The organism is Candidatus Villigracilis vicinus, from assembly GCF_016702885.1.
Taxonomy (GTDB): domain Bacteria; phylum Chloroflexota; class Anaerolineae; order Anaerolineales; family Villigracilaceae; genus Villigracilis; species Villigracilis vicinus.
This window is the reverse complement of record NZ_JADJDD010000008.1, coordinates 54774-110522: the sequence shown is the minus strand read 5'-3', so window position 1 is coordinate 110522 and position 55749 is coordinate 54774. Positions and strand designations below refer to the sequence as shown.

The 55749-nt window shown below is 51.0% G+C and carries 63 protein-coding genes and 1 riboswitch (1 of these 64 cut by a window edge); of the genes, 38 read left to right on the top strand and 25 right to left on the bottom strand.

Going from position 1 to position 55749, the window contains the following annotated elements:
* The 4 genes from IPG80_RS08860 to IPG80_RS08845 form a co-directional block, all read left to right on the top strand.
* Positions 1-302 carry the 3' portion of a hypothetical protein gene (locus IPG80_RS08860; protein WP_345105376.1) on the top strand. Its footprint begins 301 nt before the window's first position, so only the last 302 of its 603 coding nucleotides appear in the window; the start codon falls outside the window, past its left edge; the stop codon is at positions 300-302.
* A 23-nt stretch (positions 303-325) separates the two neighbouring features.
* Positions 326-471: riboswitch (FMN riboswitch) on the top strand.
* A gap of 201 nt (positions 472-672) precedes the next feature.
* Complete coding sequence (locus tag IPG80_RS08855; RefSeq protein WP_345105373.1) at positions 673-1440, top strand: ABC transporter permease; 768 nt, start codon at positions 673-675, stop codon at positions 1438-1440.
* An 80-nt stretch (positions 1441-1520) separates the two neighbouring features.
* Positions 1521-2498 (top strand): ABC transporter substrate-binding protein, encoded by a 978-nt coding sequence (locus tag IPG80_RS08850; RefSeq protein WP_345105370.1) that lies wholly within the window; start codon positions 1521-1523, stop codon positions 2496-2498.
* Between the two features lie 72 nt (positions 2499-2570).
* Complete coding sequence (locus IPG80_RS08845) at positions 2571-3311, top strand: ABC transporter ATP-binding protein (RefSeq protein WP_345105367.1); 741 nt, start codon at positions 2571-2573, stop codon at positions 3309-3311.
* Positions 3312-3344: 33 nt separating this feature from the next.
* Here the strand turns inward: IPG80_RS08845 and IPG80_RS08840 are convergent, their stop codons facing one another.
* The 6 genes from IPG80_RS08840 to IPG80_RS08815 all read right to left on the bottom strand — a co-directional run bounded on the left by IPG80_RS08840 (position 3345) and on the right by IPG80_RS08815 (position 9322).
* Positions 3345-3827 carry a ClbS/DfsB family four-helix bundle protein gene (locus IPG80_RS08840; protein ID WP_345105364.1) on the bottom strand — a complete coding sequence of 161 codons (483 nt, stop codon included), beginning with the start codon at positions 3825-3827 and terminating at the stop codon, positions 3345-3347.
* A gap of 24 nt (positions 3828-3851) precedes the next feature.
* Entirely contained in the window at positions 3852-4283 is a 432-nt protein-coding gene (locus IPG80_RS08835) for a hypothetical protein (protein ID WP_345105361.1), read from the bottom strand.
* 50 nt (positions 4284-4333) lie between these two features.
* Complete coding sequence (holB, locus tag IPG80_RS08830; RefSeq protein ID WP_345105359.1) at positions 4334-5341, bottom strand: DNA polymerase III subunit delta'; 1008 nt, start codon at positions 5339-5341, stop codon at positions 4334-4336.
* A 95-nt stretch (positions 5342-5436) separates the two neighbouring features.
* Positions 5437-6345: a ribosome small subunit-dependent GTPase A gene (gene rsgA, locus IPG80_RS08825; protein WP_345105357.1), complete on the bottom strand. Its 909-nt coding sequence runs from the start codon at positions 6343-6345 to the stop codon at positions 5437-5439.
* A gap of 53 nt (positions 6346-6398) precedes the next feature.
* Entirely contained in the window at positions 6399-8639 is a 2241-nt protein-coding gene (locus IPG80_RS08820; RefSeq protein ID WP_345105355.1) for a penicillin-binding transpeptidase domain-containing protein, read from the bottom strand.
* 11 nt (positions 8640-8650) lie between these two features.
* Entirely contained in the window at positions 8651-9322 is a 672-nt protein-coding gene (locus IPG80_RS08815; protein ID WP_345105352.1) for a Maf family protein, read from the bottom strand.
* A 90-nt stretch (positions 9323-9412) separates the two neighbouring features.
* On the opposite strand from IPG80_RS08815, the gene IPG80_RS08810 reads away from it, so the two are divergent.
* From IPG80_RS08810 to IPG80_RS08755, 12 genes are all read left to right on the top strand, one after another.
* Positions 9413-9664, top strand: a complete 252-nt coding sequence (locus IPG80_RS08810) for a UPF0175 family protein (protein ID WP_345105349.1) — start codon at positions 9413-9415, stop codon at positions 9662-9664.
* A gap of 16 nt (positions 9665-9680) precedes the next feature.
* Positions 9681-10142: a DUF3368 domain-containing protein gene (locus IPG80_RS08805; protein WP_345105346.1), complete on the top strand. Its 462-nt coding sequence runs from the start codon at positions 9681-9683 to the stop codon at positions 10140-10142.
* A 66-nt stretch (positions 10143-10208) separates the two neighbouring features.
* A complete protein-coding gene (locus IPG80_RS08800) occupies positions 10209-10568 on the top strand; it encodes a hypothetical protein (RefSeq protein ID WP_345105344.1) in 360 nt (119 codons plus the stop codon).
* Positions 10517-11083: a hypothetical protein gene (locus IPG80_RS08795; RefSeq protein ID WP_345105342.1), complete on the top strand. Its 567-nt coding sequence runs from the start codon at positions 10517-10519 to the stop codon at positions 11081-11083. Before IPG80_RS08800 ends, IPG80_RS08795 begins: the two co-directional genes overlap by 52 nt.
* A gap of 717 nt (positions 11084-11800) precedes the next feature.
* Complete coding sequence (locus IPG80_RS08790; RefSeq protein WP_345105340.1) at positions 11801-11938, top strand: hypothetical protein; 138 nt, start codon at positions 11801-11803, stop codon at positions 11936-11938.
* Positions 11939-12535: 597 nt separating this feature from the next.
* Entirely contained in the window at positions 12536-13108 is a 573-nt protein-coding gene (xpt, locus tag IPG80_RS08785; protein WP_345105338.1) for a xanthine phosphoribosyltransferase, read from the top strand.
* A 78-nt stretch (positions 13109-13186) separates the two neighbouring features.
* Positions 13187-13570 (top strand): HIT domain-containing protein, encoded by a 384-nt coding sequence (locus tag IPG80_RS08780; protein WP_345105335.1) that lies wholly within the window; start codon positions 13187-13189, stop codon positions 13568-13570.
* Positions 13571-13581: 11 nt separating this feature from the next.
* Positions 13582-15117 carry a glutamine-hydrolyzing GMP synthase gene (guaA, locus tag IPG80_RS08775; RefSeq protein ID WP_345105330.1) on the top strand — a complete coding sequence of 512 codons (1536 nt, stop codon included), beginning with the start codon at positions 13582-13584 and terminating at the stop codon, positions 15115-15117.
* A 30-nt stretch (positions 15118-15147) separates the two neighbouring features.
* Positions 15148-16053 carry a hypothetical protein gene (locus tag IPG80_RS08770; RefSeq protein ID WP_345105328.1) on the top strand — a complete coding sequence of 302 codons (906 nt, stop codon included), beginning with the start codon at positions 15148-15150 and terminating at the stop codon, positions 16051-16053.
* Positions 16054-16196: 143 nt separating this feature from the next.
* Positions 16197-17138, top strand: a complete 942-nt coding sequence (locus tag IPG80_RS08765) for a hypothetical protein (RefSeq protein ID WP_345105325.1) — start codon at positions 16197-16199, stop codon at positions 17136-17138.
* Positions 17131-19059 (top strand): FHA domain-containing protein, encoded by a 1929-nt coding sequence (locus IPG80_RS08760; RefSeq protein WP_345105322.1) that lies wholly within the window; start codon positions 17131-17133, stop codon positions 19057-19059. Before IPG80_RS08765 ends, IPG80_RS08760 begins: the two co-directional genes overlap by 8 nt.
* Positions 19056-19919 (top strand): protein phosphatase 2C domain-containing protein, encoded by an 864-nt coding sequence (locus IPG80_RS08755; RefSeq protein ID WP_345105319.1) that lies wholly within the window; start codon positions 19056-19058, stop codon positions 19917-19919. Before IPG80_RS08760 ends, IPG80_RS08755 begins: the two co-directional genes overlap by 4 nt.
* Positions 19920-19984: 65 nt before the next feature.
* On the opposite strand, the gene IPG80_RS08750 is transcribed toward IPG80_RS08755, so the two are convergent.
* Positions 19985-20575, bottom strand: coding sequence for a glycerol-3-phosphate acyltransferase (locus IPG80_RS08750; RefSeq protein ID WP_345105316.1), 591 nt, complete (start codon positions 20573-20575; stop codon positions 19985-19987).
* A 44-nt stretch (positions 20576-20619) separates the two neighbouring features.
* Positions 20620-22092, bottom strand: a complete 1473-nt coding sequence (locus IPG80_RS08745) for an SDR family oxidoreductase (RefSeq protein WP_345105314.1) — start codon at positions 22090-22092, stop codon at positions 20620-20622.
* Between the two features lie 151 nt (positions 22093-22243).
* On the opposite strand from IPG80_RS08745, the gene IPG80_RS08740 reads away from it, so the two are divergent.
* Genes IPG80_RS08740 through IPG80_RS08715 form a run of 6 tightly spaced genes read left to right on the top strand, consistent with a single transcriptional unit; the run spans position 22244 to position 27623 of the window.
* Complete coding sequence (locus IPG80_RS08740) at positions 22244-22885, top strand: hypothetical protein (RefSeq protein WP_345105311.1); 642 nt, start codon at positions 22244-22246, stop codon at positions 22883-22885.
* A gap of 1 nt (position 22886) precedes the next feature.
* A complete protein-coding gene (locus tag IPG80_RS08735; protein WP_345105308.1) occupies positions 22887-23939 on the top strand; it encodes a lamin tail domain-containing protein in 1053 nt (350 codons plus the stop codon).
* 57 nt (positions 23940-23996) lie between these two features.
* On the top strand, positions 23997-24539 hold the full coding sequence (locus IPG80_RS08730; RefSeq protein ID WP_345105304.1) for a GNAT family N-acetyltransferase: 543 nt from the start codon (positions 23997-23999) through the stop codon (positions 24537-24539).
* 26 nt (positions 24540-24565) lie between these two features.
* Positions 24566-26935 carry a ComEC/Rec2 family competence protein gene (locus tag IPG80_RS08725; protein WP_345105301.1) on the top strand — a complete coding sequence of 790 codons (2370 nt, stop codon included), beginning with the start codon at positions 24566-24568 and terminating at the stop codon, positions 26933-26935.
* 3 nt (positions 26936-26938) lie between these two features.
* Positions 26939-27073: a hypothetical protein gene (locus IPG80_RS08720; RefSeq protein ID WP_345105299.1), complete on the top strand. Its 135-nt coding sequence runs from the start codon at positions 26939-26941 to the stop codon at positions 27071-27073.
* Positions 27030-27623, top strand: a complete 594-nt coding sequence (locus IPG80_RS08715; RefSeq protein ID WP_345105296.1) for a Type 1 glutamine amidotransferase-like domain-containing protein — start codon at positions 27030-27032, stop codon at positions 27621-27623. Before IPG80_RS08720 ends, IPG80_RS08715 begins: the two co-directional genes overlap by 44 nt.
* Here IPG80_RS08715 and IPG80_RS08710 read toward each other — a convergent pair.
* Positions 27620-28288: a cytochrome c biogenesis CcdA family protein gene (locus tag IPG80_RS08710; protein WP_345105293.1), complete on the bottom strand. Its 669-nt coding sequence runs from the start codon at positions 28286-28288 to the stop codon at positions 27620-27622. The genes IPG80_RS08715 and IPG80_RS08710 overlap by 4 nt on opposite strands.
* An 85-nt stretch (positions 28289-28373) precedes the next feature.
* Positions 28374-29066, bottom strand: a complete 693-nt coding sequence (locus IPG80_RS08705) for a TlpA disulfide reductase family protein (protein ID WP_345105290.1) — start codon at positions 29064-29066, stop codon at positions 28374-28376.
* A gap of 152 nt (positions 29067-29218) precedes the next feature.
* Between IPG80_RS08705 and IPG80_RS08700 the strand changes: the two genes are divergently transcribed.
* The 6 genes from IPG80_RS08700 to IPG80_RS08675 all read left to right on the top strand — a co-directional run bounded on the left by IPG80_RS08700 (position 29219) and on the right by IPG80_RS08675 (position 33481).
* Positions 29219-29911 (top strand): response regulator transcription factor, encoded by a 693-nt coding sequence (locus IPG80_RS08700; protein ID WP_345105288.1) that lies wholly within the window; start codon positions 29219-29221, stop codon positions 29909-29911.
* The gene (locus IPG80_RS08695; protein WP_345105285.1) at positions 29908-31149 is read left to right on the top strand and encodes a HAMP domain-containing sensor histidine kinase; all 1242 of its coding nucleotides are present in this window, start codon (positions 29908-29910) and stop codon (positions 31147-31149) included. The genes IPG80_RS08700 and IPG80_RS08695 overlap by 4 nt, the downstream gene beginning before the upstream one ends.
* A gap of 50 nt (positions 31150-31199) precedes the next feature.
* Entirely contained in the window at positions 31200-31424 is a 225-nt protein-coding gene (locus IPG80_RS08690) for a hypothetical protein (protein ID WP_345105282.1), read from the top strand.
* Positions 31417-31737, top strand: a complete 321-nt coding sequence (locus IPG80_RS08685) for a hypothetical protein (protein ID WP_345105280.1) — start codon at positions 31417-31419, stop codon at positions 31735-31737. The genes IPG80_RS08690 and IPG80_RS08685 overlap by 8 nt, the downstream gene beginning before the upstream one ends.
* A gap of 13 nt (positions 31738-31750) precedes the next feature.
* Positions 31751-32704 carry a protein-methionine-sulfoxide reductase catalytic subunit MsrP gene (gene msrP, locus IPG80_RS08680; RefSeq protein ID WP_345105277.1) on the top strand — a complete coding sequence of 318 codons (954 nt, stop codon included), beginning with the start codon at positions 31751-31753 and terminating at the stop codon, positions 32702-32704.
* Between the two features lie 96 nt (positions 32705-32800).
* A complete protein-coding gene (locus IPG80_RS08675; RefSeq protein ID WP_345105274.1) occupies positions 32801-33481 on the top strand; it encodes a protein-methionine-sulfoxide reductase heme-binding subunit MsrQ in 681 nt (226 codons plus the stop codon).
* 48 nt (positions 33482-33529) lie between these two features.
* Here IPG80_RS08675 and IPG80_RS08670 read toward each other — a convergent pair whose 3' ends face one another.
* Positions 33530-33760, bottom strand: coding sequence for a hypothetical protein (locus tag IPG80_RS08670; RefSeq protein ID WP_345105271.1), 231 nt, complete (start codon positions 33758-33760; stop codon positions 33530-33532).
* A gap of 111 nt (positions 33761-33871) precedes the next feature.
* Between IPG80_RS08670 and IPG80_RS08665 the strand changes: the two genes are divergently transcribed.
* The gene (locus IPG80_RS08665; RefSeq protein WP_345105268.1) at positions 33872-34681 is read left to right on the top strand and encodes a DsbA family protein; all 810 of its coding nucleotides are present in this window, start codon (positions 33872-33874) and stop codon (positions 34679-34681) included.
* Positions 34682-34810: 129 nt separating this feature from the next.
* Entirely contained in the window at positions 34811-35476 is a 666-nt protein-coding gene (locus IPG80_RS08660) for a deoxynucleoside kinase (protein ID WP_345105266.1), read from the top strand.
* A 79-nt stretch (positions 35477-35555) separates the two neighbouring features.
* Here IPG80_RS08660 and pyrB read toward each other — a convergent pair whose 3' ends face one another.
* The 5 genes from pyrB to IPG80_RS08635 form a co-directional block, all read right to left on the bottom strand.
* A complete protein-coding gene (pyrB, locus tag IPG80_RS08655) occupies positions 35556-36536 on the bottom strand; it encodes an aspartate carbamoyltransferase (RefSeq protein WP_345105264.1) in 981 nt (326 codons plus the stop codon).
* Positions 36537-36595: 59 nt separating this feature from the next.
* On the bottom strand, positions 36596-37465 hold the full coding sequence (locus IPG80_RS08650) for a hypothetical protein (protein ID WP_345105261.1): 870 nt from the start codon (positions 37463-37465) through the stop codon (positions 36596-36598).
* Positions 37466-38512: a DMT family transporter gene (locus IPG80_RS08645; RefSeq protein ID WP_345105258.1), complete on the bottom strand. Its 1047-nt coding sequence runs from the start codon at positions 38510-38512 to the stop codon at positions 37466-37468.
* Between the two features lie 268 nt (positions 38513-38780).
* Entirely contained in the window at positions 38781-39806 is a 1026-nt protein-coding gene (locus IPG80_RS08640; RefSeq protein ID WP_345105255.1) for a hypothetical protein, read from the bottom strand.
* A gap of 9 nt (positions 39807-39815) precedes the next feature.
* A complete protein-coding gene (locus tag IPG80_RS08635) occupies positions 39816-40451 on the bottom strand; it encodes a deoxynucleoside kinase (protein WP_345105252.1) in 636 nt (211 codons plus the stop codon).
* A gap of 95 nt (positions 40452-40546) precedes the next feature.
* On the opposite strand from IPG80_RS08635, the gene IPG80_RS08630 reads away from it, so the two are divergent.
* From IPG80_RS08630 to IPG80_RS08620, 3 genes are read left to right on the top strand one after another with little or no spacing between them, the layout of a single operon-like run.
* A complete protein-coding gene (locus tag IPG80_RS08630; protein WP_345105249.1) occupies positions 40547-41548 on the top strand; it encodes a glycosyltransferase family 4 protein in 1002 nt (333 codons plus the stop codon).
* A 22-nt stretch (positions 41549-41570) separates the two neighbouring features.
* Entirely contained in the window at positions 41571-41996 is a 426-nt protein-coding gene (locus tag IPG80_RS08625; protein ID WP_345105245.1) for a nuclear transport factor 2 family protein, read from the top strand.
* Positions 41986-43062, top strand: coding sequence for a glycosyltransferase family 4 protein (locus tag IPG80_RS08620; protein ID WP_345105243.1), 1077 nt, complete (start codon positions 41986-41988; stop codon positions 43060-43062). The genes IPG80_RS08625 and IPG80_RS08620 overlap by 11 nt, the downstream gene beginning before the upstream one ends.
* A gap of 32 nt (positions 43063-43094) precedes the next feature.
* Here IPG80_RS08620 and IPG80_RS08615 read toward each other — a convergent pair whose 3' ends face one another.
* The 5 genes from IPG80_RS08615 to IPG80_RS08595 all read right to left on the bottom strand — a co-directional run bounded on the left by IPG80_RS08615 (position 43095) and on the right by IPG80_RS08595 (position 47382).
* Positions 43095-43529, bottom strand: a complete 435-nt coding sequence (locus IPG80_RS08615; RefSeq protein WP_345105240.1) for a hypothetical protein — start codon at positions 43527-43529, stop codon at positions 43095-43097.
* 1 nt (position 43530) lies between these two features.
* Positions 43531-44274, bottom strand: a complete 744-nt coding sequence (budA, locus tag IPG80_RS08610; RefSeq protein ID WP_345105238.1) for an acetolactate decarboxylase — start codon at positions 44272-44274, stop codon at positions 43531-43533.
* Between the two features lie 84 nt (positions 44275-44358).
* Complete coding sequence (locus IPG80_RS08605; RefSeq protein WP_345105235.1) at positions 44359-45015, bottom strand: HAD-IB family phosphatase; 657 nt, start codon at positions 45013-45015, stop codon at positions 44359-44361.
* Between the two features lie 27 nt (positions 45016-45042).
* Positions 45043-46569, bottom strand: a complete 1527-nt coding sequence (locus tag IPG80_RS08600) for a sulfatase (protein WP_345105232.1) — start codon at positions 46567-46569, stop codon at positions 45043-45045.
* A 39-nt stretch (positions 46570-46608) separates the two neighbouring features.
* Positions 46609-47382, bottom strand: coding sequence for an SDR family oxidoreductase (locus IPG80_RS08595; RefSeq protein WP_345105229.1), 774 nt, complete (start codon positions 47380-47382; stop codon positions 46609-46611).
* 108 nt (positions 47383-47490) lie between these two features.
* On the opposite strand from IPG80_RS08595, the gene IPG80_RS08590 reads away from it, so the two are divergent.
* The 3 genes from IPG80_RS08590 (at position 47491) to IPG80_RS08580 (ending at position 51086) form a co-directional block, all read left to right on the top strand.
* The gene (locus IPG80_RS08590; protein ID WP_345105227.1) at positions 47491-49890 is read left to right on the top strand and encodes an endonuclease MutS2; all 2400 of its coding nucleotides are present in this window, start codon (positions 47491-47493) and stop codon (positions 49888-49890) included.
* A gap of 103 nt (positions 49891-49993) precedes the next feature.
* Positions 49994-50236, top strand: coding sequence for a hypothetical protein (locus tag IPG80_RS08585; protein WP_345105225.1), 243 nt, complete (start codon positions 49994-49996; stop codon positions 50234-50236).
* Between the two features lie 10 nt (positions 50237-50246).
* Positions 50247-51086: a helix-turn-helix transcriptional regulator gene (locus IPG80_RS08580; protein WP_345105222.1), complete on the top strand. Its 840-nt coding sequence runs from the start codon at positions 50247-50249 to the stop codon at positions 51084-51086.
* Between the two features lie 43 nt (positions 51087-51129).
* On the opposite strand, the gene IPG80_RS08575 is transcribed toward IPG80_RS08580, so the two are convergent.
* From IPG80_RS08575 to IPG80_RS08560, 4 genes are all read right to left on the bottom strand, one after another.
* Positions 51130-51834 (bottom strand): hypothetical protein, encoded by a 705-nt coding sequence (locus IPG80_RS08575; RefSeq protein ID WP_345105217.1) that lies wholly within the window; start codon positions 51832-51834, stop codon positions 51130-51132.
* A 40-nt stretch (positions 51835-51874) separates the two neighbouring features.
* Positions 51875-52072 (bottom strand): hypothetical protein, encoded by a 198-nt coding sequence (locus IPG80_RS08570; protein ID WP_345105216.1) that lies wholly within the window; start codon positions 52070-52072, stop codon positions 51875-51877.
* A gap of 68 nt (positions 52073-52140) precedes the next feature.
* Complete coding sequence (locus IPG80_RS08565) at positions 52141-52584, bottom strand: dual specificity protein phosphatase (protein ID WP_345105214.1); 444 nt, start codon at positions 52582-52584, stop codon at positions 52141-52143.
* A gap of 128 nt (positions 52585-52712) precedes the next feature.
* On the bottom strand, positions 52713-53144 hold the full coding sequence (locus tag IPG80_RS08560) for a hypothetical protein (protein ID WP_345105211.1): 432 nt from the start codon (positions 53142-53144) through the stop codon (positions 52713-52715).
* Positions 53145-53496: 352 nt separating this feature from the next.
* On the opposite strand from IPG80_RS08560, the gene IPG80_RS08555 reads away from it, so the two are divergent.
* Positions 53497-53844: a hypothetical protein gene (locus IPG80_RS08555; protein WP_345105209.1), complete on the top strand. Its 348-nt coding sequence runs from the start codon at positions 53497-53499 to the stop codon at positions 53842-53844.
* A 217-nt stretch (positions 53845-54061) separates the two neighbouring features.
* Positions 54062-55684 (top strand): carboxyl transferase domain-containing protein, encoded by a 1623-nt coding sequence (locus IPG80_RS08550; protein WP_345105207.1) that lies wholly within the window; start codon positions 54062-54064, stop codon positions 55682-55684.
* Positions 55685-55749: the final 65 nt, after the last annotated feature.

Here is a 55749-nt window from a genome sequence, read left to right as displayed (position 1 = left end):
AGTTTAAGCTCAAGCCGTATGAAACGGCACTGGGCACACACATCCAGTTCGAAGAACATAGTGAAGCGTCCAACCGCTGGTTCAGCAATCGTCTCGAAACGATCATCGAAGAACACGAAAAAGACTTCCGCTTTTACATCGACGGCGAGATCTATGCCAACCTGCTTGCCATTGGCTGGCAAAAAGAACGGATTCAGGAATATCAATACAAATTTATTCCCACCACGGTCGGCTGCCGCATCATCATCCGCCACATCGCCAGCACTCGCACCTTTGACCTCACTGAGAACATCGATTGGTAATGATATAATCAGCGTATAACTTAATTAACCTTCGGGGCAGGGTGCAATTCCCGATCGGTGGTATAGCCCACGAGCCTGTTTAGGTACATCGCTTTCCTTGTTGGGAAAACGGGCATGATCCGGCGTAACTCCGGAGCCGACAGTATAGTCTGGATAGAAGAAGGTAAAGAGCACAGATCCGTATGGGATTTTGTGTGGATTCGCGCCCCGAAAACGATCGTTGTTTTCGGGAATTTTATTTAACGCATCCACACGCCTCATACCTGGATCGTTGCTTGTTTTCGCGCCCCGGAGTTTTACCTACTCTGAGGCGTTTTTGTTTAAGACCAGACAGGTTTTCGAAAATCTGCCTGGTTTGAGAATAAACTTTATGAAACCAAAAATACTGCACACCTTTTCACGCTGGTTCTCGCTCGCTTCCATTCTGCTTGCGATCCCATTATGGGCGCTCATTGTCCGTATCAGCGGACTCCCCAAATTCATCCTGCCCTCCCCTGCAGATGTGTGGATGCGTTTCCTCAAGGCTTTGTTCGATGGCAGTTTGCTTTATCACACGGGCATCACTTTGATAGAGATCCTGCTCGGGCTGCTGGTCGGTGTTTGTTTTGCCACCATCGTTGGGTATGCCCTTGCCAAATCACGCGCATTGGAACAGATCCTTTCGCCGTACCTCGTGGCGAGCCAAGCGATCCCCGTTGTGGCAATTGCGCCGCTGCTCGTCATCTGGCTGGGAGATGGCATCTTCGCAAAGGTAGTCATTTGCGCGTTGATCGTATTCTTCCCTGTATTGGTCAATACCATCGTGGGGGTACGGGCTGTATCAACCTCGCTCTACGATCTGATGAACTCCCTGCACGCCACCCGTTCGCAGATTTTATGGAAGCTCGAACTGCCTGCATCGTTACCCGTTCTCCTCGGCGGGCTGCGTATCGGCGCGACCCTTTCGGTGATCGGCGCCATCGTTGGTGAGTTGGTGGATGCGCAGGAAGGGCTTGGCTTTTTACTGCAACTCGGCGATTTTCAATATGACACATCCATGGTGTTTGTGGCGGTATTCATGTTGGTTGCGCTGGCACTGGGCTTGTACGGCATAGTGACCTTGCTGGAAAAACGTTTCTTAAAATGGCAACAGAAGTAGACCGTGATCCTAACACGGCACTTGCACAAAACTCGTCACTCAAAAAGCGTGACTTGCAAATTCAAAGGAGAAATTTTGTAATGAAGAAAGTTGTTTTACTCATGCTTGGGCTGGCACTCAGCCTGATGGCTTGCACCAGCTCACAGTCCGCGAACGAAGCGGGCGAACTTCGCACGGTCAAGCTGCCAATGGGCTATATCCCGAACATTCAGTATGCACCGTTCTATGTCGCTGTGGACAAGGGCTATTTTGCTGAAGAAGGCATCGCCATCGAGTTTGATTATTCGTTCGAGACAGACGGTGTGGCATTGACCGGCGCAGGTGAGCTTCCATTCGCTGTGGCATCTGGCGAGCAAGTGCTATTGGCACGCTCGCAAGGGCTGCCTGTCGTATATGCCTTTGCTTGGTATCAGCAATTTCCCATTTCGGTCATCTCTGCACCGGGATTGAATATCAGTAAACCTGCCGACCTGCGTGGAAAAAAGGTCGGACTGCCCGGTTTGTTCGGCGCGAATTTCATCGGCTTGGAAGCGCTCCTATTCGCAGGCGGCGTAGATCCCTCTGAAGTGACCATGGACGCGATCGGTTTCAATCAAGTTGAGGCATTCGCCACCGGCACAAGCGATATTGTGGTCGGGTACGCTGCCAACGAACCCATTGTGCTGGCTTCACAAGGCGTAGAGTTGAACGAACTACGTGTGGCAGATTATGCCCAACTGACCGCCAATGGAATTGTAACCAGCGAAAAGACCATCACCGATGAACCCGATCTGGTTCGCGGCATGGCGCGTGCTCTCGCAAAAGGTATTGCAGATACGATCGCAAATCCTGAAGAAGCCTATACTATTAGTTTGAAGTTCGTAGAGAATTTAAAAGATCAGGATAAAACCGTCCAGATGCAGGTCTTGAACACCTCCATCGAGTTTTGGAAGGCTGACCGCATCGGTTTCTCCGACCCACAAGCGTGGGAGAACATGAACGACCTGCTCGTGAAAATGGAATTGATCCCCGATCCCATTGACCTGAGCAAGGCGTTCACCAACGAGTTCGTACCGTAGGAAAAACCCGTCATTGCGAGGAGTGCCTTTCATAAAAAGAACACTCCTCGCAATGACGGAAAAATCACGACCATGAAACCCATTCTCAGCATCCGCGATCTCTCTGTAACTTTTCCCGATAATAACGGCGGTCTTCACGCATTAGATGCGATATCGTTCGATGTCCATCCGCGCGAATTTGTCTGTTTTCTTGGTCCATCCGGCTCAGGCAAGACAACCTTTCTGCGCGTACTGGCAGGGATCTTACAACCGACTTCCGGCTCGGTGAGTTTCATGCACAGCCATAAGCCGCGCATCGGCATGGTCTTTCAACAATCCAACCTTATGCCCTGGCGTACCGTGATGGAAAACATCATGCTACCGCTCGAACTGGAAGGCAGTGGGAATATCAAGGCGCAGAACAAAGCACGCGAGATGATCAGCCTGGTGGGATTAAAAGGATTCGAAGATGCGCTCCCGCGCGACCTCTCCGGTGGAATGGCACAGCGCGTGGCGATCGCGCGCGCGCTCATCCATGACCCCGACCTGCTCCTGCTCGACGAGCCCTTTGCCTCGCTGGATGCCCTCACCCGCGAACGCATGTGGACGGAACTTTCACGCATTTGGCAGGCAAAGCAAAAAACCGTCATCATGGTGACACATTCCATCAACGAGTCACTATTCTTAGCAGATCGTGTCCTTGTGCTGACCCAACGCCCCGGCAAGATCAAACTAGACATAGAAGTGGACCTTCCACGCCCGCGCACAGATGACATTCGTTACACAAGTCATTTTGGAAAGCTGGCTAAGAAACTGCGTTCAGCGATCGAATGAAATATCCCCGCTTTCATGGCGGGGATATTCTTTTCACTTCCCTAAAAAACCTTCCACAATTTCCTGGCGATGCTTGCCGTAATCGCGGACCAGTGAATCTACACAGCGCGCAATGGTGGCAGGACTCCCACGATAATGGACAATGCCCGTATCCAACTCCCATTCGCCTTCGGAGATCGAACGCAAATAATGGACAAGGACATCATACGTGGAGGAAATGGCATTCATCAATTCATCGCGGCTAACTGATGGGAACTGCATAAAGAATTTCTCATTAACCTTGCGATAGTCGTTCGTGCCGTCGTAAAAATAGAACGGCTCCGCACCTTCGCGCAGGGCGCTGCACCCCGCCAATGTGATGCGGTTCCAACCGATGAAATGAGCGGCAATATCACGCGGGGTCCAATCGCCGAGAGGGGCAAGAAAGCTGTCAGCAGGGAGTTCCTGCAAGGTATTCATAAAATCCGCATAAGCGGTTTGCAAGTCAGCCAGTTGTTTGTCACGAGGGTCGAACATGAAGCCTCCTTTAAAGCCATGGGGTCATTTTGTTCTTAGAAAACCAAGAACACCAACACCGAATAATGAAACCCCGCCTGCGAACACAGCCAATGGGAACAGCAAAAACCTGCCCATCTCCGAACTCATCAGGCTGTCACCAGCATTACTGGCTGCGCCTAGTGCGATCACACAACACATCCCCAAATGGACCAATCCCAATAGCGCAGATAGCACGGAACCGATCAGGCTGGCTGTTTTATTCTGCAAGCTGGTCAGTCCCACGAATAACAGAATTACCAGCCCATATGGAATGACGATGGCACTGAACATGGCTCGAAATGCACAGGAATAGTCGTTATAACTGCGGCAATCTCGTCCATTCAAAAACAGATAGACGCCCAATCCAATAGTGGCAATACCAAACAAGATAGAAGCAAAAATAAATAACCGATAAAGAATGATTTTTCGATCCATGGCTTATCCTAATAAAAAGACAGCCGCCAACAAGGAGACTGTCTTTTGAGTTACACCTTTGGCAGATCCATCAAAAGCACTTCCGCCAGCAGCCGCGAGTTGACATTGCGGTCCATCTTCTCCAGAACATTTTCATGGTCACTGACCACTTTGCGAGCGGAAGAAAGGTCCAACCGCCCGGCAAGGAACTCGATCTCCATGTTGCGGTCAATGTTGATGAGCGGCGTCCCCGCCCCTGCCACGCGCAGGAGCACATCGCGCCAGTAGGTGAGCCAAACCAAAATGGTCTGACGCATGGCGTCTTTGTCTTTGGATAATTTTTCGGCATAGGAAAATTTATCCACACGGGAAGCAGGCAAAATGGTCTGAAGATCGTTCAGGCGTTCTTCCCGTTTTTCGAGCAGGGTCGCATCATCGATGAGACGGCGGGCAAAGCCGGGGCGTCCGCCAGAGATGTGAGCGAGCAGACGGGCGCGGTCTTCATCCACACCGCGCTCTAGCAAGTCTGAAATAATGGCTTCGAGCGGCAGAGGGCGCAGACGCAGGATCTCACAACGTGAGTTAATGGTCGGCAAGAGTTGTTCGGGGGTGTCTGCGGTTAAGAGCAGGACGGCATGAGCGGGGGCTTCTTCCAGGGTTTTGAGCAGGGCATTGGCGGCGTTGTCGTTGGCTTCTTGAAAGCGCAGGAACATGGCAATGCGGTATGGAGATTGATACGGCTTCAAATTGAGCGTACGCTGCACTTCACGGATCTGATCCACTTTGAGCGTACCGCCATCTTTTGAGCTGCCATCTTCATCCATGGACTGAATGACTGCCAGGTCGGGGTGCTGCATGGCTTCGATCTGTTTACAGGTGCGGCAGTTGAAACATGGTTCCCCCGGCGCAACAGGCTTTTCACAATTCAACGCCTGAGCTAGGCGAAGCCCCAACGTCCGCCGACCCAAGCCGGGAGGTCCGGAAAAAAGATACGCATGGCGGGTTTCGCCGCGCGCCACATGGCGACGCAGCATATCCACAGCCCATTCGTGTCCGAGAAGGTTCCAGTTATCAGCCATTGAAATCAAGTATCAGGGCTCAAGTGCGAGGTGTCAAGTGGTGGAAAAAGGATCGGATTCCAAGCAGCAAGTGTCAGGTTGAGAAAGAGGCGGTGTTATTCTTTTCCAGAACGCAGCCGCAGGTAAGAGGCATACCGTTCTGCATAGATCGTTCCATCCTTCAATGCCGCGAGAACAGCACAACCGGGCTCATGTTGATGTGTGCAATCGCTGAATTGACAATGCGGCACGAGGTTGCGCAGTTCAGGGAAGTAGGCATCGATCTCTTCGGGTTGTGTATCCCATAAGGCAAGGCTTTTCCAACCGGGTGTATCTGCCACATATCCGCCGCCTTCCAGCGGGAACATCTGGCGAATGACGGTGGTATGCCGGCCTTTGTTCATCACCGCGCTGATCTCATTGACCGCCAACCCCAGCCCCGGTTGAAGCGCGTTCAATAGACTCGATTTCCCAACACCGCTTGGTCCTGCCAATGCGCTGGTCTTCTTCTGTAATTGAGTTCGGAGTTCTTCCAAGCCTGTGCCGCTCTTTGTGGATGTGTAGATCACGCGGTAGCCGATCTTTTCATACATGCCAAAGATATTTCTCGGGTCATCCACCAGATCGATCTTGTTCGCCACGATCACAACCGGAATCTTCTGTTTTTCCGTGATGACGAGGAAGCGGTCTAACATTCTCAATTTCGGGTCCGGGTTCGCACAGGCAAAGACGAAGACCGCCTGATCGGCATTTGCCAGCAGCACTTGCTGATAGACCCCTTGCGGGCGCGGGTCTAACCGAACGAGAGCCTGCTTGCGCTCCTCCACCTCTTCCAACGCTCCGCTGCCATCTTCCAACAAGGTGATGTGGACACGGTCGCCCAATGCAGCGATATCGCCCATGGCCTTACCTTTTTTGAGCTTCCCCCGTAATTGACAAACAATAACGCCCTCCCCAGTTTCCACCCAAAAGAAACCGGATTGGGCTTTTACGATCAAACCTTGCTTGACGTTCGTTTCTGTCAAATGAAATCCTTGGGAGACAGTCACTTACGAAATGACTGTCTCCCCATGATGAGCTAAGGGATAACGCCGCCTCCGGGCGGAGTGGGCGTGTAGGGCGGGTACCCGATCTGCCCATAATCATAATATTGGCGCTGCGGGCTGCCATAATAATAAGCTTCCACCATGGCACGGAAGAATGGCACAGCAAACTCTGAACCTTCACCGATATTTTCGCCAACGGCAACGATGGCAATATCCGGTAAACCGGTGTCGGCTTCGTTCATGGTATATCCGGCGAACCAACCATGCGGTTTACCGCTGCCAGATTCGGCTGTGCCGGTTTTGCCCGCCACAGTGAATTGCAAACCACGCATATTGAAGCGTGCCGTCCCTTTCGGGTTTTCGACCACCATCAACATGGCTTCACGCAGGATCTCGAGGTTCTCCGGGCGAAGTGGAAGCGTCCCTTGCGCCTCGGTCTTGAAGGTCAGGACGGGGTCGCCTTCCACAGGCTGGATCTTTTCCACGATCTGCGGGCGATACAACGTGCCGCCATTCCCGATCGCAGCAATGAATCGAACCACTTGCAACGGGGTGACCAATACAGTCCCCTGCCCGATCGCTTGATTGACCGCGTCGATCTCGGTGGCAGGGTCGTCGATCTGCCCAGAGGCTTCAGGGATCTGCTGAATGCCAGTTGGTGAACCCAAGCCAAATGCACGTGCCATATTGGCAATGTCGGTACCGCGATCCCAGTTGTTATACAGGTCATTACCGATGTGCCAGAAATACGGGTTACAGGAACGCATCAGACCTTCCTGCAGGGTTACTAACCCCGATGGAACACTGTCCACCGTGTTACAGAACAAACCACCCGCAACACGATCCTGACAATGCTGCCAGGTCCAGTCATGGCGAACCTGGTCGGGGAGTTCAGTGAAATCATACTGACAATCGTAGGTCGTATCCTTCAAATACAATCCGCTTTCAAGGGCGGCAGAGAAGGTAATGATCTTGAACACAGAGCCAAGCGGAAGCTGACCCTGTGCGGCTCGGTTCAACATTGGAGTACGAGAATCATTCAACAACTCGCCCAACCCCAAATTATTGGGATTGTTCGAATCAAAAATGTTCGGATCAAAATCAGGTCCAGATGCCATGGCGAGGATACGCCCTGTATCCATTTCCATGACAATGATCGCGCCGCGGAAGAACTCCACAGCCGACTGGGCATGGAATTGCAAGTTGCTGTTAATGGTTAAATAGACCGAGTCTGCGGGCTTGGGGTCGCTCTTGCCCAACGTTGCAATGATCTGTCCGGTGGGGCTCACCACGCGCAGCGTCCCGCCATGCTGCCCGGCGAGATAATCCTCTGCCCACTGTTCCACGCCAGCCTGACCAATGCGTTCACTGCCGCTATATCCTTTACGTTTGTATTCGTTCACTTGCTCTGGTGAGATCGCAAGGGTGTACCCCACCGCTTGTGGAGCCAGCCCGCCGCGGTTGTAATAACGTGATTCATATTCACTATAAGCCAACCCACCCGGATTGATGGACAGCAAACGCTGGGCTTCTTCGCGTGTGCCTTCGCACATGGGCAAATACCAACCGGGTCCGGCCGCATCGATCTTGGCTTGAATATCCAGCGGATCCAAACCGCACAGGCGTCCCAATTCGGTGGTCAGTGCGCCGATCATGTTGTAATCGATCAAGTCAGTTTGAATGCCGAAAGCGAAGGCGTTGTTTTGCGTTGCGATCGGCAGACCTTTGGCATCATAAATGTCGCCGCGTGCGGGAATGTTATATTCCATTGCAAGCAGGTTGCCACCCGCCAGTTCCGGCAGGATGAGCGCATCATCCCACTGAACTTTCCAGTTATTGTCCTCATTTACAAGACGCATCACAATATCCCGCTGAATATCGCCAGCCAGGACGGTCTTGTATGTGATGGTGTATCCGATCTCAGCGTTGAAAGGGGTAATGGAAGTGCTGCCAAGCACAACGTCGAAGCTCGCGGCGCTCATATTGTTCAGCGCATCGTTCCAACGCTTGGAGAAATCCTCCAAAGTGACCGCATCGCGGCTGGCTTGCGAAAGCATCGCATACATGACTTCATAATCATCAGTCTTCAGCGCATCGAAGAACGCCGTCACTGCCGCTTCTGCATTGGGTGCAGGTGTTACACGTACTTGAGCCGTCGGCAAAGGCGTATCCGTCGCAAAGATGGCAGACATACCGCCGCCCGTCCCTGAAGAGGTACACCCGGCAATGATGAAGGCGGTCAGAACAAATTGTTTCCAGCGTAATGACTTCATTACGTTTCCTTTCAATTTCCAGTTGACAAGTTCCCGCTCAATATCATCGGCGAGACCTTGCAATCATACTTTAAAAGAGATTGGCATGCCGCAGGAACATCTGCAAAAGGAACAATATCATACGGTTTCAACATCCGCAGCACATGGCACATGGGCAGCCCCATCACCCCGGCACGACAGCCTTCCAATGAAGAGACCGGCTGAAATTCGGGGTGCTGAATGGCATACGCGCCCGCCTTATCCATCGGGTCGCCGGTTTGGATATACGCCTCGATCTCCGCATCCGAATAATCGCGCATCGGCACATCGATAATCGACAAGTCGATCAGCATATTTTTCCGATACAGGATGGCAACCCCGGTATAGACCTGATGCGTCCGCCCGCGCAGCTGCTTCAACATACGCCGCGCATCTGCTTCATCGACAGGCTTGCCAAGGATTTCACGCCCATCCACCACCGTTGTATCTGACCCGATGATAAGCGCATCGGCATCCGCCCGGGCTTGGATCGCTGAAGCCTTGGCTTGCGCCAGCCTGATCACGTAATCACGCGGCACTTCATGCTCAAAGGGTGTCTCATCCACATCCGCGGCGAGGACGCTGAACTCCCAGCCGCTCAAACCAAATAACTGTTTTCTGCGCGGAGAGTTGGATGCTAGAACAAACTTTATCTTGTCATTCACGCGCAAGATTCTAACACAGTCATTTTGAGCAGATTAAACAGGGATAAGCGGTGGAATAGTGTTGCGCTATAATATCGGAAGGAGCAAATTATGGCTATTCATTTGGAAATTCCCGATGCTGTGGCAGAAGCCATGCGTTTGCCGGGCGGTGAACGCCAGCAGCGTATGTTGACCGAACTAGCCGTATCCCTGTACGCGCAGGGAATTTTGTCATTTGGCAAGGCACGCCAATTGTGCGAGATGACAAAATACGAGTTTGGCATTTTGCTTGGCAAACGCGGCATACCCCGCCATTATTCTCAGGACGATTTTCAGGATGACCTAACCTATGCTCGTGGTTAGCAATACATCACCAATCATGAATCTGGCTATTGTGGGGGAATTGGACTTGTTACGCCAGCAATTTGGCGAGGTAATCGTCCCGCCAGCAGTCATTGACGAATTACGGCTGGATACCGAGTTCCCTGGTACAGATAATATCCGCCGCGCCATTTCAGAAGGCTGGCTTCGCCAAGAGCCTATCGAAAACCAACAGGTTGTGCTCGCCATTCGAAGAGAACTCGACAACGGGGAAGCCGAAGCTATTGCGCTTGCCCTTCAACTAAAAGCCGACTTAATCTTAATGGATGAACGCGAAGGACGTTCGGTTGCAAAGTCGATGGGATTAAACCCGATTGGAATTCTTGGGGTTTTGATTCGCGCCAAGCAGGATGGGAAAATCACTTCAGTTAAGCATAGTTTGAACCGATTACGAGATGAAGCCGGTTTTTATATCACCAATGAGTTGATGCAAAGAATTTTGTCTGAAATTGGGGAGTAGTTGGTATTCGCAAGACCTCCGAGGTTTTATCCACCTTGGAGGTCTTATATAATCAGGGAGACCTTCATGAAAAAAACCACCCTTATTTTTCTCGCTTTTACTCTCGCAGCCTGCCAATCCTCTTCAGAGGGCGCGACTCCCACTCCGCAGGTGACAGTCACTTCGGAAGTGACTGCCACCTTGACCCCGCCAGCCCCAACTCTCACCCCAGAATCTGCCCTGCCTGCTGAAATTCAGGAATTACAAAAAAGTCTTGCTGGAACCGACTATCGTTTTAAATGGAACGATGATTTAAAAACTTTAGCTCTTACACACACTACCCCAGAAACAGAAAAAACAGTCGTTATCCCAGAAATTGTTTTTGAAAAGGGAAATTGGAAAAGAACATACACTTTGAAACCCTATATGGAACAGAAGCAGAAGTAACAATTGATAGTAGGGTTGATAAAATGACAGTTACTGAAACTCCAGAAGGTAAAAAGATATTAGATTTCTCTGGTTGGAGTTTAATTGATGGAAAATGGGAAAGGGAAAGTATAAAAGATGAAACTAATTATAATGTTGCAGAAGCACAGTTTATACCTCAAGATGATGGAAGTGAAGATCCAGAAAATAAAGGTGGTGACATATCAGTAATTGAAAAATACAAAGTAGCAATTTTTCCGAATGCAATTGGTAGATGGTTCGAGGGAACAGTTAAATATAACGATACTTTTTTTGAAATAGATGGTAGGTCGCCAAACAAATGCTGGTGGGGGGATAGCATAAAGACATTAGATGCAAGAGGAAAACAAATAGAGATTGAGACAACAAATTATGTAGTTGTTAACTTCACAGACGGAAATTCTGTTTTGATTTATAAGGATAAAAGCAACACATATAAAACAATTTTCATTGACTCAGACTTGACTGATTGGGGCAATTGGAGTCCTCGATTCTAACCATTTGTTGACTTTTAGTTCGACATTGTCAATAATGATAGTATGGAAACGAGGAAAGTAATTTTTTATCTTCTTACTTTAATCTTTATTATAATAGCCGTCTTTAGTATACTGTTTTATTCAAATTTTTTAGCAAATAGCAAAATTATTATCGACCTCCGCAATGTTTTTTTTACAAAATTGGACAATAACACCAAAAGGTTTATTTATTTATAAACCAAGAGCCATCAGAATCGATCCAGATAGTGGATTTGTATATAAATTTCCAGGTAAGTTTCAGTCTATGGATTTTGAAAAAGAAACAATAACACTAAAGGATATGTTTGGGAAGTCATGGACATTTAAATATCATACAAATAAAAGGAGGATGGGCTCAAGGTTGATAAAGAATCAATTGACTATAGATACGTTATCAAAGAATTGGGAAAGACGGATATTGCTTTTTTACAAAAAATGACTATTGATACGAATAATCCCAATCTGAATATTTCACATTTTCAAAAGGATGATTTAATAATTTTATTTTGGAGTGATAGCAGAAAATTTACGGAAATATCGTATGCCAATAAGCTTGGGGAGACAATTGAACTAAACGGCGCGAAAATGGTTCAAATAAATAAAATTTTATGGAAATAAAAAATATTGTCGTATACATCAAAATATTATTTTGCGTATCAATATTTGTACTTGGCTATAATCTCTCAAATACAAAAATATATGCCCAAAACGACGGAACTGGTTGTGCGTGTGGGTATGATGGTGCTGGCACTTCATGCTGGGAATATCCACCGAGTGGTTGTTCATCAGATGCACAGTGTGGAGGTGGAGAAACATGTTGTGGAGGGGCATGCGTAGGTGGTGATCAATGTTGAGGCGGGGGAGGAGATTACACCCCTTGTACTAGAACCTGTCTCAAAAATGTCATCCTGAGCGGTAGCGAAGGATCTCTACCTCAATGTAAGAGACCCTTCGGTCGCAAAAAACGCTCCCTCAGGGTGATAAAGTATTTTTGAGATAACTTGTAGTTACAACTGCCCAGTTAATGCTGTTGATCCAAATAACTACTCGACACATTATATAGGAGACACACAACGTAGAGATTGTAATTTTGGTAACGCTGCAAGCCAGTACTGGCAATGTGATAGTGATGGTTTTTGTGCATGGTACCTAACTCAAGTTGCCACCTTACATATTTTGGCGTGATGGGTCAAGCTTTTTTAACGCAAAGTCGCAAAGACGCTAAGATTTAAGTGCTTTTTCTTTGCGCCCCTGCGCCTTTGCGTTAATTTTTTTTCACCTTCTCTATAGGTCGCAACTTGGATTAAATTAAGTTCTACAAATGAAGCAAGAACGCTTTCCAGGTTCCAACCCTTATCAAAACTTCCTCTTTCCTCTTTCCCATTCCGGTTGTAAAATCACCCCCATAAATCTGTCTGGACAATTGGAGGCGCAATGAACAAACTGCAAGAACGTATTTTAGAAGAGGGGAAAGTACTCGGCGGCGGGATTTTGAAAGTGGATAGTTTCGTCAATCATCAAGTGGACCCCATGCTTATGGACGAGTGTGGACGTGATTTTGCAAAACGTTTTGCAAATGTAGGAGCGACAAAGATCCTCACGGCTGAAATTTCCGGCATCGCCCCTGCCATCACCACCGGCATTCACATGGGGCTGCCCGTCGTCTATGCCCGCAAGACCAAACCCATCACCATGCCCGATCAGGTCTACCTGACTCTCGCGCCATCGCATACCAAAGGGCGCATGGTCGAGTTGATCGTCTCCCCCGAATACCTTGCCAACAACGAAAAGGTTCTGATCATCGATGACTTCCTCGCCAGCGGACAGACCATTCTCGGTCTGGTGCGTTTGGCAGAAGCCGCTGGGTCACATATCGTTGGCATCGGCGCATTGATCGAGAAGATCTTCGAAGGCGGACGCGACGCGTTAACTCCGCTTGGTGTTCCGATCGAATCCATCGCTTGCATCAAATCGTTGGATGACGGCAAGATCGAGTTTGTGGATTAGCCTGACGATAGACGATAGACCGCAGACCATGGCAAATCTTCTATGGTCAATCGTCCATGGTCAATCGTCTACAAGCTCATGCTTCGGAAATTTCTACGCCTCCGCTTCATCACTTTCCTCATCGGTTGGATATTTACACACATGAGTTTTGCCATCCCGGTCAAACGCCTCCGCGAGACGTCGAACCTGATCGCCTTTCAGCATCCTTCTCCCAGCTATAAGGTGCACCTGCTCCTCGTCCCAAAGCGACAGGTGCAAACGCTGGCAGACCTTGACCCGCAAGATACCGTTTTCCTCACAGACTTATACGCCACGGTGCAAAGCCTCGTAAAGGAATTTGACCTCAAGGCTTATCGGCTCATCGTCAATGGCGGAGAATATCAGGATTTTCCGCATTTACACTTTCATCTTATTTCACCCTCTCCCCTTGCCCCTCTCCCAGAGGGAGAGGGGTTGGGGTGAGGATTATTTACATGAATTCCATTGCAATTCTCGATTTCGGTTCTCAATATGCTCAGATCATCGCCCGGCGCGTGCGTGAAGCGCAGGTGTACTGTGAACTCTTCCCTTGGGATGCGCCTCAGGAAAAGATCCTTTCGATAAAACCGAAGGGATTTATTTTGTCCGGCGGACCCAGATCCGTTTACGAAGAGAATGCCCCCTTCATTCAGAAATTCATTCTCGAAAGCGGGCTGCCCATCCTTGGCATCTGTTACGGAATGCAAGCCCTCACCCACGCCCTTGGCGGCAAAGTGGATCCTTCGGCAGAACGGGAATATGGGCAGGCAGAAATTACGCCGCTAATTCCTGGCACGATGTTGGATGTACTATCCAAAGTCTGGATGTCGCACGGCGATAAAGTGACTCAGTTGCCTGAAGGCTTTGTTGCTCTGGCAAAAAGCGGGAACAGCCCCTACGCGGCAATGGGCGATATGAAGCGCAAATATTTCGGCGTGCAATTCCACCCGGAAGTGCATCACACCCCGAACGGCAGTGAACTCCTCAAGCATTTCGCCGTTGACATTTGCGGCGCAACCCCCGATTGGACGCCCGCCTCCATCATCGAAGAAAGCGTCAAACGGATTCGTGAGCAGGTTGGCAAGGAACGTGTGCTTGCGGCGGTTTCGGGGGGAGTCGATTCATCCGTAGCGGCGGCATTGGTCCATAAAGCCATCGGCGATCAACTCGTCTGTGTGTTCGTGGATACGGGGCTTTTGCGCGCGAACGAAGGTGCTCAAGTGGCGGATGCTTTCCGCAATGGGCTTGGCGCGGAATTAATTACTGTGGAAGCCAGTGAAGAATTTCTTGGCGCGCTGAAAGGGCAAACCGATCCGGAGAAAAAACGCAAGATCGTCGGAGAGAAGTTCATCCGTATTTTTGAGCGCGAAGCGAAGAATGTCGGTCAGCCGAAATTCCTGGTGCAAGGCACGATCTACCCGGATGTCGTCGAATCTTCTGGACCCGATAGAAGCAAGGCGGCGAAGATCAAGTCACACCACAACGTGGGCGGGCTGCCCGAAGACATGCAGTTCGAACTCGTCGAACCTCTGCGTTATCTATTCAAGGATGAAGTACGCTTGGTGGGCGAAGCTCTCGGCTTGAATCAAGGCTTGGTGTGGCGGCAACCGTTCCCCGGTCCCGGTCTGACCGTGCGTTGTCTCGGGGAGTGTACGCCCGAACGTGTATCCCGTCTGCGGGCGGCAGATGCGATCCTTCTGGAGGAATTATCCAAAGCCGGTTTTCTTGGGAAGGGTGCGCAGACTTCGCAAGCTTTCATGGTTTTGTTGCCCGTGCGCTCTGTCGGCGTGATGGGCGACCAACGCACATATCAGGAGGCGGCGGCGATCCGCGCGGTCACCACGGACGATTTTATGACCGCCGATTGGGCGCGCCTGCCTTTCGAATTGCTGGCAAAAGTTTCAAGCCGTATTGTCAATGAAGTGGAAGGCATCAATCGCGTGGTCTATGATATAACGAGCAAACCACCCGCAACGATCGAGTGGGAATAGTCATTTTAGATTGATGTTTGGGAGATGAAAATGAACTTCGATTATGGCAATGTCTTAACCCGCGCTTTGCAGATCACCTGGAGACAAAAATCCTTCTGGTTGTTCATGATGTTCCCCATGCTGGTCGCATCGTTCATATTCGTTACATTTGCCGCACCTATTTTTCTCTTTAGCGAGGATGAAGATATGATGGGGCTGTTCCTTGTGCTTTGGCTGGGAGTGCTATCACTCAGTTTCATCGTCAGTTTGTTGGTGAATACAGCCGGGTCCACGTCGTTGATGCTTGGCATCCTGCGGGTGGAGCGCGGTGAAGGCTCTACGGCTTTTATGGATCTGGTACGGGATGGCTTTCAATATTTTGGGCGCGTGCTCGGCGCTGTGCTCATCATCCAGTTTTCGATCGGAGCGGTCTTTGCAGTCTTCTTCCTCTGCGTGGCGGCACTTACCGCTGTGACGATGGGCATTGCTTCCATTTGTTTGCAGCCGATCATGATGCTGCTTACGCCCCTTTCATTTCTCGTCATCGCCGTCATGGATGGAGCCATGGTAGCAGTGATCGAGGAAGACCTGGGTTCATGGGATGCCATCAAACGCTCGCTGAACGTCGTCCGTGAGCATGTTTGGAAGTTCATCCTGGTCACATTGATCGCGTATTTCGGCTCCACACTGGTTTCCAGTATCTTTATCTTTCCAGCAACCCTACCTGCCGCGGCGGCGCCGATCTTAATGGAATCCGGCGTGGATATAAGCGGACAGGCAGTGATAGCGATGATGATCCTATTTGCTTGCATCTTCTTCCCGTTCATGTCACTGGTCACTGGAATCACCGGAACATTCATGAACTCCGTTATAGGCATCTCCTATCTGCGTCTCTCACGCCCGGCGGTAAGTGACATAGTCCTTTTCGGGGAGGAAGAGAACCCCGCGACTTCGTGAACTTCTCCGCGTAGATTAGGGTGTCGTATGGGACGGAAAATCCCCGTTCCCAACCACCTCCCAAGTGGACGGAAATCTTTGAGTAGTGTATGATTTAGCCGGTCTCGCTCGGGAGGACCACCTGTAACGCTCTGGAGAATGACATGAAAATCGATTTAGGAAAGATCCTTACCCGATCCTGGCAGATCATTTGGAATTACAAGATTCTGTGGGTTTTCGGGATTTTTGCAGGCTTTGCCAGCGGTAATGGGGGCAGCAACGGCAATTCCAGCTCCTCGAATGGCAGCAGCGACCCAACCACAAACTTCACAGGCGACCCCAGCCAATACGTTGATCAGGCGGGCGAATTCTTCCAACAATATCTGCTCATCATCATTGCCGTTTGCGTAGTGCTTGCGTTACTTTCTCTCGCATTTTATGCGCTTGGCATGATCGGGCGTATCGGTATTCTCAAAGGCGTATACAAAGTGGAAGATGGCGCCGCCTCCCTTATGTTTGCCGAACTCTGGTCTGAAAGCATGCCATATTTCTGGCGTTTCTTCGGGCTGAATTTCCTCATTGGGCTGGCGTTCTTTGTGATTCTTCTTCCCTTTATTTTCATAGCTGTCGCCACAGCCGGTATTGGATTATTGTGTTTAGTCCCGCTCATCTGCGTGCTCGTTCCGGTAGGCTGGGTTGTGAATGTCATCCTTGAGCAGGCACAGGCAGCCATCGTTGCCGAAGACCTCACCATGTTCGATGGTTTCAAACGCGGCTGGGAGATCGCCAAATCTGATATAGGTGGCATGATCGTCCTCTCACTGGTATTGGGCATCGGCGCCGGTATTATTGGCTTGATCTTTGCCCTGCCTTTGATCGCAGCCATGGTTCCGCTTGTTTTCAGCATGTCCAGCTATCAAGCAGGTGCCGCTCTCCCGCCTACAGCATGGATATCCATCGTATGCTGTGCCATCTACGTCCCCATTCTCTTAGGCTTCAACGGTGTTCTCACCGCCTATATCAAAACGGCTTGGGCACTTTCCTATCGTCAGCTGACCGCCAAACCTATCGAAAGCACCCCCATCCTCGCGCAGGCTGATGCGTAAACTCCTCGTCTCCTTTTTCTCCATAAGCCTGATCCTGGGCACGATCCTTGTCCCTGTGCATGCACAGGGACAGATCGCAGCCTCTGTTACGCTACATAATGTGGACACATCCACCTTCCCGGTCATTACCGGGTTTGTGGATGTAACCGACGCGAACGGCATTTTCGCCTCAGGGCTTAAACCGGATGCTGTTTCTGTTCTCGAAAACGGGCAACCCATCCCAGCCGATTCGTTCACAGAAATGGCGATCCCGCTCCAGTTGGCAGTCGCCTTCAATCAAGGCGAAGCCCTGGATGCCCGCAATGCCAATGGCATTTCCCGTTTTCAACGTGTTTCACAGATCATCTTGCAATGGGCACAGGCTCGCCCCACCGACCTGCCCGATGACCTCAGCCTCGTCAGCCAGGCAGGACCGATCATCAACCACGCGCCTGCTGCCGATTTCATCGTCGGCTTGGAAGGCTTTGAACCAGACCTCCGAACCGCCACCCCCAACCTGCAATCCCTCGTCACCGCCTTGGATGTGGTCAGCGCACAGACGCCGCGCATTGGTGTGAATCGTGCCATTCTTTTCATCACTCCACAAATGGAAGATGCCAACCTGGCTGCATCGCTTGAGCCGCTGATCCAGCGCGCCGTAGAAAGCAATATTCACGTTTTCGTCTGGTATGTGGATGCAAACACAACCTTCACCACTACCAGTGCTGCAGTTTTCAACAACCTTGCCATTCAAACCGGCGGCAGCATGTTCCAATTCTCCGGTGAAGAACGCTTCCCCGATCCGGAAGTTTACTTTTCACCTTTGCGCCGGATCTACACCCTCTCTTACACATCACACCTGAACGCTTCCGGCGACCACAATATCTCGCTGCAAGTGAATGTGCCTTCAACAGGCATGGTCGCTTCTACACCACAGACCTTCAGCCTGAACGTACTTCCACCCAACCCGATTCCTGTATCCCCTGCGTTGCAGATCACACGTCAGGCACCGGAAGACGACCCCTTCAATTCTGAAATCCTTTTGCCCGAAACGCAGGAACTCGAGATCATCATCGAATTCCCGGATGGTTTTGAACGTCCACTGGCACGTACTACGTTATATGTAGACGGCGTCAACGTGGCTGAGAATACCGCCGAGCCTTTCAATAAATTCAACTGGGATCTGATACCCTATACGGTCAGCGGTGAACATCAATTGACAGTGGAAGTGGTTGACTCGCTTGGATTAAGCAAAACCAGTATGCCGCTGCCGATCCTGGTCACTGTCATCAAAGCGCCCAGCGGACCTGCCGCCTTCCTTGCCAAGTATCGCATGCAATTCACCTTCGGTGCGATCATCTTTGCAGGGCTCGTGCTGTTCGTTATCCTGCTGGGCGGACGTTTCCGTTTTCTCTCTCTGCGTGCCATGCAAGAACAGCGCCGTGTCCAAAGCGACCCACTCACTCAATCCATCGCAGTGATGGCGGCAGAACCACCGGCTACAGAGGTTAAAGAGAAAAGCCCGAAGCGCCAACCCAAACCAAGAAAGGCAAAGACGGCTGAAAAATCAGAGAATGAAGCGGCGGCTTCGCTGGCTCGCATTCAAGCGGATGGGCAGTTTTCCGCAGTCCCGCCGATCCCATTGAACGGCAAGGAAATCGTGATCGGTACAGACCCAGTACAATGCACACAGATCCTGGATGATCCTTCCATTTCGTCTGTACATGCACGCATCCGCACCACCGAAGACGGCGGGTATTTGCTTCTGGATGTCCAATCCATTGTGGGGACATGGGTGAATTATGAGCCGATCTCGCGCGAAGGCTGCCGATTGGAGCATGGGGATATGGTAAACTTTGGTCAATTAAAGTACCGTTTCCTACTGCGGACTCCCCCACTCCCAAGAACTCCCAAAATCACCCCAGTGAATCCTGACGAATGATTCGTACCACTCTCGCCCACTTGCACATAGCCGCCCTCAGCCATGCGGGCCTCTCAGGCAAGAATAATGAGGACCGGTATGCTGTTTCATCGTTCCAGTTAGGTAAGGATGATGCGCGTCCTTCCACGTTTGCCGTAGTGGCAGATGGGATTGGCGGGCATCGCGCTGGCGAAGTAGCGGCAGAACTGGCAGTGAATTACATCAGCATGCATGTGGCGGAAAGCAACGCTAGAAAACCGGTCAAGATCCTTGAGAACGCCATTCACGATGCCAGCCAGGCGATCGCCACCCACTCTGCAGGACGAGAAGAGGAACAGGGTATGGGCTCAACCTGCGCCTGTGTGTGGGTCATCGAGAACAAATTATATACTGCGTATGTGGGTGACTCGCGCATCTATCTTCTGCGTGGAAAATATATTCAACAACTGACGATTGACCATACCTGGGTACAGGAAGCCTACGAAAAAGGCATTATCTCTGCCGAACAGATGCGTGACCATCCCAATGTACATGTCATCCGCCGCCATCTTGGCGGTATTCGCCTGCCCGAAGTGGATTTTCGCTTACGCATTGATAACGAAGAGACGGATGAAGAATCGCTCAATAACCAAGGTTTTCATCTGCATCCTGGAGATACCATTCTGATCTGCACCGACGGACTCACCGATCTGGTTTGGAACGATGAGATTCAGGATATCATTCGTTCAAAGCGGGATTTGAAAGCCGCGGCAGAAGCCTTGGTTGGGCTTGCCAACGAGCGCGGCGGGCACGACAACATTTCGGTGGTTTTGCTGGCAATGCCCAGAGTGGAAGAAACACTTCCCAAAAAAGGCATCTTTAGCTGGTTAACAGGTGAGTAAGCCCTCACCTATAAACTTGAGAATATAAAAAAGCTGGTCTTTGAAGACCAGCTTTTTTTTGTGAATCAGCCGGGCTTTTCCCGGTCCAGCCATAGTTCGCGATATTTGCGATTCCAGTCTATCAAAAAGCGGATGGCGATGACAGCGCCTGTTCCAAGTGCAACCCAAAAAACGACATCACGAAAGTTGAGCAGCCACAAGACCGGCGCAATAAGGATTCCTGCGAAAACGCTTGCGCGTGCAGAGTGACGAACCACCAGTACCAGAAACACCAATAGCCCAAAACAGACCAGAAATGCCAGCGGGTTAACCGCCAAAATACTTCCGCCTGCCGTGGCTAGCCCCATGCCGCCGCGAAAGCCTGCAAAGATCGTCCAGCAGTGACCGATGACTGCGCAAGCTGCCGTCAGTGCAATGAGCCAGGTTTCGCCTGAATAACGGATGGCAAGCCAGGCAGGCAGGAATCCCTTTGTAACATCAAGGATGAAGACCAACACACCCCAACCAAAACCCGCCTGACGGATGGTGTTCGTTGTCGTGGCGTGACCGGAACCAGCATCACGCACATCCACATTTTTGACGAAACGAGTAACCCAGATGGAAAAAGGCAGGGAACCGAGGAAATAACCAAGGAGGGGAAAGAGAAGATTCATCATATGATTGATTAACCCCGCCTGCCTAAAAAGTGTTCAGTTAATTTTTAGTAGGCATGAGCCAATACGCGGGCACGCGAGGCGAGGCGACGGGCTAGACCGTCAAAGATGAATTTATGGAATGGCCACATGGCATACCAATATAAAAAGCCTGGGACGCCGTGCGGCTCAAAATAAGCAGTAACCGTGAAGAGGGTTTTGTTTTTTTCTTCTTCCAGCGGAGCAGATTCAAATTGCAACCAGGCTTTCCCTGGAACCAGCATCTCGGCGCGCAGGCGCATAAGGTGGTCTTTCTCAACCGCTTCAACCCGCCAAAAATCGAGCGCTTCCCCGGTATGGATCTCATCCGGGTGACGGCGTCCACGCCGCAAGCCGACACCGCCAATGGCTTTATCCATCCAGCCGCGGATCGCCCACGACCAGTCCATATACATCCAGCCGCGTTCACCGCCAATGCCGGTATAAGATCGAAAAACGGTTTCGGCAGAAAGATCGAGTACGATTTTACGGCGTTCGATGAACATTCCCTCTTCCACCGTGAACGTATATGGTTTCACGTCGCCGGCTTCGGTCACCAGGGCATCAGCCCAGCTGGTTTCCACGTTATCGCGTTGGATGCGCCCAAGCGCAAGATGAACCGCGGTCTGATAATCGATGGGCTGGATATGGGGGAATACTTTCTTTGCCGTTTCATCGCGAACGATAAGATTGGCGCGCAACCCTTCAATGAGCGGCGCCACCACCCGCCAATGGATCGGCGTGACCATGTGAACCCAGTACGCGGAAAGTCTTGGGGCGTAGAACGGTGTGCGGATCAGCCAACGGCGGAGATTCCGCTCTTTGGCATACCCCAACAGCATGTCTGCGTAGGTGAGGCGCGAAGGTCCCCCTATCTCAATAACCCTGCCGGTCGCTTCCGGCGTTTTGAGTGCATCTACCAGATAGGAAAGTGTATCCCGAATGGCAATGGGCTGGGCTTGCGAGAAGAACCAGGCGGGGCAGGTAAGCACCGGCTCACGCTCGGTGAGATAACGGATCATTTCAAAGAGAGCCGAGCCAGAACCAATGATCATACCTGCACGAATCTCAGTGACAGGTGTTTTGCCATGCCGCAACACAAAGCCGGTTTCATGTCGCGAGCGCAAGTAGGGCGAGAGGTTTGCCGTGGGATCCACAAGCTCACCAAGATAAATGATCTGCTCAATGCCTTCAATTTCAGCGGCATGGGAGAAATTCCGTGCGGCTTGCATATCCCGTTCGGCACTGTTCCTGCCGCCCTGTTTGCCATGCATCAGGTAATATGCGACAGCAACATCTTTCATTGCGATAGCAAGCTCATCAGGGTTGAGAGCATCGCCCGCCGCAACCTCAACTTTTTTCAACCATGCCCGCCCCTGCAACCGGGACGGGTCACGCACCAGGCAACGCACGCGATAGCCTGCCTCGAGCAGTTTGGGGACAAGTCTGCCGCCAACGTAACCAGTAGCACCAGTAACAAGGATCAGTTTGGTTTGAGTCATGATCAAGGATTATAACGGCAGGGTCGGGCAGGAGTAATATTTTTTTAGGAAAATTTCAGACCCGCTTTGCTGTAAAGAGACTGGAAAGTATTCTCCACAAGTTATTCGCTATAATTTTTTTACCGGATCATCGCGCAAAGGAGCAGAATGTATGAACCGAAGAATCTCCGACATCATTCCCGGACTGGCAATTTTCCTACTGATCGCAGTTGTTATTGGCTTTAGCGTATCCATGGGGGCATTTCCTGGAGGGGTGGAAGAATGGTTAAGCGGAAGTGCCAACCCAAGGCAGGCATTGATCACGTTCAGCGCCGCCCTCAGCAGCCTGACACTGATGCTCGTGCGCAGCGGGGTGGAGATCAGCCCGCTTAACTTTGCCAAAGGCGAAAACCTTAGAAGATACATCACCGGGCTGCCATTTTGGTTCCTGATCTTTTGCTTTGCCATCTCCCTTTTGGGGTTTTGGAATTTTTCACCCAGTTGCAAGGCTCCCGAAGCCGTGACGTTCAAAATTGTGGGCACAGACCAATCCTACCAGCCTCTCGATCTACTGGAGGTTTCCCCAAACCAACCCATGACCATCATGGCAGTCTCTCCGGATGAAGCGGCGCAACTTTCCTGTATATCCTGGGAATTCGTTGGTCCGGCATTCCCCACCCTTGGAGAAAAGAACGGCTGCCAGGTAAACATCACCTTCGGCGACCAGTCGGGTCCCAGCTTTATTTCCCTGCTTGCCACCCAAAACTTTTGTAACAATGCCACCCTATTTTCCCTTGAAGTTCAGGTCAAATAGAATGAACACCGCCCTTACCATTCGTATTCCACTTCTCGTCGTCATCGCAACCCTGCCGCTGGTCGCCTGCGGCGGGAACGCAAGTCATCAATCCCTAAAGATCATGCCGCAAGACTGCTCGCTCCTTGTTTCAGAAGTCATCGGCTTGACGCTCAATGGGGAGATCGACCCCAACTCACAAGTTACCTGGGAAGCCTCTCTTGGCACAGTCGTAAGCATCTCACAAGGAATCGGCGCCAACTATACGGCACCCTCTGTGGCAGGTGAAGCGCTTATAAAAGCCACCGTTACTTCAGGTGTGGGTTCAAATTCAAACATCCTGACAACTACTTGCAAGGTTATAGACCCCAGCGCCACACTACCATCTTCGGCTTCTAATCAACCAGAGTCAGTGCTTCCTCCCCAGCCCGAGGCTCAAAAGGGGAAGCCCACAATAATCATCAGTGAGGTAATGGGCAACGCCTGCGGCGGTATCGACCAACGCAAATACAACCAATACCTGGAACTCTATAACTACGGCGACCAGCCCGTGGATGTCGGCGGCTTCCATCTCTACGATGAAGGGAATTCCGGCACACCAGATGAGATCACAGCCTGGAATAGGCGCTCTGGTCTTATGCCAGATGGACCGTTCATTCTGGATACCACTGTCATTCCGGCAAAAGGCGTTGCCGTCGTATTGTCGCCGCAATATTACGAAAACCCAATGGGCGCGCCTTATACTCTGCCAGCCGGTACGATCGTCCTTACTGTGGCAGAGAGCGCCACACTGGGCGATGACTATTTCGGCATCATCACCGACCAAAATGGATACGACACTGTAACCCTATACACTGGCAGCGGATCCATCATCAACACCGTGGTGGATACATACGGTACACCCTCTGTTCTAACCAGCTATCCATTTGACATTGACGACAATCACAAAGACAACGTCCCCAGATATCTCAGCGAATGTACCTCCATCGAGCGCATCAACCCGCTCATGCCAGATTCAGAGTCAAACTGGACACCCGTGAAGAACGGTTCTCCCGGAGAAGTACCCTTCCACTAAAGCGACTTCGCACGCATGCCGGGATTCACCAGCTTCCGGTACAATCCGCTTCCAGATATGGACTGGAAACTGATTCCCGAACCCGAACTTTCAGCCGCTCTCGAAGCGGATATCCAACGCATGTTGGTTGCAGCCTTCCCCAACTACGTGGATTTCTTCAACGCGAATTCCTATTGGGGCTCCAAGCCCGAATACCGCCTGATCGCCATGCAAGCCGGGCAACCCGTGGCACACTTGGAGTTTGGTTTTCGCCGCATCACGATTGAAGACTCTGCCTTTGAAATTGCAGGGATCGGCGCGGTGGCGATCCACCCCAAACATCAGGGCAGGAAGCTCGGCAAAACCATGTTTAGTCATTTACGCGACCACCTGCAACAACACACCCATGTAGATTTCGGCTTTATCGGCTGTCACGATGAAGTCGCCGGGTTTTATGCCGCATCCGGTTTCACCCGTGTACAACAAAGTGTTTACAGCCTCAACCCCGACTCCCAAGCCTGGGAAACTTTTCATGGTCCGACTCTCATCATGCCGATCCACAGTTCATTGGAACAATGGAACTCTCATGGGGTGATCCATCTTCACGGCATGCCATGGTGACGGCAAACTAATGTAGAATCCACGTCATGCCTTTGCTGTGGATCTCGCTTGCCTTCCTCACAGGAATCATCCTCGCCGCTGCCGTCACATTTCCAGCCTGGGCATGGGCACTCACAGCTCTGATTTTCTACTTTATCCGCACCCCACGGTTTAAGACCCGATACTCTTTTCTCGTCAAATATCCCATCATCCCCCTGCTCCCCATCTTCTTATTTCTTGGCGCAGCTTACTACCAGGTCCGTCAACCAACTATAGACGCATTCCACATCGCCTTCTATAACGACCGTAATTATGATTTACTAATTACCGGATATTTGACCGAACCGCCAGATTACCGTGATGCCTACACCAACCTGACGATCAACGTCCAAGCAGTGGATACTGGCGACGGTGACCTGCCAGTCTCCGGGAATATTCTTGTGCGTGTTTTGCCCAACGAAGAATATGAATATGGCGAGCGCATCCGTCTACGCGGCAGTGTGAAAACCCCGCCCGAAAATGAAGAATTTTCCTATCGCGATTATCTCGCCCGTCAGGGCATTCACTCGTATATGACCAGCGCCAAAGTGACTCGCCTGCCCGGTAACGACGGCAATCCGATATACAAGCTCGTTTACAGTTTCAAAGCACAACTCGTCCAGCATACGTACAAGATCTTTCAAGACCCTGAAGCCTCATTACTCTCTGGCATCCTCTTCGGCGTAGACACAGGACTACCCCAAAAATTACAAACTGCCTTCAAGAACACCGGCACGGCACACATCATCGCCATCTCAGGGTTCAACATCGCCATCATTGCGGGATTGTTCTTTTCCTTCTTCAAGTGGGTCCTCAGAAACGAGAGGCTTGGTGCCATCTTCGCCGTGATCTTCGTCTTTCTGTATGCCTTTCTGGTTGGCGGCGACCCGGCTGTGATGCGTGCCGCCATCATGGGCAGCCTTGCGTTATTCGCACGTCAGATCGGCAGACGCAATGCAGGCATGAACACTCTGGCATTTGTTGCCCTGGTCCTGGCACTCATCAACCCGCTCACATTATGGGACATCGGTTTTCAACTCTCGTTCTTCGCTACATTAGGGCTCATCTTATATGCTGAACCGTTCTCGAACATCACCGCCCGCCTCATTGAAAAGATCACTCAACAGGAGAACAGTGCCATCGTCAGCATCATCAACGACAACGTCATTCTGACCCTCGCCGCACAAGTGATGACCATTCCATTAATGGCGTATTATTTCAACCGCATCTCCATCATCTCCTTTTTCGCTAATCCTTTCATCCTGCCGGTGCAACCCGCAGTCATGATCCTTGGCGGATTGGCGGTCTTCGTCAGTCTTATGCTCCAGCCACTCGGTCAACTGCTGGCATGGGTCGCCTGGCCCTTTGCAGGCTACACCATCCGTGTAGTGGAATTTTTTGACCGCATCCCCAATGGAGTGCTCATTCTTGGAGACGTGCCGCTCTGGTTCATTTTTATGACATACACCTCGCTTCTGCTTGTGACCTTTAACTGGTCTGCCATCCAAAACTGGTTCAAGTCTGCTGCCGTGTCGCTTCGAGCCGTCGCCTTAACCCTGTCATTTGCGGTGACATTCATCTGCATGGTGCTATTCTGGAGTGCCTCTGCCAAATCAGGTGATGGGCGCTTCCATGTCACTTTTCTGGATGCCGGTTCCGCGGATGCAGTCCTCATCCAAACACCTGAAGGACGCAATATTCTTGTCAACGGCGGTGCCAGTACCTCTGATCTATCCGACGAACTTGGGCGCAGACTGCCCTTCTTCACCCGCAAATTAGACTGGCTCATCATTGCCTCCACAGAGGAAGATCAACTCGCCGCACTGCCCCGTATCGTAGAACGTTACACACCTAGGAATGTGCTGTGGAGCGGCAACATACAAGCCTCGTTCTCCTCCCGCACACTGGATGAATACTTCGCACAGAATGAGATCCCTGTCAGCCGGACGGAAGCAGGGCAAAGGCTTGAGCTGGGTGATGGTGCATTCATCGAGATGCAGGCTGCAGGTCCGCGGGGAAGCGTGCTGCTCATCCAATATGGCAGTTTCCGCGTCCTGCTCCCTATCGGTGTCAGCGAAGGGACATATGAATCCATCGAGTATGGCAATACTATTGGCAAAGTGGATGTACTTTTGTTAGCCGAGTCGGGATATGCGCCCAGCAACCCGCCGGATATTTTCGAAAATTTAAATCCACAATTGGTGGTATTAAGCGTCGCCGCCGGTGACATGGACGGTCTGCCCCATCAAGAAGTACTCGAATCGCTCGAAGGGTATTCCATGCTGCGAACAGACCGCAACGGCTGGATCGATATCAGTACAGACGGCACTGAAATGCGCGTGAATGTGGAACGCGGGCAAGCCGCGACCAAGGAGTAAGACATGGGCTATCTTTTACTTGAAGGCGGCGCAGAGTTTGGCGGACGAATGTCTGAGCCGGACCTGCGCGCCATTGAACTGGCAGGCGGGGTTGATGCACCGATCTGCCATCATTACCACTGCTGCCGCGCCGGATAACAACCACAAGCGGGCTGGGAAGAATGGCATGAATTGGTTCCAAAGCCTGGGAGCAAAACAGGTTTTTACAGTTGATGTAATCGACTCAAAATCAGCCAATGACTCTACACATGCAAATCAAATTCGCGGATCAAAACTGATCTACATGCTCGGCGGGTTCACGCATTATCTGGGTGAAACGCTCAAAGATAGCCTGTGCTGGTCTGCGGCGTTGGAAGCGTATCAGAACGGCGCGGTCATTGCCGGAAGCAGTGCCGGGGCGATGGTGATGTGTGAACATTACTTCGACCCATCTAAAAAGAAAGTGGTACGCGGATTGAATTTAGTGCCGAATGCGCTCGTCCTGCCGCATCACAATACATTTGGGAAAACTTGGGCAGGCGAGTTAAGGAAAATGCTGCCAGAGGTACTTTTGATCGGCATTGACGAGCGAACGGGTATGATCCATGCTGCAGATGGTAAATGGGAAGTCCACGGCGGCGGCGGGGTGACGCTTTACCGAGGCGAATCAACTGTCAGCTATGGAAGAGGCGAGACGTTCTCGTTTTAGAAATATGCTTGGATCAAACTCCAATTGATGTATAAGTCATAGGCGCCAATTCCCAAAAGCAATAATCCGCTGATGAAGTTGATGATCCGGGCGCGCATGGCAAATTGACGCGTGATCCAACGCTGTGCCGCGCCGGAGATGAACGATAACAGCAAAAGCGGCATGCCGAAGCCCAAGCCAAACCAGAGGAAGACGTTCAACTTACCAAGTGCATCTCCGACTGTGAGCGAGAGTGCAAAAATGCTCACCACTAGTGGACCAGAGCAAGGCAGGGCAATCGGTCCGTACAGCAATCCATAAATAAAGGCATTAGCAAAGGGATGCGAAAGCAAAGGTGCTTGAATTTGTGGAAGTTTTTTAAAGGGGTTGATGTTGAATAAAAGCATCACACCAAAAGCAATGATGATCAGGTCTGCAATGGGAATGACGAATGCCAGCGCCTGCCCAATGGAAATGGACAACAGCGCAATGATCGCGCCAAGTGCAAGCATCATGGTCAATACGCCTGCGAGGACGAAGAAGCCGAGCAAATAACGAGCAGGTTTGTTCGCCAGTTTTTCCTGTCCGCCGCTGAGGTAGGCAAGGAAGCCGGGGTACAACGGCAGCACACAGGGACTGGTCGTGGCAAGCAAGCCGAGAGAAAGGGAGGTTAGGATGGTTTCCATGAAAGTCTTTTGTACACGGACAACACGGATTTCACAGATTGTTCATTTCCGTGTTGTCCGTGAAATCCGTGTACTAATGAGTTCTTTACATGCTTTCGTCGAGGAAAGGCTGGATGAACTTCAACAGATCATCCGCGCTTTTGATGCCGAACGGCAGCGGGTGGACGTTGCCCTTGCGGTCGATCACCAGCATGGGAGTTGAAGGCGGGTTGAGGAACTGGTCACCGTAGAGAGAGGCGAGGTCACGTGAGACATCTGCGGGAGAAACGGCGTATGCCCAATCGAAACCCTGTCCATCAATGAAGCTCAGCAACTTGGATGAATCTTCGTTCGGGTCAATATCCAAACCGATGCTGACGAAATCATCACGTTCGCCGAGCAGGGTGTGGAGTTCCTGCACTTGTCCCTGCTGCTTGAGGCAATTCGGGCACCAAACCGCCATTGTTTCGACCAGAACAACCTTGCCCTTAAAGTCCTGGATGGCAAAGGTCTCATTCGTGCGGACGTTAGTAAGAGGAATGCCAAACCATGCCGGGGCTTCCATCATGGCATCGTCTGCCATGGCTTCCTCGGTCATCATGGCTTCTTCTGTCATCGCGGTGTCGTGCATTGCCTCTTCCGTCATCATGGCTTCTTCAGTCATTGCGGCGTCATGCATTGCCTCTTCCGTCATCGCGGCATCTTCTTCCATCATGCCATCATCTGCGGGTGCGCCGCAAGCGGCAACGAGAAACGCAAGCAACAAAACAAAGCTAACTAAAATATTTTTGGATTTCATGTTCGAATTTATCTCCTTATATTTTCTTGAAGCCTGATAATAGATAAATCATCTTACAAAACCCCTGTCTAATTCTTACGAAAGTATGAACAAAGTCTCAAAGGGCTGATTTTTGCGTGACGGACTTAATAGAATCAAGTATGATTTCAAGCATGGCAGAAATAAAAATTCTTGTTGTAGAAGATGAGCCCAGTCTTTCCGAAGTGGTCAGTCTCTACTTAAAGCGCGCCGGGTATCAGGTGCAGATCGCAGCGGACGGCAGGCTGGCGATGAACATTCTCGAAAAACAAATTCCAGACTTTGTGATCCTCGACCTCATGCTCCCAGAAGTGGATGGACTCTCCATTACTCGTTGGCTGCGAGATCATTCGAATGTGCCCATCATCATGGTCACGTCGCGGCGCGAGGAGATCGACCGCATCTCCGGCTTGGAAATGGGCGCTGATGATTACGTGGTCAAACCGTTCAGTCCGCAAGAGTTGGTGAGTCGGGTTCGGGCGGTGTTACGGCGTACTGGACGGGAACAAGCCGGAGCGGAGTCTGAGCGGGATTTGTCGCTGGGCGAGATTAACATCAGTCCATCCACTCGTATTGTGACAGTGCGCGAATCCCACATCGAGTTAACTGCCAAAGAATTCGATCTGCTTTATCTATTGGCGCGTCATCCAAAACAAGTTTTCACCCGCGATCAATTATTGGAACGTGTCTGGGGCGGCGCGGAATATATAGACCCCGGCACGGTGACGGTTCACATCCGCCGCTTGCGTGAGAAGATCGAAAGCGACCCATCTTCGCCGACCCATTTGCTGACCGTTTGGGGCGTAGGATACAAATTCGAATCATGAGATCATCCAATATTTTTCGGTTCATAGCAGGCATTCTGCTCATCTTCGTCATCTCGCTCATCATCTTTAATTTGATGATGTCGCCGCCGATGTACGAACTCGGCTTGATGGCGCTCTTTCTCGGTATCACTGCTTTCGTTTCGGCGTTTGCCGGGTATCTTGCGTATCGCCTGGGTTGGATGACGTTCTCCCCCACCTTGCGTTGGTCTTTGCTTGGTGTGTATGCGCTTTCAAGTTTGCTTACATTTTTCAACGTATGGTTTTCGGCACAGATGATGTTCGCAAGCCAGCACGATCTGCTGCTTGCGATTGTGTTATTGGTATTTGCTGGCGGTATGGCAATGGCGTTGGGATATTTTCTCTCGTCCACCATCACAGACCGTGTGCATCAATTGCGCGGCGCGGCAGAACAGCTTGCCGAAGGGGATCTGAAAACCCGCGTTCCGGTGCAGGGTCGTGATGAAGTGGCAACACTCGCACAGACCTTCAACAAAATGGCTGAGCAACTCGAAGCCGCCGATGCAAAGCAACGCGAACTTGAAAAGATGCGCGCCGATCTCATCGCCTGGGTCGGGCATGATTTGCAAACTCCGCTCGCTTCCATTCGCGCCATTCTCGAAGCGCTTGCCGATGGCGTGGTGGACGAACCCGAAACGGTGAAGCGTTATCTCAATACGGCACAGCGTGACGTCCGCTCGCTTTCAGCGTTGATCGATGACCTCTTCCAAATGGCGCAGTTGAATGCTGGCGGCTTCAAATTAGATTTTGAAGATTCTTCTCTCGCAGACTTAATCTCCGATACGCTTGAATCTTTCACCGAACTTGCCGCGCGTCAGAACCTGACCCTGAGCGGCAGCGTGGACCCAAACCTCGACCCCGTCCGTATGGATACGCGGCGCATTGGGCGCGTGCTCAACAACCTCATTGGCAATGCCATTCGGCACACCCCCGCTCACGGCGAGGTAAAGGTCACAGCATGGCGAACCAACTCTGGCGTAGAAGTGAGCGTGGAAGATACCGGCGAAGGCATCCGCGCGGATGACCTTCCGCATATCTTCGATGGGTTCTATCGCGGAGAGAAATCCCGCAGCCGTGCTACTGGCGGCGCTGGTCTTGGGCTTGCCATCTCACGCGGCATTGTGCAGGCACATGGCGGCGAGATCAAAGTGGAAAGTGAAACAGGCAACGGCAGCCGGTTTACGTTTTACCTTCCTCATCAAACTCTCAGGCTTGCGTAATCCTTTCGTAAGGAAGTTTTCTTATACTCAGCTCATCCTTTGAGGTAACAATGAGAAAACTTTTGATCGGAGTAACACTCGTATTGACCGCCTGCGCCGCCTCGGCAGAGTCGCAATCGTTGGAGCCTGTCTTGCCCATTGTCAACGCCTCCCTGCCTGACCTCGGACCCGCACCTGAACTGACGAATGATACCTGGCTGAATGTGGATTCTCCGCTGCGCCTCGCCGATCTGCGCGGAAAAGTGGTTGCCATCGAAATGTGGACCTTTGGCTGATTACACTGCCAACAAAGAATGGCACTCAAATTATTCCGGTCAAGGTTTGGTTATCATTGGCAATCATTACCCCGAATTCGCCTTTGAAGAAAGCCTTGATAATCTCAAAGCTGCCGTGCTTGAGAATGAGATCGAATACGCAGTGACGCAGGATAATGACGGTAGAACATGGCGCGCTTATAATAATCGCTACTGGCCCACCCTGTACTTGATTGACAAACAAGGACATATTCGTTATGTTCATATCGGCGAAGGTAGATACAAGGAAACCGAAGCCGCCATCCAAACCTTGCTGGCAGAAACATATCCGTAATTTGAGGAGAGACATGAACAACCCTTATAAATCCGTTCCAGTCCGTTCGTATGAAATTACCCCGAAAGAGACGTATCTTTCACGGCGTGATTTCATCAAAGCCGCCGGTGTGGTTGCAGGTAGTGCCGCACTTGCGGCTTGCGCACCACAAGTCGAAGAGGTGACCTCCACCGCGCCGGTTCACAACTTTCCATCCATGAGTGACGAATTGGGCAACCCTGCCAATACCTTCGAAGAAATAACCTCTTACAATAATTATTACGAATTCAGCACGAACAAAGAAGCTGTTCTGCCATTATCAAAAGGTTTCACCACCTCACCCTGGACCGTGGAAGTGACTGGCATGGTGAACAAGCCCAAGACCTACGGTTTTGAAGACCTGCTCTCCTTATTCACTCAGGAAGAGCGCATATATCGCCTGCGTTGTGTTGAAGCGTGGAGCATGGTCATTCCGTGGAACGGTTTTCCGCTGGCAAGTTTATTGAAAGCCGTTGAGCCAACGTCAGACGCAAAGTATGTGCGCTTTGAAACCGTTTATCGCCCTGAGGAAATGAAAGGGCAGGGCAGTCCATTCTATCCGTGGCCCTATCAGGAAGGTCTGCACATCCGCGAAGCCATGAACGAACTGACCCTGCTTGCAACGGGGATTTACGGCGAAACCATGCTGCCTCAAAACGGCGCGCCGATCCGTTTAGTAGTGCCCTGGAAGTATGGTTTTAAATCCATCAAATCCATCGTCAAGATCGAGCTGACCGACCAGCGTCCAGACACACTCTGGAACACTGTAGCATCGAACGAATATGGCTTCCTTGCCAATGTGAATCCGAATGTAGATCACCCGCGCTGGTCACAAGCATCTGAACGGCGCATTGGCGAACTCTCCCGCCGCGAAACATTAATGTTCAACGGCTACGGCGAACAAGTAGCTGACTTATATGCCGATATGGATCTAAGTTTGAACTATTAATTTCGAAAGCAGCAAGATCTCAAATGACCGCCGACGGCGGACCACGGTCTGCCGTCGGCGGTCATACGGTATGTGATCAACCTTTCTTCAAAAACCATGAAAATCTTCAATCGCTATACCCCTTTACAAATTACCATTCATCTTTATGCCTGGTCGGCATTGTTTTGGATCATTTTTGAATTACTGACCGATTCCTTTTCCATCAACCCCATTCAAGAACTCGAACAGCGTACTGGTCGGCATGCCATTACATTATTAGTTTTATCGCTGCTCTGCACGCCGCTCAACAACATTTTCAAATTTCCTGAGTTACTCAAACGTCGCCGCACCCTGGGCTTATACACCCTGATGTATGCCACGGTTCACGTCCTTATTTTTATCAACCTCGATTACGGTCTCGCATGGAGCTTGATCGCCCGCACCGTATTTGAAAAGCCCTATATCATCGTCGGCACGATCGCATTCCTGCTGCTCATTCCCCTCGGCGTCACTTCCTTCGATGTTTGGAAGGTGCGCCTCGGCAAAAATTGGAAACGCCTGCATCAGGTCGTTTACATCATTGCGCCGCTGGCAGTGCTGCATTACATCTGGAGCAAAAAAGGCGACATCCTCACCCTGTCTGGAGATATCCTTCGCCCGGCGATCTACGCGCTCATCCTGACGGTCTTCCTGCTCATGCGCATTCCTGCCGTGCGGAAATATCTCGCCTCCCTCTCAACCCGCAGCCTGACTCTGCCCTTCAAAAAATCCACTCAGCCGAAAGCGGATCTGCCTTAATACGATCAAGGTGACAGTCACTCATAAGGCGGCTGTCACCTTGTGGTTTTAAAACAACCCACGAAAGAAAAGCAGCAAACCAACAAGCGCCAGGGGAATCCCCACGATCGCACCAATCAGCGTCAGACTGACGATAATACCGACCATGAAAAATACCACCCCAAGCACCATCGCCACAAAACGCCCGGTCATTTCAACGATAACCGCCAGCAGCTTCCAAAGCGCGGCAAAGGGCCACAAATACCAGGGGATAGGATGTTTCTGAGTTGTAGTTGTCATAAGAAGAGCCTCCATTCTTCATATACGTGAATTTCCAAAAAACGATGCTGGATGAAAAATACTTAAGTACCACTGCATAAATCCCAAAGACAGGACTATAATCGCCAAACTATGCCTACAAAAACCACCAAATCAAAGAAATCTGAACCTGCCGTGTTCGAGGTTGAACAGGAAACCCCCGTTGAAGAATCGGAAAACGCGGAAGAGTTCATCACTTTCAAGCGCAGCCATTTTTACTCGGTGCTGGTCGTGCTCGCTTTCGCCGTCGGTCTATTACTGGGATACGTGTTATGGGGACGCGGCACAACAACTGTCACCGTTGCGGCGGAACCGTCGACCCAACCTTCAGGCGAGGTGGCAGAAGTACCGATCACACCTCAGCCACAGTTCACCCGCTACGACATCCCCACCGAAGGCTACCCCAGCCTCGGACCGGATGATGCGCCGATCACCGTCGTAGAATTCAGCGACTTCCAATGCCCATTCTGTCGCCGTTTCCACGAGCAGACCTATCAAGCCCTGCTGGATGCCTACCCCGGACAGATCCGCTTCGTATATCGCAACCTGCCGCTCACATCCATCCACCCCGATGCAATGCCCTCCGCGATCGCATCGCTCTGTGCCAACGACCAGAATGTGTATTGGGACTATCACAGCAAACTTTTTAGTAGCGAAACCCTGACACGCGACACCTTCATCCAATACGCCACAGACTTGAACATCAATGTGGATGAATTCACAGCCTGTCTCGACAGCGGAAAACACGACGAGAATATCGCCAACGACATGAATTTCGCGCTCGACCTCGGCGTACAATCCACCCCCACTTTCTTCGTCAATGGCTTGGCCATCGTTGGTGCCCAGCCGCTCTCCGCCTTCCAGCAGATCATCGACATGGAATTGGCAGGCGAGATCCCGTAAACGGTAAAATGCCAAAATAAAACAAGGAACGGCGGACGATATCGTCCGCCGTTTTTCTTAAAACTCTACGCCTATTTTTATCCGGGTGGTAAGATACATGCAATAAATTTAACCTTCAGAGAGAATGCCATGAAACGTTTTATTGCAATTGCGGGAAACATCGGTGTTGGAAAATCCACACTCGTCAAAATGCTTTGTGATCAAATGAGCTGGGATCCGTTCTATGAGCCGGTCACGGAAAACCCATATTTAGCTGATTTCTACAATAACATGACTGCCTGGTCGTTCCATTCGCAGGTCTTCTTCCTCACGCATCGACTGCGCTCGCACCTCAACCTTGCCTCGCATCCCAATTCGGTGATCCAGGACCGCAGCGTATATGAAGATGCGGAGATCTTCGCCCACAACCTTTACCAACAGGGCAATATGACCGACCGCGATTATCAGACCTATCGCGATCTGTATGAGACCGCCGTGCAGTTCCTGCCTCCGCCCGACCTCGTCATCTACCTGCGCGCCTCGGTGGATACGCTCATGAACCGCATCAGCAATCGTGGACGTGACTATGAACGCACCATCAGCCCTGAATATTTGCAGAACCTGAATGATCTCTACGAAGGGTGGATCGAGAACTTCACTCTCTGCCCTGTGCTTGCCGTCCCTGCCGATGACTTGGACTACGTCGCTCATAACGGACACCTGCGATTGATCGTCTCAAAGATCGAAGCGAAGTTGACCGGCAAAGAAGAAGTCGTTTTCGAACCGGAAGAAGTGGCACGAGCAGCGGAAGACTAAGGGACAAGAGATAAGAAATGAAAAACGAGTTGTGAAGATCGCTTCACAACTCGTTTTTTTTCATTACTCGTCCCTGCTCTTACGCCTTCCCCAACACCATCGCCAACAGAGCCATACGCACATACAAGCCATATTCCATCTGGCGGAAGTACGCAGCTCGGGGGTCATCATCAAAGTCAGTGGAGATCTCGCCCACACGCGGCAATGGATGCATAACCGCCATCTCCTGCTTTGCCGCTTTCATGATCTCGGGGTCGATCACATAGGCGCCCTTCACTGTTTCATAGTCAGCCGGGTCTTCGAAGCGTTCCTTCTGCACGCGGGTCACATACAGGATGTCAGTTTCGGGTAGCACTTTTTCCAACGAAGAGAATTCCGCCTGTGGCACGCCTTTTGCGCCGACTTCTTCCATCACTTCTTTGGGCATCTTCAAAATATCCGGTGAGACGTAGTTCAACTTGATATTGCTGAATTGCGAAAGAAGCCGCGCAAGCGAGTGGACGGTACGCCCATACTTCAAGTCACCAAGCATGGTCACGGTGAGATTATCGAGGCGACCGAGTTCTTCCATGATGGTGAAAGCATCCAGCAAGGCTTGAGTAGGATGTTCCCCCACACCATCACCGGCATTGATGATCGGTTTTTTGGCAGCCTTTGCAGCAATGGCAGCTGAACCGGTCTCGGGATGGCGCAGCACGATCACATCGGCGTAACATTCCAGGGTACGAATGGTATCGGGCAGACTCTCTCCTTTCGACACGGACGAATACTTCACTTCACTAATCGGAATGACAGAGCCACCGAGGCGTTCCATTGCCGCTGTGAACGAAGATGATGTACGTGTGGACGGTTCATAGAAAAGATTAGCAAGGATCTTCCCTTTGAGCAGGTCGAAGGTCCCGACGCGTTCAACCATGCCGCGCATTTCATGCGCCACACCGAAGACGTACTCAAGGTCAGTACGGGTAAATTGTTTGACGGACAAAATGTCCTTGCCGTACCACTCGGCATTCTTATTTTCGCCGAAAGGCAAATGGGGGTTGGTGGAAGTTGTTGGCATTTATTATTCTCCTGGTCTCTTGATTGGAATTTAAAATTTCATATTGTTATTTCGCTTTATTACTCGCTTCCGATTTTCATATCCACAAGCACTTTTTGGATATCAGACAAATACCCTTCGCATGAATTGAGTGGCGACAGGAATTGATTACACACTTCCAAAAAGACACGTTCGCCTTCAGCTTGTTGACCAAGCAAATACATGGCATATAGATAATTGATCAATTCAAATTCACTGATATCCGACCCTTCACGCGCAGACCTTAATGCGGCATCTGCTTCTATTTGTATTAAATCAGGGTATTGATCTGTTACAGCAAAAAATTCCTGTCCGTTATAGGCATATATTTTTTGCGGAGCCAATCCGCGTGTTGCCCCTGCCCCACCAACAGCAAAATGAAAGTCGTAGTCCTGGGTAATGATCTCAAGACGACCATCATTATTTAAATCTGTATATTCGTCCACATAATAAACACCAAGATTAGCGAAAACCCTGTATTCATCAGCGACAGAATCATAATCCAACACCCGAAGATCACTCGAACAATAAGTCCCACAAAAGATGAATTCAAGCACATACTCCGTCTCGCCATCATTATCAATATCACCAATCCATTGTGTAACAACATCACCGGCATTATCGGAAAAATCAAAAGTTTCTGGCAATTTCTGTGTTGTTGCATCTTGATTCCACCATGCCCTACCTGTATCATGTCCTAATGGCACATGGTATACCTTGCCATTCCGCACAATCTCAAAGGTATACATAAGAACGCCATACGGTTCGGATGTAGCTGTGATGGTGACTTCCGGTGAGACAGGGGTATGGCTGATAGCCGTCGCAACTTCATCTATGGGCTCGACAGTGACTGGTGCGCTACATGAAATCGCAATAACAATCACAAGAAAAGACCAGAACAACTTCTTCATTTAATGATCTTCCTCATGCCCATGCCGATGATGTATATCTGGCATGTGGTCATGGTCGTGTTCTTCCTGCGGATGTTCATGCTCATGCGAATGGACTTCCTTCGAATCACTATGTCCGTGCATGCCGTCGTTGTGGTTATGACTATGCTCATGGACAATAGCGGTATGAGCATGCGTGTGAGTATGGTCTTCATTGATCAATAACAATGCGCCGCCAATCATCAATATCGCAGCAATGATGAAAAAGAAGGATGGAAATTCGCCGAACATGAAGATCGAGAGCAGCACACCCGCCAGCGGAGCCGTGCCATACAAGGCACTGGTACGGGCTGCGCCAAGTCCGCGCATGGAACGGATAAAAAGAAAGGTGCTCAAGCCATAACTCAGAAAACCCAGCAGCATTGTGCCAAGAATGGTCGTAAGTGAAGGAAAGGGATTACCAAGCGCCCAAGCCAAAAGGAAGGAGAACGACCCGGCGATGAGTCCCTTCCATGCCACGATGACGAGCGGGTCTTTGCCCGAGATATTGCGCGTGAAGTTATTGTCCACACCCCAGAGCACACAGGCGAGGATGACTCCCAGAGCGCCGAGTGACAACCCCAGCCCGCCCGAAAAATCAGTGGAGAGAAAAATACTTGCGAGCGTAATGCCAAGGATCGCCATCCATGCGCGGCGGCTAATGGCTTCTTTGAAGAACAACAGGGCGATCAGCGTCGTCCCTACGCCTTCGAAGTTAAGCAGCAATGAAGCCGTTGAGGCAGGCGTATTTTGCAAGCTCACCATCAAGATGATGGGCGCCAGAATCCCACCTGAGATGATCGCGCCTGCCAGCCAGGGAATATCCTCACGCGTGATGCCCGCCTCGGTCCCTTTGCGCTGAGTCAGTTTGGTCAACGCAATGCCGGTTCCGCTGCCAAGATATAAGAACGATGCGAGAAAGACCGGCGCGATATCCCCAAGCAATAGTTTTGCAACCGGCGCACTCGCACCAAAGAACACAGCGGCAAGCAGAGCTTGCAGAATATACACAAGGTTTTTTGATTTCATGGGTTTATCACTACCATTAGCTTAAGTTTTGCATCGGTAAAGTTGTGCATGGCTACTCCGTTTGTCATGAGCGATAACGCCCCGCAGCAGCGGAGCTCTCATTCCCGACCCCAGGGTGACATGCTAAACATATTAAGAAAAAAGCCTGACAATTAATTGTCAGGCTTTTGAGAACGATGAAAGAAAACGAAGAATGCGCCCGGTCGGGACTTTTCAAATAAGTGGCGCAAGGGATTTTCTCGGAACATCGCCGCGATTATACCCGTAATTAGAAACCTGTCGATGGGTCGGCATCCAGTCCATTGGCTGTGGCAATCTCTTCGAACATGATCTCGATCTCGTCGAGGAAGTGATCCAGCCCTTCCACACGTTCGGCGAAGCCATCACCAAGCAATCCCAACTCTGCAGCAGCAGATTGCCAGAAATTGAGATGATCGCCGCTTAATACAGCGGCAGATAAGGTCCAGGTATGCAGAACAGGCCAGAGCGCGGAAAGAGGCGTTTCTCCATCCAGCAGGGCTTTATTGGCTTTCTCATAATAATTCAGGCGTGCGGGGTGAATCCGTACATCCACACCGGGAGTTTCGGCGGCGAGTTTGAAGGCATGCTTCCAATCGTTGAGCCAGCCTTTGACCTTCTCCGCATCAACGTTCGTTGCGCCAAGCAAGCCATAGACCGTAGCAACCGTGGTGGGTTTGTTTGCAGCCTCAGCTCGAGCAGGAAAATCGAGCAACAGGCGGCGCTCCCAAATGGGCGGACCGCTCAGCTCGGCGATGGCATTGACCGCATGAAAAAGCGCTTTCATGTATTTACGAACTTGTTTCGGACCCACTTTTTCATCATGCTCGGAGATGTCCATCCAGTTGCCGCGCCCATGATTGAGGAGTGTGCGGCAACGTTGTAACATCAGTGGCGGCTGTTCAAACTCGAAACCTGCGCGCAGACTGGCTTGTACGAAGTCGAAAAATTTTTCGCGTTCATACAAAAGAACGGGGTCATACATTTCAAAGCCAAGCCACGGGTCGGCTCGTAACTCGCGCGGTGACTTGAATTCATCTTTTGCACGGCGAGAAATATCAATATGAAAATCAGGTGTAAGTTTGATGAACTCGCGCGTTTTCATCGGCGGGGTCTTGTGGACGAAAACAATGTCAATGTCAGCAGTTCCGCCGAGCATGGGTTCACCACGCAGAGAACCGGTCAGATACGCTGCAACAATATCAGGGTCGTTATACGCCCGCTCTTGAACGGTCTCTTTGGCAATACGTAAAAGGGATTCTCTTGTAACGCGCATGTCACCTGCTTATTTCATTGGCAGAGCTGGTTGATACGGTGCCAGCCCCAGGGCTTCACGGATGCGATTTTCGATCAACTTGATATGCTCCGCGTTATGGATGATGTTCAGTTCATTGCTGTCAATTTTTAAAATGGGCGTGTGGTCAAGCGGCTTCGAAAAAAATTCTTCATACGCCACATTCAACTCGTCGATATAACTGCGTTCCATTTGGCGTTCATACGACCGATCGCGAAAAGCGATGCGCTGCATGAGCGTATCCGTAGTCGCTTGCAAATACACCAGCAGGTCGGGCTTGGGTATCTTTTCACCAAGCGCTTCATGAACCTTGCCATACATCTCAAGCTCATCGCCCTTGAGGTTGATGCCTGCAAACAACGCATCCTTCGCGAAGGTGTAATCGGCGATCAGGCTTTTGCCAGCAGCAAGAATGTTCGGCACATTGTTATTCTGTTGGCGGTAGCGGCTGAGCAAAAAGAAGATCTGGGTCTGAAAGGCGTAGCGGGCGCGGTCGCCGTAAAAATCGGAGAGGAAGGGATTCTCTTCGAATACTTCCAACAACACGTCTGCTTCAAAGGCTGGCTGCAAGAGGCGGGCGAGCGTGGTTTTGCCCACACCGATCACGCCCTCAATGGCAATATACATGAACAATTTCTCCCGAATGAGATAAACGAAGGATACCATAATTTAAGAATGAAGGCAGAATGCAGAAAGCAGAATGAAGATTGTATAATGGACGCATGACCAAGATCTGCATTACGCCATTCGTTCAAGGCACTGGGGGCATGGCGTCCTTCCGTTTGAAATTCGAGCAGGGATTACGCGCCCGCGGCATTGACGTGACTCACGATCTGGATGAAAAGTCTGACGCGGTGCTCGTCATCGCAGGCACGCGCTTCTTACTGGACCTGAACCGGGCACGGCGACGAGGCATTCGCGTCGTCCAAAGGTTGGACGGCGTCAACTGGGTGCAGCGCGTGAAATGGTCGGGGGTCAAATACAGCGTCCGTGCTGAGTATGGCAATGTAATGCTGGCAACCATCCGCAATCACTTTGCAGATAGGGTAATTTACCAGAGTCAGTTCATTCGCAAATGGTGGGAAGACTGGTACGGCGTTGCCAAAGCGCCAGCTTCGGTCATTATCAATGGCGTGGACCTAAATGCTTACACGCATAAAGGCGAGCATGAACGCCCCACAGACAAATATCGTATGCTTCTACTCGAAGGCAGCCTCGCCCGCGGATTAAACTCTGGGCTATTCCATGCTGTCAGCGTAGCCGAAAAAATGTCTGCGCAATATCCGATGGAAGTTGTTGTCGCAGGTGTAGTGGATGAAGCTACACAACAAAAGCTACAAAGCAAAGTTCCTGTTAAATTTCTTGGCACCGTCCCACGAGCGGATATTCCCAAACTCGCCCGCTCTTCTCATTTCATGTACTGCGCCGAGGTCAACCCGCCCTGCCCCAACTCGGTCATTGAAGCATTGGCTTGCGGATTACCCGTCATCGGCTTCGACAGCGGCTCGCTCAAAGAGTTGGTCACTGATGATGCAGGTTGTATCGTCCCATACGGTGCAAACCCGTGGAAGTTGGAAACGCCGGATATTGACGCGTTGGCATCGTCAGCGGGAGAGATGCTTGAGAAACAGAGTCAATTCCGGGCGGCGGCGCGGAGGCGGGCTGAATCCGCTTTCGGGTTGGATGGAATGGTGGATGAATATTTGAAGGTTTTGTTAGGGTAATTGGTAATTAGAGATTGGAGAGTTGAGCATGGATAACGAAGTTCATGAGTTTTTGTTGAAACATTTGCAAGGCATTATGACCAATGATATTGCGTCGTATCATGAAACCACTTCCGAAGACCTAACCTTGTATGAGTGGTGGGTCACGCCGCATCGGTTGGATGGGTTGCCCTTTCACGAATTCATGATGAACTCAAACGCAGAGCGCGGCGCAGTTTTTGGTGCGGAAGAAACGGGCAAAACAAGATTTGATCTTTCGAATTTATTGATTCAGCGCTATGGAGACACTGCAATCGCAAGTTATACATTGCTGATCAGTACGGCACTGGGAACAGGAGTGCAGGTTGCAGCGCACAATGAAAGCCGTGTGATGGTGAAACTGAACGGGGATTGGAAAGTGGTGCACGTACACAAGTCGCCAGCGTATTCCGCCTCTCATGTTGGGTAAGCAATTGAAGTTCAACGGCAAATTGGGTTTGCAGCAGCGCGTCCTGCCGGGTTATCGCGTGCCGTTCTTTGACCTGCTTGCACGGCAATGCGAAAACGGCATGAGTCTCTTTGCAGGTCAAGCCCGACCGGTGGAAATGATCGCTGGAGGCACGACCCAGATCGCCCGTCATGTTGAAGCGGAGAATTTGCATTTACTCGGTGGCCCGCTTTATTTCTGTTATCAACGAAATTTTATCCGTTGGCTCGAAGAGTGGCAGCCTGATGCGCTCATCATGGAAGCCAATCCGCGCTACCTCGCTTCTCCCTCCGCCGTGAATTGGATGCACAAACACAGGCGTAAAGTCATAGGCTGGGGCTTGGGTGCGCCTAAACAAAGTGGGCTCTGGAAACGTTTCATCCATCAATTCGACGGGATGATCGCCTACAGTCAACGCGGCGCGGAGGAATATGCCGCACTTGGTTTCCCGCGTGAGAAGATTTTTGTGGCGCATAATTCGGTGTCGGCAAAGCCAGAAAAACCTGACGATAGACCATTGACGATTGACCATGCGACCATTTTGTTCGTGGGACGTTTACAAGCTCGTAAGCGAATCGATTCATTATTACGCGCCTGTGCGGAGATGGAATCCAAACCGCGCTTGCTCATTGTCGGTGATGGACCGGAACGCGAAGCATTGGAAACGTTGGCAAAGGAAATTTATCCATCGGCTGAATTCATTGGGGCAAAACATGGCGCAGAGTTGAAACCGTACTTTCAACAAGCAGACTTGTTTGTACTCCCCGGCACAGGCGGACTCGCCGTGCAAGAAGCGATGAGTTACGGCTTGCCAGTTATCGTGGCAAAGGGAGATGGCACGCAAGATGATCTCGTCCGCGAGAAGAATGGATGGCAGATCGAGCCAGAAAATTATGAAGCTTTATCCTCTACAATGAAAAACGCGCTATCAGATATAGCGCGTCTGCGAGAGATGGGGAAAGAGTCGTATCGAATTGCTGCAGAAGAGATCAATATTGAGAAGATGGCGGAAACGTTTGTAAGGGCATTGAATTCAATGTCCACGTAGGGCGAGGAAACCTCGCCCTTTTTGTTTACCCATTAATTTGGGCGGGGAGACCCCGCCCCTACAAATTGAACCAACGTCTCGATAAACTGTTTCTGACCTGAAGCATAATGCGTCGCCAGCGTATTCAAACGAAAGATAAGGGTCTTGCCATCCTTGAGTTCAATGGCGATCATTTTCTGGTTGAGGAATCCGCTGGGTTTGATGGATTTAATATCGGTATAGAGAATTTCGCTCATGCCCTTATTTTCCATCTTTAGCGAAGCAATACCCATCTCTGTTGCGATGATGAACATCCGCCTGGGAGTAAGGGCGGCAAAATAGTATCCATCGCCGATCAGGCTCAAGCCACCCGAAAGGACAACGCCTTTTAAAGATTTGGTGTAAAGAAAGCCAGTGAGTTCGATCCCTTCCCCGGCGGAGAGATGAGGCGCAAGTTGAGCGTGGGCAAATTCGTCGTACTTGTGCATATTACTTCTCTGCTTTATCCAAGTCCTTGCCGATATCGCGCTGGAAATCCCAAGTGAGGTAATCGAGGTTTGCAGGCAGGGAAAGTTCCACCGTGTAAAGATATTGCAATTCCACCTTTACCTTGCGCGGACGGCATTCGAGCAAATGACCACCGCTGGTTTTATCTTCGGTCAGAAAGTGCAAATGCACACCTGGTACACTGAGCGCAGAGACGAATGACGGCGTATAAAAACCGACCATCTTGCCGCTCACATTGTGAAATTCAAAGGTGGGTTGTTCCTTTGCCACCTCCACCAGCGGACGATAGTTCTCCTGCTTTGGTACCGAACGAGTACGCACATAGGAAAAATCACCTGTGATGCGGAAGGCATAAAAAATATTCGGCGATGGCATCAACTCCATCATCCAATGCAGAAAATGCTCATAGTCCATTTCTTTTTCGAGCACTTCATCGCTGGCTGGTTGAAAGAAGGTCACACAGGCAAACGGCGTACACATATCGTCATCCAGAATCTGATTGACCTTGCCATCTGAACCCACACGATAGATCTCGCCATCCACCATCATCATCTCGCCATCGAGATCGTTGAAGGTCCCCAGTCCCATATCACCATGTTTGCGAATTTCATGGAAGGGGATGTTCTGCTCATAAATACCTTCGACCAGCGAATTGACCGGCGCGCACAAATAGATCTTGCTGTCTGCGCGCCTCTTTCTGGATCTGCGAATGGTTGTTCTTTCCATTTGACCTCTTCTTCTCTGTGAGTTGATGTATAGGTCACGTTTGTAACGTGACGAATTATCATACTGGAAGCATGCCCTGCAAGTTTATCCGTAACTTGGCGTATCGCCGAGAATTTCCCAGCCGCGCTCCTGGGCAACTTTTTTTAATTTCGCTTCCGGATAAACCGCTACGGGGTGGTCGGCTTTTTCGAGCATGGGCACATCAAGAAGGGTATCGCCATAAGCGACATCCACTCTGGCCACGCCGAGGCGGCTGAGCACCTGCTCGATCTTCTTTTCATTTGCCACCAACTCGCCGATCATGCGCAATTTTCCATTCACGATCTCGGTCGGCGTACCTATGGTCTCCGCGCCAATGCGTTGCGCGAATGGTTGAATGAACGGCTCGACCATACTGCTGGCGATATACACCTTTGCGCCTGCCTCACGGTGAGCAACCAAGCGCGCGATCACATCTTCACGGCGCTTTGCCCACAGGTCACGTTCCACCATCCATTCGGATACCTGCGCGACCTTTTCAGGTGTTGCATCCTTGATATAGCCAAGGCTATCCACCATCAATTTCTGCCCCCAAGCCTGCCAGTCGATCAGCCCGCGTTTTGCCAGGAGATACGAAGGCATGATGGTTGCCATACGCAGGTTTGCTTCGAACTTACTCTGATTATGTTTGACCCAATCCACCATGCCTAAAAAGGGCGAGCCGGTGGTCAGGGTTCCCATCATATCGGATACTACGATCATGTGTTCTCCTATGAAGTAGAGTGGTCTCTACCGAAATTCAATCTTTAGATCATCTTCCAAACTCTGACAATCTGAGCCTTCACAATATTTCAGGGCTTCCAATTTTGTATGTAAATCAGAAAGCGTTTCGGCACTTAACCTGCCTGCCAGGTTTTCCAACTGATACGGATCCGCCTGCAAGTCATAGAACTCGACCTCGCCATTGTCATATTCTACATAGACGTAATCTTCGCCGCGGATCCCACGAAAGGCGCCGCCTGCCACACCCACGAGCAGGTTATCGGTTTCCGGGTCTTTGAGGGTCTGCGCATCTGACAAAGCGGAAATGTTATAAGTACTGGAAAACGCCTTATCAACTTCATATCCAAATTCAACCAACAAGCCGTTGCGCCAGGACACATTCTCGCCCTGCAAACATGGCAGGAAGGAACGTCCGTCCACAAACTCTGGCGCCCGGATATTGGTGATCTCGGCGATCGTGGGAGCCAGGTCAATATTGGCAGTCATCTGGGAAATTTGGGTACCCGGCTCTATGCCTGGTCCACGCACCATAAGCGGCACACGGATATCTTCTTCATAGGGTGTCCCCTTCCCTGAAGGGATGCTGTGCTCGCCAAGGTGAAAGCCGTTGTCAGACACGAAGAAAATATACGTATTCTCCAACTGCCCATTCTGTTCCAGCGTTTGAACAACATCCTCCACCAACTCATCTGCCGCCTGCAAAGCATTGACTCGCGCTCTGAAATAGATATTTGCATCATCCACATCAAATTCATCACCGGTATTCGTCAATGAACGGATCAGTTCGGGTTTATCGCTCAGGTCCGCTTCTTCGAAGGAAGGTTTTTGCGGATAGGTCAGGTCGGCATTTAATCCTTCGTGGCGCGGCGCAGAGGTCGCCGGTCCGTGAGGCGCGTACACTGAAACGAAAAGGAAAAAGGGAGAGTCGGCTTTAACGCTGTCATTGATAAAGGTCAGCGATTTATCACGGATCACATCTGTGCTGTAATCCTCCGGTGCATCGCCGTGTTTAACCAACGTGCCATTCTCGTTCATGGTGTAGTTGTAATACAGGTCGCCCTCGTAATCGGTGCCAAGAAAGGCTGCCCAATCCGTCCAACCGGGCGGGACATAATTCTGACCCGCATTGACCGGGTAGTTATTGAGATACTTTCCATACAATGCAGTACGGTATCCGGCATCGTGCAGCCAAACGTTTAATGTAGCTTCCTCTTCGCTCAACTTAAAAAAACGCGCGAAGCCGGGAGAATTCTCAAGAATATCCGTATTATGCGCGTATTGTCCGCGCAGCATTGAGGCTCGCGACGGGCAGCATAAGGGTGTGGTGATGAAGTAATTACTGAAGGTTGCGCCTTGTTCACCGATCAATTGATTGGTCTTCGGCATGTAGGGTATCAATGAATTGTCCATGTCATCCGTCAGAATGATGATGACATTGGGCGAGTCTTTGAATAAACGCGTGCTTGTCGCTGTATAAGTCGCGCCAGCAACCAGGACAAGCACAATGATCGCAAGGATGATTTTCTTTTGCATATTTCTCCAAAACAACGATGGTTGATCGTCAGCAGTATATCACTGCGCCGTATTGCCCCCATCCACCAGCAAAAGATGACCCGTCACGAACGAGGCCTCATCTGAAGCTAAGAACACAACCGCATTGGCGATCTCTTCCGGCTTGCCAAAACGCCCCATCGGAATATACGAACTTGATTCTTTGATCGCTTCTTCCAACTTCACCGGGGTTGAGTTCTCAAAATAGCCCTTCTCCATCCAACGATCCACAAAGGTATCGCCAGGGCAAACCGCATTCACACGAATACCATCTTGCGCATGGTCAAGCGCCATCGCCTTGGTCATCATCCCTACAGCACCTTTACTCATAATATATGGGAAAGCATTCTTACCCGCCACCACCGACCAATCCGACCCATTATTTACAATTGCCCCATTCCCCTGCTTCTTCATCTGCGGCAGCACCAACTGGCACATCTTCCACACCGCGGTCACATTGATATTCAATGTATCCTGCCAGGTTTCATCACTTGTTGTTTCGGCGGTCCCTTTGGTAACAATGCCCGCATTATTGAACAAAATATCAATACGCCCAAATTCCTTAAGAGCGGTATCCACGACTCTCCGGCTATCCTCCACCTTTGAGTGATCTGCCTCAACAAACACGCATCTCACTCCCTTTGATCTGCATTCTGCCTCGACAGCTTTCCCCAAGCTGACACGTCGCCCCGTGACGACCAAGTCCGCGCCTTCTTCGGCGAAACGCAATGCCGTGGCTTTCCCAATCCCAGATGTGCCGCCGGTGATGATGGCGGTTTTGTTTTGCAATCTCATAGTTTGCTCCTGAATATTGTGACGATAGACCATGAACAATAGACGATGGAAAAAACCTATTCATGATCAATGGTCTATCGTCCGTCGTCCGAAGTATAATCCCCCATTATGGACAGCAAGACACTCAACGTACTCGAATATCCCAAGATCCTCGAAAAGCTCGCAGGTTTCTGCGATTTTTCCGCTTCGATGGATCTGGCGCGCCAACTCGAACCGACCGACTCCTACGAACTTGCCATTGCAAGAATTGCAGAAACGACCGAAGCGCGCAAACTGCTCGCCGTGCAGGATGTGAGCATTGGCGCGGCGCATGATATCCGCCAATCGGCGGACCTCGCCGCTCGCAGCGGTGTGCTCGACGCCCACGCCCTGCTGGATGTGAAATCCACGCTGATCGCCTGCCGCGAATTGAAGAAAACCTTTGAAAAGAAAGAAAACGAGTTTCCGCGCCTGTGTCTGATCGCAGAAGGATTGCCCGAAACACATGGCATCGTAGACGCCATCTCGCGCATCCTCTCCGAACGTGGTGAAGTATTGGATTCCGCATCGGTCAAACTGGCAGACATCCGCCGCAATTTGAGAGTCGCCCATGACCGTTTGATGAGCCGCCTGCAGAAGTACGTCACCGATACGCGCACCTCATCCATGCTGCAAGAAGCCATCATCACCCAGCGTGACGGACGTTACGTGATCCCCCTGCGTGCGGAATTCAAAGGACGCATCAAAGCTGTCATCCACGACCAATCTTCCAGCGGCGCAACTCTCTTCATTGAACCCCTGCCCATTGTGGAAGCGAACAACGAGATCCGTGAGTTGCAACTTGCCGAACGTGACGAAGAATGGCGCATCCTTGCCGAAGTCTCATCGGTGGTGGGAGCGCATGCCAGCGAATTGAAATACGGCGTGGAAAATCTCGCCGTGCTTGACCTTGCATTTGCAAAGGCAAAGTACGGGGAGGAGTTACGAGCGAGTGAACCGGAATTGCGAAATGCAGAAAGCAAAATGCAGAATGCAGAAAAGCAATCATCGATCAAGTTGCTCCAAGCCCGCCACCCCCTACTCGACCCGGATATGGTGGTTCCAGTCGACGTCGACCCGCGAGAAGGAACGCGCGCCATTGTCATTACCGGTCCGAACACCGGCGGCAAGACGGTTTCACTTAAAACAGTCGGTTTGCTCGTGCTTATGGCGCAAAGCGGACTTCACATCCCGGCCCAAAGCGGCTCGGAGTTGCCGTTCTTCAAATCGGTGTATGCCGATATCGGCGATGAGCAATCCATCGAGCAGTCGCTTTCGACCTTCAGCGGACACATCACCAACATCATCCGCATTCTCAAGCAGATCGATAACCGCTCGCTGGTCATCTTCGATGAGCTTGGTTCAGGGACTGACCCACAAGAAGGCGCTGCCATTGCGCGAGCGATCCTCACCCACTTGCTCGAGGTCGGGGTGATGACTCTGGTTGCAACCCATTATCCTGAATTAAAAACCTTTGCCCATTCCACAGAAGGTGTAGTCAATGCCTCGCTGGAATTTGACATCAAAACGCTTCGCCCGACCTACAAGTTGACCATTGGCCTGCCGGGCAGGTCAAACGCTTTAGCCATTGCCCAAAAACTTGGACTGTCGCAATCCATCATTGAATCTGCACGGGCAGAGATCAATCCCCTGGATCTGCGTGCCGATAAACTTCTGGACGATATCCGCAAGGAACGCAACCGCACATCGCGTGAGCGTGAGAAATTGGAAAAGCAACGCGCCAAGCTCGAAGCGCAGAATCTTGAGCTTGAGAAGCGCCTCGAAAAGATAGAAGATGAACGCCGCGAAACCATTGCCAAAGCCCGCGCTGAAGGGGAATTGGAAGTGGCGCTGCTCAAACGCAATCTCGACTCGTTGAAGTCTCAATTGAAGAAAGCCAGCCAACCCTTGACCGCCATCCGTGCGATTGAAGAGAGGATGGAGAAGCTCGAAGAGAAGGCGGAAGCGCCTGTCGAACGACGGCAGACGGCAGACGGCATTCGGCAGTCAGCGGTCAGCGGTCAATTACGTTTGGGCGAGAAAGTCACTGTCAGCAGCTTGAATGCCGAGGGTGTGGTGACCGCTTTAGGTGAGTCGGATGCGGAGGTTCAGATCGGGACGATCCGTGTGCGGGCGAAGATGTCGGATCTTATCAGACGACAGACGGCGGACGATAGACCACAGAAAGAAAAGCCCAAGCAACAGCCATCGTCCACGGTCAATCGTCCATCGTCCGTATCTCCCGGCATGGAAGTGGACTTGCGCGGGTTGATGGCTGAAGATGCACTCGATAAGATGGAACGATATCTGGAGCAGGCGTATCTTTCGGGCTTGCCGTGGGTGCGCATCATTCACGGGAAAGGGACCGGGAAACTACGTCAAGCCGTACGCGAGACCTTGAAGGGGCATACCTATGTAAAGTCATTTGAAGAAGGGGCTTCCAACGAAGGCGGCGAAGGGGTAACGGTGGCGAAGTTGAACGCAGCGTAGGGGTTTAATGTCTTGTTCTTAGTACTTTTAGGTAGTAGGCTTAACGCAATCGTAATCTGACCGGGTTATGATTGCGTTTATAATTTTTATAGAGGAGACGTTTATGTCCATTGACGATGCCATCAAAAAAATGTCCGACCTTGTAACTTCCGCCTGTGCCAGTGCGGAGATCAAAGCCACGAAGATGTCTGATGAAGAAGCGCGCCTGACGGTGCTTGCGCCCGCGGGCGATATGCAGAAGATCAAAGATGCGACCTTTCAGCCTGCGATTGATATGTTGAATTCAGATGGGATGGATGTGCAGGTCTTTGTGTATGACAAAGATGCACCGCCTTTAAAAGGATGAATGCGGAAGGATGAATGACGAAAAAGTGTTTCCGTTAAGTAAGCGGGAAAAGGATGTAGTTGGTTTGTTGTTACAAGGGAAGAGCAACAAGCAGATCGCCTTAGCGCTTGGGCTTTCAGAGCGGACGATTGAATTTCATCTCAATAACATTTATACGAAGATGCAGGTTGGTTCAAGGGTGGAGTTGATCCTTTTGCTGGGGAAAACCGCCAACCCGGTGGAATCCACAGTTGTGTTGGATGGGGAAATTCTTGATAATGGCAATCAGCCCGTCTCGCCGAGAGGGGCAAAACTTTGGAGAGATACGTTCTCTCTCATCAGAAAAGAGGTTGCCATGACCATCCGTATTTCATTTGAAGAATTGGAAAATTATCTGCGAAGCCGCCCTGCCCTGCTGGGCGTGTTGATATTTTCCGCCGCCAGCCTGACCACCCGTTTTATGTTGACAGAGCTTGGTTTGTATCACTGGGCAACATACGCCTTGCTGGGAATCATCTTAGCCGCAGGCAGCATCACGCTTGGAATGCTCTGGAAAGCATTGAATGAAAAGTTCAATCCGCTCATGCTGCTAGCGTTGACTGTTCTCTTGCCATTGACGGCGGCTGTGTTCGACCAAATCTACTTAAATACAATACTGAGAAATGGTGGACAGATCGCCACTTCTATTGCAAATATTTCCACGCAAGCGGCATGGTTAGTCAGCCCGGAAGGTTATAACTATCTGCACACAGAACGGCATGCCACATCAGATGCATTATGGTGGCTGACAAACCTTTCTGCCGCGTTGCTCTTCTTGCTCACTTCAATATCAAGCAAACGGCTCAACAGGCAAGACATTTCCCCCACATAGATCACTAAACAAAAAAGACCCTCGCCATGAGAGTCTTTTTGTTTCATTGCCCGATTGCCATGCGCCAAACGAGGTTCAGCGCTTCCAAGCCGGTCTCACGGTGAATGACTTTGGCTTCGTCAGTGAGGTAGATATCCCCTTGCAGTGGACGGTCTTTGCGAGTGTACAGCCCGCGGTTGGGCAGGTCAGACACTGCCGCCCAGAAGTTCCACAAAGGCAGGTTGTATTCATCCGAGAGCATCGCCATATCACGGTTGATGCGATTATCTTTTTCGCGGTTGTCGGCTTTGGTGGCAAGGATGGGAACGACACCACTCGCCAGCAGCTGGTCAATAATGCGGCGCAAGTATTCGGTGTTGCGTGACTCGAAGTGTGAACCAATTTGAATAATGACAAAAGACGGGCGATGAATGCGCAGTTCACAGTCCACAGGTGTTTCGCCGAATTGACAGCCATACTCGCCGCGATGCCACTGATCCCATAACAAGGCGCCGGGGGTGGTGCCATCTTGTGAGGTGGGGCTTTCACGGTTGAAGGAGCCGGTGAAGTTCGCAACGGTCTCTTGCAATTCAGGCGAGAGACTGGCGACGAGTGCTGCGTCCGTTTCATAGACGCCGAAAAATTCATCGGGGCGAGATTGACAATCACCGAAGATGGAGAAGGCATGCGGATCATTGCCCAATGTCAGCCCGAGTTGATAGATGTCTTGAAGCATCGTCCCCGGCTCCGGCTGGACCGGGAGACTCATCCACGCATTGTCTTCATCCGCCGCTGTGGCCTGTGTCGCCTCACCCACCAGCGTGGACGTGGGTTGCGCCGCTGTCGCTTCTTTTGTGCTCGCAGGCTGGTTCGGGGGTTGAGATACTTTTCCCCGGTGTAGGGACGCTGCGAGTAGGCGTTTCCGTTGTGGGCTGAGTCGGAAGCGGAGTGACTTGGGGTGAACAGGCAGTGAGGAGAACCAATAAAAGAAGAAAAAGTTTTTTCATTTCAAAAGCAATTCGGTGGCAACCTTCATATTACACGATGCGGTTTGTAAAATCCTGACGGGTCGCCCCTACGCGTTCCAGACCTCAGCAAACTTCAAGATACGCGGGCGGATGTGAAACGCCCCGGGGTCGGCTTGTGGACGTTTGGACTTGATCAACTCCATCGCATCCACTGGCTGCATGCCTTGCGCAATGAGGATGCAGGCGCCCATGACCACTCCACGGTGCGCTCCGTAAGCGCAATGTGTAAAGACTTTGCCGCCGTTCTGAATGGTTTCGAGAGCAGCTTTTGTTCCGCGTATGAGCGGCTTGATGGGAATGGGAATCAGCGGTGTATCAAAGGTCGGGAGCCAGAGCCGCTCCATGGGAGTCGGATGCGCGTCGCGGTGTGGCATGCGTTCCACGCGCATGTTGATGACCAGGCGGATGCCGAGTTCGCGCAGGGTGTTGTAATCTTTTGAGGCAGGTGTGGTACCAATGAACAGGTCGGGGGTGATGGGAGAGAAGTTCATGGAAAAATGGTATCACAGATGCAAGGCTACAAAATCAAAAAGGACTTGTCCATTTGCCAAGTCCTTTTTGATTGAATAGTCTAACAAAGCTCCATATTTATATTTATCCGTGCGGTCCTCAATATCCGTTAAGGGGTGGCTCGTCTTACGGCAGGCATAACGGGCTTGAAAAATTGGAAGTAGGCAAAGCCGATCGCAAGCAAGGCGCAGATACCGACCAGCAAGAAACCCATCGGGTTCAGCACACCTGTGAAGGTGCCATTGAGCGCGATCACGAACCCCAATCCGTTCGCGGATAAATAAGCATAGTTCAACGCACTGCGGACCTTGCCTTCCTTAACGTCATTGGCAAGCAAAGAGACAAGCCCGCCTGCAACAAGTTCCACACCGGTCAACTGCACCAGCAAGCGGGTATCGGCGGAATCAGAGATGCCAAAGATATCAAGCATGGTAGGCGTGACAAGCAGCAGCCCAAGCGCCAGGATCAGAGCGACCGCAGCGTTGAGCAGGTAAAGGTAGCGGACGTTCAGGATATTCGCGATATTCAGGTTATTATTCATTTTTTACTCCTCTAAATGAGATGCGTTCATTCTAGACCGCCCCCCTTGAAGGTTCAATGGTACGGCTGTCCCGAAAAGCAAGCGGAGAGTTTGCATTTTTATTATGTAATGAGGAAAAGAAACCCGCCGCCTGCGACGGTCCGCCTTATTATTACAAGGTGGCGTGTGATGAGGCTGAGAGATTTTTGGAGAAACTCTAGCCCCCTCCCGTCCTCCCCCAAATACGACAATTTATATTTTAAATGAATCCAGAAAGCGCTTCACTGTCGGATTTGGGGGAGGTGCCCGTAGGGCGGAGGGGGTCAGCGATCCTGTACAATGAACAGAAAAATACTTGAGAGGTAATTTATTTATGTCCACATCTGACGAATCGAAGCCTGTCCCTGTGCCAGAGTCCACACCGCGTATTCTCCTGTCAGCCTGGCTCAATGTCACACGCATCCTGGCATTCGGGTCCATTTTGCCGTGGGGAGGTTTGGCGTTTTGTTCATTACTTTCTTATCCCTCAGACGAATGGAGTTTTTCAAGGGTACTCTTCCTCGGAACCTTTTACTCCTATCCGCTCATCATCATAGGCATCGTCTGGTTCGCCCGCTTTGCCTACAAAAAAGGCTGGGATTGGGTCGCATGGATCACATCTGCGCTCTCGATCGTGCCGCTCTTTTGGTTTGTGCTGGATTTAATCGTCAACGGGATATAAGGAATTCGGGAAGTTGTAAACGTTAGACCTTCAAACAGTCACCTATTCTGGAATGGCAAGGCGCAGAGGATGTAGAGAAAAATCTCTACGACTCTGCGCCTTTGCCGTTAATTCCCAACCTGTCAACTTGATAACCTGCCAACCTGAAAACCAAAAATTTATGCTAGACTCACCCCAACACTGATTACGGTTCGCTGAAAACTGATTACTGGAACCTATGGAAACTTTATCCTCCGCCCTCGACCCGCAATCCCCCGAATTCAAAGCCAACACAGAACACAACCGTGCCCTCGCGCAAGAATTAAAGAAACACCTTGCGGATGTCCGCGAAGGCGGCGGCGAGAAGTATCGCAAACGCCATGAAGAGCAGGGCAAGTTATTCGTGCGTGAACGCATCGAACGTCTGCTCGACCCCGGCGCGCCCTTCCTTGAACTCTCCGCGCTGGCAGCGATTAATCTTTATAACAACGAAGCGCCGAGTGCGGGCATCGTCACCGGCATTGGGCGCATCTCGAATCGCGAAGTGCTCATCATCGCCAACGACGCCACAGTCAAAGGCGGCTCGTACTTCCCGATGACGGTCAAGAAGCATTTGCGTGCGCAGCAGATCGCCGAAGAAAATCATTTGCCCTGCCTCTACCTCGTAGATTCTGGCGGGGCAAATTTGCCTTTTCAAGATGAAGTCTTCCCCGATGTCAATCACTTCGGGCGCATTTTTTACAATCAGGCACGCATGTCTGCAAAGCGCATTCCGCAGATCGCGGCGGTGATGGGTTCCTGCACGGCGGGCGGCGCGTACGTCCCTGCCATGAGCGATGAAGCCATCATCGTCAAAGGTGCGGGGACAATTTTCCTCGGCGGACCTCCGTTGGTCAAAGCCGCCACGGGGGAAGATGTCACTGCTGAAGAATTGGGCGGGGCGGATGTCCACACGCGCAAATCGGGCGTCGCCGATCACTTCGCAGAGGATGATGACCACGCGATTGAAATTTTACGTTCGATCGTCGAGACCTTACCGCGCGGACACGTGCATTCGCATCTTTCCGCGCTGGATGTTGCTCCACCCGAGGAGCCTTTGTACCACGCTGACGAGTTGTACGGTGTCCTGCCGCGCACCTTCAAAGAATCCTTCGACGTCCGCGAGATCATCGCCCGCATCGTAGATGGAAGCAAATTCCGCGAATTCAAAGCCCGTTACGGTACGACTCTCATCTGCGGCTTCGCCCGCATCCATGGTTACCCCGTCGGCATCATCGCCAATAACGGAGTCTTGTTCAGCGAGTCCGCGCTCAAAGGGACGCACTTCATTGAACTGTGCGACCAGCGCGGCATTCCGCTCATCTTTTTGCAAAACATCACCGGCTTCATGGTCGGCAAAGAATACGAAACCGGCGGCATCGCCAAAGACGGCGCGAAGATGGTCCATGCCGTTGCCACGACCCGCGTCCCCAAGTTAACTCTCGTCATCGGCGGCTCGTTCGGCGCGGGCAACTACGCCATGGCAGGTCGCGCCTACGGCTCCAACTTCCTATGGATGTGGCCCAATGCAAGAATCAGTGTCATGGGTGGTGAACAAGCTGCGAACGTGATGCTCACCATCAAACAAGATCAACTCGTCAGAGAGGGCAAACCAGCCCTAAACGCGGAAGAGGCGGAAGAGTTCAAACGTCCGCTGTTGGAAAAGTACGAACGCGAGGGCAGTCCCTACCATTCCTCTGCTCGCATTTGGGATGATGGTGTTATTGACCCCGCAGATACTCGTCAAGTTTTAGGGTTGGCGTTATCCGTTGTGTTGAATGCCCCGAAAGAAGAAGGCGGCTTCGGCGTCTTCAGAATGTAATCCCGAAGGGATGGCAGGATTATAGAGAATGGGCATGGCATTTCCAAATCCCGAAGGGATGACAT

Excerpts from the sequence above, each read along its gene's own strand:
- IPG80_RS08750 (WP_345105316.1), bottom strand. The coding sequence starts at position 20,575 with ATGATGAATCTTCTCTTTCCCCTCCTTGGTTATTTCCTCGGTTCCCTG.
- IPG80_RS08780 (WP_345105335.1), top strand. The coding sequence starts at position 13,187 with ATGCTTCGGAAATTTCTACGCCTCCGCTTCATCACTTTCCTCATCGGT.
- IPG80_RS08805 (WP_345105346.1), top strand. The coding sequence starts at position 9,681 with ATGAATCTGGCTATTGTGGGGGAATTGGACTTGTTACGCCAGCAATTT.
- IPG80_RS08615 (WP_345105240.1), bottom strand. The coding sequence starts at position 43,529 with ATGCACAAGTACGACGAATTTGCCCACGCTCAACTTGCGCCTCATCTC.
- IPG80_RS08715 (WP_345105296.1), top strand. The coding sequence starts at position 27,030 with ATGCACCGATCTGCCATCATTACCACTGCTGCCGCGCCGGATAACAAC.
- IPG80_RS08585 (WP_345105225.1), top strand. The coding sequence starts at position 49,994 with ATGTCCATTGACGATGCCATCAAAAAAATGTCCGACCTTGTAACTTCC.
- IPG80_RS08640 (WP_345105255.1), bottom strand. The coding sequence starts at position 39,806 with ATGCGCGTTACAAGAGAATCCCTTTTACGTATTGCCAAAGAGACCGTT.
- IPG80_RS08790 (WP_345105340.1), top strand. The coding sequence starts at position 11,801 with ATGCCCAAAACGACGGAACTGGTTGTGCGTGTGGGTATGATGGTGCTG.
- IPG80_RS08605 (WP_345105235.1), bottom strand. The coding sequence starts at position 45,015 with ATGATCGTAGTATCCGATATGATGGGAACCCTGACCACCGGCTCGCCC.
- IPG80_RS08575 (WP_345105217.1), bottom strand. The coding sequence starts at position 51,834 with ATGAGTCTCCCGGTCCAGCCGGAGCCGGGGACGATGCTTCAAGACATC.
- IPG80_RS08740 (WP_345105311.1), top strand. The coding sequence starts at position 22,244 with ATGAACCGAAGAATCTCCGACATCATTCCCGGACTGGCAATTTTCCTA.
- IPG80_RS08675 (WP_345105274.1), top strand. The coding sequence starts at position 32,801 with ATGAAAATCTTCAATCGCTATACCCCTTTACAAATTACCATTCATCTT.
- IPG80_RS08555 (WP_345105209.1), top strand. The coding sequence starts at position 53,497 with ATGTCCACATCTGACGAATCGAAGCCTGTCCCTGTGCCAGAGTCCACA.
- IPG80_RS08705 (WP_345105290.1), bottom strand. The coding sequence starts at position 29,066 with ATGAAATCCAAAAATATTTTAGTTAGCTTTGTTTTGTTGCTTGCGTTT.
- IPG80_RS08755 (WP_345105319.1), top strand. The coding sequence starts at position 19,056 with ATGATTCGTACCACTCTCGCCCACTTGCACATAGCCGCCCTCAGCCAT.
- pyrB (WP_345105264.1), bottom strand. The coding sequence starts at position 36,536 with ATGCCAACAACTTCCACCAACCCCCATTTGCCTTTCGGCGAAAATAAG.
- IPG80_RS08550 (WP_345105207.1), top strand. The coding sequence starts at position 54,062 with ATGGAAACTTTATCCTCCGCCCTCGACCCGCAATCCCCCGAATTCAAA.
- budA (WP_345105238.1), bottom strand. The coding sequence starts at position 44,274 with ATGGAAAGAACAACCATTCGCAGATCCAGAAAGAGGCGCGCAGACAGC.
- IPG80_RS08765 (WP_345105325.1), top strand. The coding sequence starts at position 16,197 with ATGAAAATCGATTTAGGAAAGATCCTTACCCGATCCTGGCAGATCATT.
- IPG80_RS08630 (WP_345105249.1), top strand. The coding sequence starts at position 40,547 with ATGACCAAGATCTGCATTACGCCATTCGTTCAAGGCACTGGGGGCATG.
- IPG80_RS08835 (WP_345105361.1), bottom strand. The coding sequence starts at position 4,283 with ATGGATCGAAAAATCATTCTTTATCGGTTATTTATTTTTGCTTCTATC.
- IPG80_RS08670 (WP_345105271.1), bottom strand. The coding sequence starts at position 33,760 with ATGACAACTACAACTCAGAAACATCCTATCCCCTGGTATTTGTGGCCC.
- IPG80_RS08820 (WP_345105355.1), bottom strand. The coding sequence starts at position 8,639 with ATGAAGTCATTACGCTGGAAACAATTTGTTCTGACCGCCTTCATCATT.
- IPG80_RS08850 (WP_345105370.1), top strand. The coding sequence starts at position 1,521 with ATGAAGAAAGTTGTTTTACTCATGCTTGGGCTGGCACTCAGCCTGATG.
- IPG80_RS08800 (WP_345105344.1), top strand. The coding sequence starts at position 10,209 with ATGAAAAAAACCACCCTTATTTTTCTCGCTTTTACTCTCGCAGCCTGC.
- IPG80_RS08635 (WP_345105252.1), bottom strand. The coding sequence starts at position 40,451 with ATGTATATTGCCATTGAGGGCGTGATCGGTGTGGGCAAAACCACGCTC.
- IPG80_RS08695 (WP_345105285.1), top strand. The coding sequence starts at position 29,908 with ATGAGATCATCCAATATTTTTCGGTTCATAGCAGGCATTCTGCTCATC.
- IPG80_RS08565 (WP_345105214.1), bottom strand. The coding sequence starts at position 52,584 with ATGAACTTCTCTCCCATCACCCCCGACCTGTTCATTGGTACCACACCT.
- IPG80_RS08845 (WP_345105367.1), top strand. The coding sequence starts at position 2,571 with ATGAAACCCATTCTCAGCATCCGCGATCTCTCTGTAACTTTTCCCGAT.
- IPG80_RS08665 (WP_345105268.1), top strand. The coding sequence starts at position 33,872 with ATGCCTACAAAAACCACCAAATCAAAGAAATCTGAACCTGCCGTGTTC.
- guaA (WP_345105330.1), top strand. The coding sequence starts at position 13,582 with ATGAATTCCATTGCAATTCTCGATTTCGGTTCTCAATATGCTCAGATC.
- IPG80_RS08700 (WP_345105288.1), top strand. The coding sequence starts at position 29,219 with ATGGCAGAAATAAAAATTCTTGTTGTAGAAGATGAGCCCAGTCTTTCC.
- IPG80_RS08645 (WP_345105258.1), bottom strand. The coding sequence starts at position 38,512 with ATGAAATCAAAAAACCTTGTGTATATTCTGCAAGCTCTGCTTGCCGCT.
- IPG80_RS08710 (WP_345105293.1), bottom strand. The coding sequence starts at position 28,288 with ATGGAAACCATCCTAACCTCCCTTTCTCTCGGCTTGCTTGCCACGACC.
- IPG80_RS08730 (WP_345105304.1), top strand. The coding sequence starts at position 23,997 with ATGGACTGGAAACTGATTCCCGAACCCGAACTTTCAGCCGCTCTCGAA.
- IPG80_RS08650 (WP_345105261.1), bottom strand. The coding sequence starts at position 37,465 with ATGAAGAAGTTGTTCTGGTCTTTTCTTGTGATTGTTATTGCGATTTCA.
- IPG80_RS08745 (WP_345105314.1), bottom strand. The coding sequence starts at position 22,092 with ATGACTCAAACCAAACTGATCCTTGTTACTGGTGCTACTGGTTACGTT.
- IPG80_RS08735 (WP_345105308.1), top strand. The coding sequence starts at position 22,887 with ATGAACACCGCCCTTACCATTCGTATTCCACTTCTCGTCGTCATCGCA.
- IPG80_RS08840 (WP_345105364.1), bottom strand. The coding sequence starts at position 3,827 with ATGTTCGACCCTCGTGACAAACAACTGGCTGACTTGCAAACCGCTTAT.
- IPG80_RS08660 (WP_345105266.1), top strand. The coding sequence starts at position 34,811 with ATGAAACGTTTTATTGCAATTGCGGGAAACATCGGTGTTGGAAAATCC.
- xpt (WP_345105338.1), top strand. The coding sequence starts at position 12,536 with ATGAACAAACTGCAAGAACGTATTTTAGAAGAGGGGAAAGTACTCGGC.
- msrP (WP_345105277.1), top strand. The coding sequence starts at position 31,751 with ATGAACAACCCTTATAAATCCGTTCCAGTCCGTTCGTATGAAATTACC.
- IPG80_RS08595 (WP_345105229.1), bottom strand. The coding sequence starts at position 47,382 with ATGAGATTGCAAAACAAAACCGCCATCATCACCGGCGGCACATCTGGG.
- IPG80_RS08560 (WP_345105211.1), bottom strand. The coding sequence starts at position 53,144 with ATGAATAATAACCTGAATATCGCGAATATCCTGAACGTCCGCTACCTT.
- IPG80_RS08810 (WP_345105349.1), top strand. The coding sequence starts at position 9,413 with ATGGCTATTCATTTGGAAATTCCCGATGCTGTGGCAGAAGCCATGCGT.
- IPG80_RS08770 (WP_345105328.1), top strand. The coding sequence starts at position 15,148 with ATGAACTTCGATTATGGCAATGTCTTAACCCGCGCTTTGCAGATCACC.
- IPG80_RS08620 (WP_345105243.1), top strand. The coding sequence starts at position 41,986 with ATGTTGGGTAAGCAATTGAAGTTCAACGGCAAATTGGGTTTGCAGCAG.
- IPG80_RS08720 (WP_345105299.1), top strand. The coding sequence starts at position 26,939 with ATGGGCTATCTTTTACTTGAAGGCGGCGCAGAGTTTGGCGGACGAATG.
- IPG80_RS08570 (WP_345105216.1), bottom strand. The coding sequence starts at position 52,072 with ATGAAAAAACTTTTTCTTCTTTTATTGGTTCTCCTCACTGCCTGTTCA.
- IPG80_RS08725 (WP_345105301.1), top strand. The coding sequence starts at position 24,566 with ATGCCTTTGCTGTGGATCTCGCTTGCCTTCCTCACAGGAATCATCCTC.
- IPG80_RS08690 (WP_345105282.1), top strand. The coding sequence starts at position 31,200 with ATGAGAAAACTTTTGATCGGAGTAACACTCGTATTGACCGCCTGCGCC.
- IPG80_RS08760 (WP_345105322.1), top strand. The coding sequence starts at position 17,131 with ATGCGTAAACTCCTCGTCTCCTTTTTCTCCATAAGCCTGATCCTGGGC.
- IPG80_RS08855 (WP_345105373.1), top strand. The coding sequence starts at position 673 with ATGAAACCAAAAATACTGCACACCTTTTCACGCTGGTTCTCGCTCGCT.
- IPG80_RS08580 (WP_345105222.1), top strand. The coding sequence starts at position 50,247 with ATGAATGACGAAAAAGTGTTTCCGTTAAGTAAGCGGGAAAAGGATGTA.
- IPG80_RS08590 (WP_345105227.1), top strand. The coding sequence starts at position 47,491 with ATGGACAGCAAGACACTCAACGTACTCGAATATCCCAAGATCCTCGAA.
- IPG80_RS08600 (WP_345105232.1), bottom strand. The coding sequence starts at position 46,569 with ATGCAAAAGAAAATCATCCTTGCGATCATTGTGCTTGTCCTGGTTGCT.
- holB (WP_345105359.1), bottom strand. The coding sequence starts at position 5,341 with ATGGCTGATAACTGGAACCTTCTCGGACACGAATGGGCTGTGGATATG.